The organism is Peribacillus deserti (assembly GCF_016909175.1).
GTDB lineage: Bacteria > Bacillota > Bacilli > Bacillales > DSM-1321 > Paraperibacillus > Paraperibacillus deserti.
The window spans coordinates 1-57,671 of the sequence record NZ_JAFBFI010000015.1; the positions used below are offsets into that span (position 1 = coordinate 1).

The window sequence follows — 57,671 nt, forward strand, 5'->3', positions numbered from 1 at the left end:
CAAGCAACCAGGCACTCTTTTAAAAATACAGAATGAGCTGTCTTCTTTAGTATTGCCTTTTTGACTGTATCTCAGAATTAATTTTCATGGGAGTTAAAGAACGAATATTTACTAACATAAATGATATCGTGTCGGCAACCTTTCAAAGGATCATCGATATAAATCCAGTCCTCATTCTTGACTCAAAGCTCCTTACAATACTCTTCTGCTTCTTGCATATATTCCAAGCAACAATCTGCAAAGCAAGCCGTATCCTCTACAGTATTATATAAAAACACATAGATTCCATCGGTTGAATTATAAACATTACCTTGCAAATGTTCTCAACCTTTTCTTTAAGTAACGCATATTCCTCATTTAACCACCCTTTAACCATACTATGGTACTGTTTTAACTCATTTTCATTTCAACTTTACGAATACCAATAGCCTTTTTTGTATCAGCAAGGAATTTCCAAATTCATATCCTCCGAAACGGGCATCTATTTTCAGCATATATATCTACATATTACAGATGTTGCACAAACTTTACACATGGTACCTAAATTCCTCATCAAAACAGCAGGTCCATCAGAAATTGAACAATAAATTCTCTTAATTCAGGAGCATTTTTATATCTAATTCTCCCACCCCTATTTTGCTTGTATTCATAAAAGTACCACCCACCTTATTAACTTAAATGACTGTCTAGTAATTTAATAAATATAAAGGAGTTGCCGGTGGCAACTCCTTCAAAACTAAAGTATCATTCACTAACCAATTATTTTAATTTTAGGTTTGCTTTAAGTAAACTACTTCATCATCTGTTAACATTACTCCGTGACATCTCATTAACAATTCTTTTAATGAATCAGATGTTCGTTTAGAATCATAAGCACATACTGAAGTTATTCCTTTTTCTTTTACTAAGCTGTCCACTTGCTTTTCATATTCAACTACATCATCGTTAATTTCTTTATCTTCTCCCCATTCTATAAGTCCCCACGAACATAATGAAGCCCCTTTTTCTATGAACGGTTCAATATTTTTTAAGAAATAATTAACAATAGTATGTGGGTGAAAATTCCCATTTGAATAGTAAAAGTCATAATTATTTATGAAATGCAAGTTTTCCAATTGTCCCTTACTTAATTCTTTTTGTAACTTTTTATTTATATCAAGCATGTGTCTATCATTTTCAGCCAGAAGAATATGGTCACCGTTCTTAATTCCCGTAACAATAAAAGAAACAACATTATGAATGTAATTTTCTTTATTGTTATAGTGATAAAAGATATGTCCTCCATTTGGTCTTAAATCATTTATCAAGGTTTCTAATAGATTGCTCATCACAACTTCCCCTCAAAATCATAAAATCGAATTATATTATAGCAATTTACTTCTCTTAAATATATAGTTAATTTTCCTTTTATTCTAATAATGTTTGGTATTTCGCCGTCGAGAAATTGACTCTATAATGCGAAAATAATTTTTCAGAGGAATTTACCACTAAGCGTATATTTACTGAAACATAGGTAAAAATGGGAAAAGCGACATATTTACTGAGATTGTACTTTTTATTGAGAATTAAGACTACTAATTCAAATTGGGTGCCAGGACTTGAACAAGTCGTCGGTTGAAAAAATAGGTGATGAAATGGCAAAGGATTATCCATCTTTTCAGGAAGTGCAAAATGTAAGGGAAAAATTTAAGAATATATCATACCAACACTGGGTTAATGATGATTTGTTCACTTGGAAATGGTGGTTCCTACTTTTTTTATCAATCTTTCCGTGGATTGTTTGGTGGAAAATTGTAGATAAAAGAAGGTTGCCTGAAATTTTAATGTTTGGGTTAATAATGGCAACCTTCGCCTTTTTATTAGATAACATAGGAACCGATTTAATGTGGTGGGAATACCCAGATAAACTACTCCAAATGATACCACCTCTATTGCCTGCAGACTTAACACTTGTGCCTTGTATAGTTATGTTAATTTACCAATGGACGAAAACTTGGAAATCATTCCTGTTAGTTAATTTTATTGTTTCCCTTTGGTCCGTTTACTTAGGAGAGACCTTTTTTATTTGGTTGGATTTGTACAAACTTCTTGAGTGGAAGCTAATCTATTCAGTGCTTTTTTATAATATTGGTGGAACAATCGCCAGATGGTTAGTATTAAAAACATTCTCAATAAGTAAAAAAGCCCACTAGCTAATGCCAGTGGGTTATTTTAGGTATACTTTTTAACTTAATCTTCCTGTTCTATTTGTTTAATAATCCGTTCTTTAATGCCAGTAGCAGCTATACGGTTTAACATAGCTTCACCTAGTTATTTGTCATTAATAAGAGACTGATCTTTATAACCTGATTCCTTTTGTAGGGCTAATCCGTATTTTAACAAAAAGAATCATGTTTTATACTTAAAATTAACCCAATATCCCTCGTTTATACCCGAAAGGATCTGACGTAAACCTAGTTTGAACATAATGGAACTGAGTATTCCTTCAGTGTGTTGGATGCAGTTCAAGCCAGTCTTGTGCAACTAACACACCCATTAGTTTAAGAAGCTATGGCAGGATAATCCCACATCTTTGATTCTTTTATAACGAAGTTTGAATAGCCCCAAATATCTTCTCCTTAATCCAACGATACAGAGAATCGTATACAGGCCAATACACAATACATTTTTTCTAGGTGTAGTTTCTTCAATTAACGGCCTATAAAAGAAGGATTTTAATTGCATTACATGGAAATAAAGGAATGGAGGTTTAAATTTTTTATTCAGCACAATCATGCCGAATATATTTGATAGCAACCTACTCTTTACTAACAATAGAAACCAAAATGAACATATGTAACCTAAAAAAACACTTTTAATTTCCTGATCAACTACAAATGTTTTCTTATCATTGTGAGGTGATGGATATGAAGAAAAGGTTTATGACATTGCTTGTATTGCTTTGCTTCCCTCTGTCCAGCTGCTTAAATTCAAACCATGATGAAGTATCCACCGAACCAAGCAACAAAATAGAGGATGGTCATAGGGTGCCTAAGCCGGATTTTAATAAGGCACACCCTATACCCGTTCCGGTTCCACCGCAATCACATCCAAAGGAAGAGCTTATCGTATACAACGGACCCATCGAGCATATCTTTTTTCATCCGCTTATTATAAATCCCGAATTAGCTTTTGACGGGGATACAATGGCTAAGGGTTATGATGATTATTTTGTTACCGTTAAAGAATTTAAAAAAATGATCGACTCATTGTACCGCGAAAATTTTGTGCTAATTAAAATGTCTGACCTCTTTCAAGAGCAGATGATCAATGGAAAAGTTACGTTGACGAAGAAAAAACTGAAACTGCCTAAAAGTAAAAAGCCACTACTCCTCTCAGTGGATGATCTAAATTACTATCAATATATGAAAGAGAACGGTAATGCGGGTAAACTATTAATAGATCAAGAGGGTGAACTTGCTACCTTTTCAAAAGATAAAACTGGAGCTGAGAGGATTTCTCGAGACCAGGAAATCGTTCCGATACTCAATTCTTTCGTGAAGGAGCATCCCGATTTTTCCTATAATTCGGCAAAGGGAATTCTTGCATTAACCGGCTATGAGGGAATTCTGGGATACCGTACCCACGAATTAACGAACAAACGTTATGCTCATGAAAAAGAAGAAGCGAAAAGAGTGGTTGATAAACTAAAGAAAGATGGCTGGGAATTTGCATCCCATGGTTATGGCCATTTGGATACAAAAAAAGTGAGCCTAAGTACTTTGCGTACTGATACGGAGAGGTGGAAAAAAGAAGTTGAATCCCTGATCGGCATAACTAATATCTATATCTATCCATATGGAAGCAGTGTTTTGCCAGGGGATCCTAAATTTCAAGCGTTAAGAGATTATGGGTTTAGTATCTTTTGTTCAGTAGGGCCGAATCCTTATCTATCGATTTCAAGGCAATATACGATGATGGATCGGGTCCATATTGATGGGATAGGATTGAGACAACAGAAAGACATTATGGCCCGTTTTTTTAATAGTGATGAAGTGATGGACCCTGTTCGTCATAAATAGTTCTGGATGATGCAAACGCCATTTATTGTATATACCTCTAGAGAATCTACAGCGTCCCGTAAACATCTGCTTTATACGCACCCTTTTTATGTTTCTCGGACTAGCCTTTAAGATTACAGTCATGTATAGAGCGGGAGATGAATTATCCGTTTTATTTTATGTGTCCCTCCTCTTTTTTGATGATTGAGCAGGGCCTTCTTAAGTATTACCTTTTTTCAAGTCTAGAGGGAACTTATTTTCAAGTTAATGAAACAACAATAGGGCTGCCGCCACAGCCCATCCTTGTTCAACTAACGCACCCGTTTGTTTAAGTACAATTCTTCACAAACTGAAATTTCAGCAGATTAAATAGCAGTCTCAACAGGTAATGGCCAAAAGCCTGACTAAATTGTCGATATCCGGTTACATGTGTATCCTGCCCCTTTAATTTAACTAGATGTATGTTCCGCAATTTCAAAAACATTTCCAAAGGGATCTTGAAAGGCGGCATAACATCTGTAGGTATATTTCGTGTAAAAATTTTATAACTTCGATTTCATTTCATAAAACGTTTGCTCAACAGAATCTACCTAGAACACCAAAACTGTTCTAGCTTCGTTTGAATAATCCCCTACATGTCCATTCTTTTCGCACTTAAACGCAACAAGTTGCGTACCTTATAACTGGAAAATTAATTTATTTTCCTTCTCCAGTATTATAGGCATCTCTAGCAGATTAGCATAAAACCATTTTGCTTCTTGGAGGTCTGAAACAAACCCCATCACATTTCATAATTTCATCCAACTCTTTCTCCTCTGCTCTCTGCTTCTAATAATAAGTTCAATATAAATCTGTAGATTCCTTCTTTGTTTAACTAACCTGCCCCGTTGGTGAAAGAACAAAAAGGGCAGCCGCAGCAGCCTATGATCTTGAACTATCGCACCCGTAAGTTTAGCAGATACTTCAATTAAAGCCTACTTGTATAAACAATTGCTAGATGGTAATTGTATTAAATAACATCGTGTAGAGGGGGCTTAAAGTATTTCAACAACTTCAGGAATGCACAAATCTTTCTTGGAATATCATCATGCTTTTATGGATAGAATGTCGGCGTGGGAACAGGAAGTACTATTTACCTGGCAATGGTGGCTGGGCATTGGACTTACCATAATCCCGTGGATCATTTGGTTGATCTATAGAAAGAAAGATAGCTCTGGCCGTTTGCTTTATTCAGGAACGTTTGTCGCTTTACTTTCTGTCACATTGGACAATATAGGAGTCCAATTATCCTTATGGAATTACTTAAAAGCACCTGCTATTCCAGCATATTTTCCTATGATTTCTCATTAATGCCGGTAATCATTATGTTTCTTATTTCATGGTTTCATAAAAGAAATCCGTGGGTTATAGGTCTGACTTTTGCAATTATTACCGCTTTTGTCAGTGAACCTATATTTAAATGGCTAGGTATATATATGCCAATAAACTGGAAATACGGTTATTCTATTCCATTTTATACTATCATTTATTATGTAGCTCAAAAAATTGCCCATAGTAAACATTTCATTGAATTGTAGACTTCAGGTTCGTGGCTTATTCTTTTACGATTTGTACTTAGAATAAGCCACTCTTTTGTAAATTTATCTGATGAGAGAATTAAAAAAATTGTGGAGTTCGCTGTCAAATATACACCTTCAGCATTCAACTCCCAAACCGCACGTTTGGTTGTGCTAACTGGACAAAACTCATGATAGATTATGGGATATTACAACGGAAGCTCTAAGAAAAGCCACGCAACGTTAAGCTTTGGTGTACAGCACCAAAAAAGCCCATTAATAAGTGACTATTAAAGACTCTGGTTCTATTTTGTAATTCTAAGTACGTATAATTAAAAAAGTTTCATTTTCCTTTAATGCATACATGCTTTGTTTCCCTCCTGACCAGCAATTTTTTTGTGGCAGAAGCAGGATATTTTACTTGCTGCCCATAGAAGGATATATAGAAATAGTGGTGATGGTACTCATTTATTATATACACCTATTTTCAGAGTGTTACTACTTAATTGTTCCTGTTAGTCATGTTTTTTGAGGGACAAATCTTTATATTGTTTCATAACATAATAATTAAGAACAACTCATTTCCTCTCTACTAAGCGTCTTTCCGATTGGATGGGCGTTTTTGTTATTTTTATATTAAATTAACCATTTTTAGTATTAGTAGACTCTCTCCCACACGAATCTATGAAGTCTCTCATATGATGCTATTGTTAAACCATTACTTTAAGGAGGGAGGCGATATTTATGTCTATCGAATTCTTTGATTTTGAACGCGAAGAAAAACTTAGAAAATGTCGTAAAAAAGTAAAGAAAATGAAGAAAGTGAATAAAATGATGAAGAAAATAATTTGTGAATTGGACAACAAGGATAAGAAGAGAGACAAAAAGCGAAAGCACGAAGAATCTTCATCTTCGGATATGTTCACATGTAAAAAGAAAGATCACGAAGAATCTTCATCTTCAAGCATGTTTAAACATTTCTAATCAACAAACTTAACCTTCTAAAAAAAAGGACAAGCACCCCTGGGGGTATCTTGTCCTTTCGCTTTAAAAACATGGGGGGTGTGCGTTATGGGTAGAGGCAATGCAAGTCAGCGTCGCGTTAGAGATACCGCTATAATTCTAACGGATCGACAATTAATTATTATCATTCAATTGCTGCGGAGTGGATTCAGTATCCGAAGAATATCTCGTGAGTTTGGTATTGATGAACACACTTTAAGAGAAATTCGTGATCAACTATTTTAACTTAAAAAGTTCGTTTCCAAAGAAAAAGACCGGTTTTTTTACTCGGTCTTTTTTGGCATAAAGCCCTCTTTAAATTACGTCTATATTTTAAAGAAAAGTAAAAGGCTGCTACAGAGTCATTGTTCTTCAACAAACGCACCCTTTAGGTGAACAAGGTTTGGTATAGAATGAAACCTACCAGTAATATTACAATAACCATTCCACCAATTGTTGGACTTCCATAAAATGTTCTATTCCATCCATCATCAGTGTCTATTTTACTGTTTTCTTTAGCTTTGGTGTGCTTTTTCATTAAATCACCTCAAACAGGTTTAATTTATTCCATTTTAAAAACTATATTCTTTTTTTAGGGATATCAATTCCTTCCTAATCCTCTAATACAAATGAAAAATGATGCCGAAGCAGCCATTCTTCCTCAACTAACGCACTCATTAGCTTGAGTACAATTATTCACAAACTTTGTAGCCCAATTAATGCTGTATAATTACCTCGCCAGTTCTATTGCCTTTCTAATTGCATATGCAAATTCTCCTTTATTTACAGTCCCGCCCAAATAAATACGGTCCAAAAGTGAGAAGTATCCACTTTTTTCCCTTTCAAAAAACCCTACACTAAATCCTTCATCTTTATCCCATAATACTTCAACCATCTTTATTTTCTCAGTTGCTTTTTTATAACTTTTAGCTTTCTTAATTTGTTGAATAGGTGCTTTTTTTATATCGGGTTCCTTTGTATGACATAATTTAAGTGTTTTAATAGTAGTATCCTCTAGTTCTTCATCCGATGCCTTGTTGCCCAACTCAAAAAATGTGTCCATTTCTACAATGCCTCTATCAGCATCATAAACTGGTACAAAGTATAGTAAGCTATCAAAATTATCAATATAAATAATGGCTATTTTATAATTAATTTCCATAGGGAATACTCCTTTATTCTATTCAAATAACCTACCCCGTTAGTTAAATAAGGAACTATTTGATGTATGGCATCCTATCCAAATTACCCCAATCTAAATGCCTTTTTCACTTCTGCGGCTATTTGACCAGGAATAACTTTCTCACCTATGAAAAATGTTCTGTATGGATTCCTCACTAATATTTAAATAATCCGCTGCTTCTGATATTGAAAAAATCCCTTCTGATGTTTTCTTTGCAACATTGTCTGTCCTGCTTAAGAGCATTTCCAATCCAAAGCCCACTAAAGAGAATACTCAAAGCTAGTATAACAATTGCGTATCCCGTCTTCATTTTTCACCCTTCCTGTCCACAAGTTGTTAAAAAATTGTAACACTTGTTTATCTTATGTTACTCTTTTATTCCTTCCTAAAAAGCAACACCTTCTAGAACTAACGCACCCGATAGTTTAGTAAAGAAAATTTCCCATTACTTCGGTTCTAATCGTAACGAACTAACCTATAACCCTCAGTTAATTCGATATTCCTTTTGTTCTTAATATAGTTTGTTATTTGCTTATTAATATTTGGTATCAGCAAAATGGAGTCTAGTTCTTCTATAGGGATCCATTTAAATGCGGTCTGATAAGGATCTGGATATTGAGGTAATCGTGGTATTGAATTATTCTTTAATGTACATTCAAAAATGAGATGCAATCCGTGTTTCTCATTGACGTTATAATCTCCAGATTGTTTATGCGGGGTAAACTCATAAATTAATGCTAACGGACCAACATCAACTTGTGCTGTAGTTTCTTCTAACACCTCTCTTGCAACACCCTCTAATATAGTTTCACCCGGCTCTAGTCCTCCACCAGGTAAATTATAATGAATTCCATTATCATCGTACTCCACTAAAAGTACAGAATTCTTTTCTATTATTAGGCCTGTACAGCGTATTCTTACGTGTGACAAGTCTTCACCTCATTTGTTTTTTTAGATGCTGGTTAATCCCTATATAATTCGTCCTATCTATAAAAATAACCTTCCTTGGACTTAACACTCCGTTATAAAGAAAAAGGCTACCGAATCAGCCATACGTTGTTCAACTAACGCACCCGTTTGTTTAAGTACAATACATCACAACCTGCGTTCACTTATCAAAATTCAAAGGTGTCAAGCAGAATCATATTGATATAAAGAGTATTTATTGCTAAAAAAAGAAAAGACAAGGGGTAAAATGAAAGCCCTTGTCATTGTGCATGTTTTATCGATTAACGGTGTTCACCAACATATTATTCCTCATGTTCATCTTCTTCGTGTTGACCATTTTGGTGTCTTTTAGTGATGTTCTTGAATTGGATTGACCTCGATTGTACGGTCAGCCACCCTGCCAAATCCATCAATTTCCAAGCGGTTCTTAAACGCTTTGACCACTGCGTAGGCATTAGTATCAGGCGTATCCAGCATACCTTCGAAATTCACATATTTGATTCCGTTTTTCTCTCCGTAATTACCCGCATGATTATGACCATTGAAGTACGCCACTACATTACCCGCAGACTCCAATTCTTGCATGATTTCAGCATCGTTCCATGTGTTATGCTCGTTGGCCGGGTAAACCGGATGGTGTCCGATAATTACAACTTTTTCATGGTTTTTAGCAGACTTCTTTAGAACGTTATGTAGCCACGCCATTTGCTCAGTGCCCACTCCCCCATTCCATGGCTGGGCATTATTGGCTCCGCTCGCCTTCAACTGGTTATACATCTTTTCAGCTTGTTGGTATTTCGGGGAACCTGGTTCATTCGCATACATGCTTATATCATTTGTGTCAAGTACGACAAAACGCCAGCCCTTTTCGGCAAAGTCGTAATATTGGTTCTTCATACCTAAAATATCTACCACTTCATCTGTCGGTACGGCGAAATCGTGATTTCCGAGAAGGTGATATTTTTTCCCTTCAATCTTATTGAAATATGGAAGAATGGTGTTGAAGCTTTCTACATTCCGGTCGATTAGATCACCCGTTTGCACGGTGAACTCAAGGTTATGCTGATTGAGTGTTGCCGTTGCTTCCTGCAGTTTGCTTATGGAATTGCGATAATAACGCACACCCGATGTATCACAATCGCAATATTGAATGTCGGAGATTAGCCCGAATTCAAAGGAAGGTTTTTTGTTTGTATGTTCGTTGTTTGCTGCCGAGGCTGGGCTTGCCGCAAATAAAGATAGTCCCAGTGCAGCAGAAGCACTCATAAACATAAACTTTTGGGCGATGTTTTTTTTTCTTTGTTTCATTAACACTTAAATATTCCCCTTTCGTCTTTCAGATTACTATTTTATGATAAAACAAAAAAATCGGTAAATTGCCATTTTTACCAAACGTTTAATTAGAATTTACAATAATTTCAAGTCTTAACATAAGGATAGGTCTAAAAGACGTTGCATTATGACGACCGTTCTGAAACGGGTGATCCGTTCCGCCCATTCGAAAAAATTTCTTGACTAATTTTTAAAGCTGCCGAAACAGCCATATTGGGAACTTTTTTGCAAAAATAAAGAAACGGAATAACGCCCCCCTGTTTAAGTACAATATTCACAACAATCTGGGTTTGAATTCCTCTGACCTCCAAGCATTAAGCTTACTGAAAATAGGAACATTTAACTAAAACTTAGTAATTATTCAGTCTCTAGCGGAAAGATTGATGCAAGCGGATTTTTGCATGGAGCAATAGAAAATATGTTTGGTGAACACCCTTCTGTTCAACCTTGCTGGGGAAGTTTTTAAAGGCTGTTTTCGTAAAGATTGTTGCTAATGCTTAAGATGTTTTTTAAATTAACTTTTCTAGTGGATGTAATAAAAAAGAAAACTCGCTTCAAAAAAATTAGCGAGTTTTTTCTGTTATTTAAGGATTTCTTATTCAACTAAAGCACCCGTTAGTTGAAGAACAAGCCATAAATGATTTAAAGGAGCTTTTCAAAACAAATGGCATCAGTTCGACCAATACACCTTCCATAATTAGGAATACAAGTATAACCCTTGCTTTTATAGAAATGAATGGCCTTCTTGTTAATTTTTTGAGTTTCAAGCCTAATTATAAAGTAATTTAGGTTGATAGCTTCTTTTTCTAAATAAGATAAGATTTTTGAACCTACACCCATTCCATTTTTTCTTGAGTACATTCTTTTTAATTCAGCCGTTGTTTCATTTAATGGACGTAATGCTCCACAACCTACGGGCTGTCCTTGATAACGACAAATTGCAAATAAGGAACGTGAGTTGTTCATATCATCTAAGTTAAAGGAATCTTCTCCTGTCTCACCCGTAATTTCCTTTAGCTTTTCTGAAAGCTCACGCATTAATTTAATTGCTTCGATAGAATGTGCCTCCTCTGAGCCAACCACTAATCCCTCCACTATTTCCTCCACTTCCTTTTAACTATAGATACAATTTAAATTTTTAGGATAAAACACAGGGTTTTTTATATTTAACTATCCTGCCTCGTTAGCTTAATAAGGATTTCTACAAAAGGGTGAAACAATCCTCTCGAAAACAACGTATCCGGTATTATAAATCCCTTAATACAATAAAAAGGCAGCGTAAGTATCTACCTTAATGAGTTAATTCATTGCTATTTTTAATTTTTCTCCCTGCCCGGTTAGTGGAACTAGAAAAAGCTACCTAAGCAGCTGTTAATCTTGCACTAAAGCACCCGTTAGTTTAAGTTCAAAAAGTTCTTCTTCCTTCAGAATATAAAATTGCTAATGTTAGAGATCTAACAATATAATGGACTTACAATTATAAAGGCTTACTATCAGAATTTTTACATAAAATAGGAGCGGTTGCAATGAGACCAATACAGATACTGGGAAAGAAATAAAGTCATTTATTAAAGAGAACTGGGAAACGTTTGAGGACAAATTGTTTTCCGAAGCAGTAAATGTCTCATCAAAAATTACAGACATTCTAAATCAAGGAAACATTGATTTGTTAAAAAATGCTCGGACATTGATTTATTATGTAGTTGATCAAAAAGATGAAGAGTTAGTTGCGTTTGCTAAACAGGAAGGCATCGCTTGGGCGGAGCACGCATTAACACTTGAGTTGAAATTAGAGTGGGTACAAGCGATAAGAAGAACATTATGGCATTTTGTAGGTATTCTTGACGTAGAAAAGAATATTATGAATGACCGTACAGAATTTTACGAAATAGAAAAAACTATCAACGATCAGATTGACAAGTTCCTTAATAACTTTTTTCTTAACTATACAAAATATAAAGATACAATATTTTTAAAACAAAGAGATATGGTGGATCACTTGTCAGTTCCGATTATTCCTGTAAGCGAAAACGTTTCTATTTTGCCACTAATTGGGACAGTAGACTCATACAGGATTCAAATAATTGTGGAAAAAGTTTTAAGCAACATAGCTGACTCAAGAATTCACACACTGGTTATGGACCTTTCAGGTATTGCCTTGATGGATCGGGATGTCATAAATAATTTAGAAAAGGTATTGGCTGGAGTTAAAATGCTGGGTTGCAAAACGGTTCTTACTGGTCTTCGGCCTGATCTTGTAAGAAAAATGGTGCATGCGGGAGTCTGTGTTGAAGAAAATGCAGAAACAAAAGGTTCACTTCAGGAAACATTGAAGAATATCTTTTGAAATAATATTACTGACCGTTAACAGCGGTCTTTTTTGTTGTTCACTTTGTTATTATTTAAATTCTTTTTGTAAATTATTTAGCTTTCTTATAACGAGTAGATTAATGTATAGAACTAGAAAAATAAGCGGATATAATAAAGCTGAATACCACAGTTTCCAGCCATTATAATAAAGGTATTCTGTTTGTAATATAAGCCACTCAAACAAAACTGAACTAACGGCCCATATAACAATGTATTGTGCTTTTATTAGGGGTCCCTTTTTTACTGGGAAGTAGTTAAGAAATAAAATATTAATCGGAATAAAAGAAACCTTGCCACTGAAACCCATGGTTAAAGTAACCGTATAGGTTCAAATGAAGATCTAGAACTTCATCTGAAATAAACCCAAACAATATCGCAAAAATGGATGTAGAGTATATTTCATTTTTCTTTATGTTCTTGGGCACGAAATAAGCAATCGCAATAAGAATAACAAAAAAGATGTAAACTAAAATCCACATATATTTCACCTAGTTGTTTTAGTAACATTGTTTACTTGTCTTCAATTTATTATTCTAACCCTAACCCAGCCACTTAAATTAGGTCACTCCATTTTATAAGATGTTAGCAATACCCGTTTGACATCTTTTTTCCCTATTGAACTAACTCACCCGTTAGTGAAACAATATACATTACTCAAAAGGCTATTAACTCAAGCTAGCCGTCAACCACGATCGCCTCATGAAGGTGCAAGTTGTACGCGAATCATCTATGTTCTTCTCCCCTATAATGTTTAGAAATAAAAAATTATTAACTTCATAAGGAAAAAGGTAGAACGGTAATCCCGTACTACCTTTTAATCGAATTTGATTCTCTTCTCTAGTATTGCCACCAAGGAGTCTTAAAGTGAGCTTAGATTAGATGGAAAATCAAGAATCCCTTTTCATATTCTTGGTCTTTTAGTTTTACTATCATTTCTAACATTTCCCCACTAAACAGAATATCCCTTCCTTATTAACGAATAAAGTATAAAAATATGAGCATTCTCTATCAACGTCAATTAATATTTATACTTAATTCTTTATCTTGTAAATCTGGTTTAAAATCTATCTTCTTACTAACAATTTCTAGGGCTTGTTCGCTTTTTTTGTTACTATAAAATTCTTTTATAGTTTTCGCATTAGTTTTAGATACATTAATCGTATAGTTAGTATTTAAGTGAAATTTTACTTTTGCTTCTTTTCGTTCATTTGTAATTATTAAACGGTTTTCTGGAAACTGCGCGACATCTTTTTGTTGTTTTCCATTCGTCATAATATTAAGTAGGTAATGTTGTTCGTTCTTATTATAATCATGAATTTTTATTGTTATTTCCTTAACCCCATCTGTTTTTTCATTAATTCTTGATTCCTTTCCACTAGAGCAACTAACTAAAAGTACTGATGTTATTACAAGTAAATACAATTTATTCATAAAATACCTCTTTTTTCCTATTTTTATATATTTTGGGTTTGTTTAAGATAATGATAATGGAATACTCAAAAAATTAAAATAGGAAAAAGGAGTGGATTAAAGAAATATGAAAAGAATTAGTTTTTTTTGTATGAGTTTGTTGCTTGTAGCGTCATTTATCAGCCCCTTACAAAGTAATGCTGCAACAGAAACAACAGTAAATACTGGTAACCAAAATGATAGTATTGAATTGCCGAAGTTGGAAAAGGAAAAAGTAGATAATTTAATAGAAAAACTTCATAAAGATAAACAAAAGCCAGTAAAAACATTTAGTTTAGCAGAAAAAGAAAAGATTAAAAGTTTAAAAAACGGCCATGCTTCAGTAAGTTCTCAAGGTGATATTTTAGAAGGAGAAAATAGTGTTTTATTTAATGGTGATAACTCTGTAGCGGAACAAGAAATTAACGCATTAGCTACTGACAATAGAGTCAAAGTTACTAATACGACCGTAGCACCATATAACTCTATGGCTCAAATTGATTTTTATGATGGTAATAATGGTTACACTTGTTCGGGAACATTCTTAGATAAAGACACAGTTCTTACAGCAGCACATTGTGTTTACGATACTTATAATAATAAATTTTATTCTGGTTGGGTGGCTTATCCAGGGGAAAACGGGACAACACTTCCTTATGGAGGGTGGTCCTCTACAAAAGCATATGTACCTGTAGGATGGATCAACGCTACACCATCTAATTCAGAATCTGTTTATCTTGGAGATGTACAGTATGACTACGCGGTTATCAAGGTAAACTCAAGTCATTCATATAGTCTACCTTTAAGTTCTACTTCAGGTATTGGAAACTCCATTATCTCGCATGGATATCCTGCTGATAAGGGAACAGGAACAGGGTATTATTATTTATATAAAAGTACTGGAACAATTAACGATGTTCAATACAATGCTATAATCCATTCGTCATATGTTACTGGAGGAATGAGTGGTGGACCAATTTTAAGATCAGGTTCAGTGATTTCGGTTAATAGCACATCTAGTTGGGGAGCTAAGTTTGGCTCAGTTCAAGTAAATGCCATTAACGATTGGAAAAACTTGCCGTACTAGTAGGGGATTTCCTTACTAGTTTTTTTGTTTAAGAGGACGTAGCGAATTTCCAAGAGAAAAGAAATCCATATTTGATTTTGTATATCTAGTGTTTGTATATATCTAGTAATGAATCAATGGAGCTAATTCTTTTTATATTGTCTGAACGAGCTAACGTAAGATAACTTTTTCAAGTTGCTGGGCAAAATCTTTAACGTTATCGTCCGAACTAGATAAGGAGATAAAAGCTTGAATTTCTGGTTCTGGATGGATAGAGTATCCAACCATTATCACCTTGTATTCCTTTTTCCCTAAAATATCTTCCTCAACAATATTAAGAATCCCCATCCGTTTTCTATCTTGCTCCCTTACTTTCATGTCTATTTTCTTTATTTTTATAGGAATTGGATCCATTTTATTAGATTGAAGAATCTGATTTATTACTTGCTTCATCTCATCATTTCTAGTTTCTGTTTCTGTATCTGGAATCTCTACTTCAATTGTTTTAGGTCTATACACCATACCTAATGATAATATGTTATTATCCCGTTTCTTCAACTCTTCAGTAACTGCATTATAGATTATTTCGTATTGTTTATTAAATTCATTCCTTTTCTTTTCCTCCTCTGGAATGACTTCATCCGTACGTTCCTTGTTTCTATTCACTTTTAAGGTGTAGGCATCATAATTTCTTGAATGCAAAATATCCTTTGCAATTTTCTCTACGTCACCTTTAACGTTATCAAAGTATTTTTCAGAACCTTCAATTCTGATTACGATTTCTTTTTTAGAATAGGATACTCCGCTTCCATTCACTTTGTAACCTTTTTCTCTTAGTTCCTCAAAAATGACAGAAATTATATCATCTTTATTTTCTAAAATTTGTCCTAGATAAGGAATTTTAGACACAACGGTGGCCATAGCTGGAGAAACAAATGCTGAACCAATAAATTGGCACAATAGAAGGACTGCGGCACTGCATAAGTTGATCAGTTTCTTACCAAAACCAAAATATGGGTGATGCTTTTTCCCCCTTTTGATTGCAAATTCAATGGCTTGTTCCAATTTGTCTTCAGGAATTTTTATTTTATCCACCTCTTTTTTAACGTTGCTGGATAGATATTCATTCATCAGATACACTCCTCTCTTTAATTGGATTTCAATTGATTAATGGCTCTATGTAGTCGAGTTTTCACAGTTCCTTCAGGACAATTCAAAATCTCAGCAATTTGTTTTATAGAAAGATCTCTGTAATATCTCAAAATAATTACTGTTTTAGATTGCACTTCTAATCGTTCAATTGCTTCTATTAAATCCATTTTTTCTTCGATTAATAAGCTTCTCCCATCATTCCCCAATATTTCAATATCGCCAAATGGAACCATACGGTTATTTTTTTAATAAAATCCAAAGTAGTATTAATTAAAATTCTTGATATCCAAGTGGAAAAATACTTAGGCTCTTTCAGTTGTTTGATTGATATAAAAGCTTTGTAAATTGTATCTTGAACAATATCCAGGGCATCACCCTCGTTATTTACGAATAAAAACGCCATTCTCCAAGCCACCCGATACCAAGAGCGGTCACAGTAATACCTAATTGACAAGCCGATAAATACTCATCCAGATTATTAATAATTCTTCTTCTAGCCATTAAGGCATTTTTATTACCTTCTGCAACTAGCTGATCATTCGGGTTGTTCGAACCTTTACAATGGCTGATTACGCTATGCTGACGCCCATCCCCCCACACCGTGTAGGTATACCTAGTGAACCAGAATCTGCCTTTGACAAATTTTCTCCAGTTTTTTCAGGAAGTTGAAGAACAAACCTTGCTTTATCAACGATTATATAAAAATACTATTTTTGTTAATGCCTCGCATGATTTGCAATTTTTTCCGTATCCTGTTATGATAAAGAAGAATTATTTTTGTTCGGTGTAACAATGGATAGTATGAATATCGACTTTTCGTTTTGAGAATCACTTTGGGCAAGGATAGTAATACATTGTGTTTTAACGCACTAGGAGGCAACAAAAATGGAACAAGGTACAGTAAAATGGTTTAACGCAGAAAAAGGATTCGGATTCATCGAACGCGAAGATGGAGACGACGTATTCGTACATTTCTCTGCTATCCAATCTGAAGGATTCAAATCTTTAGACGAAGGCCAAAAAGTTACTTTTGACGTTGAGCAAGGTCAACGTGGACCACAAGCTACTAACGTTCAAAAAGCTTAATCTTATATAGATGACATTAACAAGCTCTTATTAAAGAGCTTGTTTTTTATATTCTCCTTATAATAATCATTAAAAAACCCTACTCATTGTTCGAGTAGGGAGTTGGTAAAGGTAATATAAAAAGATTTAAAGCTTCAAAGGTTTGTTTACAGTATAACATACTGTATTAGCAATATGGGAGATGTATAGATTTTTATTTATCTTTACGCTAACCTGCCTGCTAGTGAAACATAAAAAAGGGTGCCGAAGCAGCCGTTTGTTATTCAATGTAGTGTGGTGCTTAAGAAAAACACCTGTAAACAAAAATACTTTCTTAGTTGAATAAAAAAGTCCTACTTTTACGGAGATAACTTTACTCCTACATTGCTATACGGTTTGCCGTTCAATTAATTTGACAAATTCTCTTCGTGAGAATTTTTTGTACTGTTGATTGCTTGAAGAAATAATTTTCTTCCGATTTCAACCAAAGGGATTTTGAGTGTTGTTATGTGCATAATTTTTGCTATTGGTTGGTTATCAAATCCCATTGTTGCGAGTTCATCAGGTATTAAGATTCCCTTTTCCTTACAGTAGGTTTTATGGTAAGTTTAGGATTAAATCTGCAAATATCAATACAAAAGCAAGTCTACAACAAGCAATTAGTGAATTACAGTTATTAAAACATGCTTAGTCCTTCATAAGACTTTTTTTGTTTATCCTGCAAAAAAGTCAAAAAGGGGCAGTAATTATGTCCATGAATTGTAGGGATAAAAAAGACAAGAAGTTTCCTCTTGTCTTAATTATTTTATACAATAGACTTTCCTGCCTCAGCTAAAGCATGGTGAATCCCATGCTGAAGGGTTCTGAAACATTCAAATTTTGAAAGGTTAATTCCGGATTGGGTTAAGGTGATTCCCATTTCTGCAGATATCCCTACCAATATAGTCTTAATACCAATTAAAGAAGCAGCTGCTCCAATTTTTTCAATAAAATTGGCAGTATACTGACTTACTTCCATATCTAAACCAGTTAGATCTAGTACTAAAAAGTTCGCTTGGTATTGAGGAAGGTTATACAGCGTATTAACTATCAAATCTTCAGATCGTTCCTCATCATATTTCCCAAGAAGAGGAACAACCACAATGCCTTCTAATACAGGGATAATAGGGGAGGATAATTGTTTAACTAAATCCCTTAATTCCTTTGTCTTGTGTTCAACCATTACCTCAAGCTGCTTTATCTGTTCTGACTCTTTCTTCCTCGATAATTCATGTATATTATCTATCGGATGGGTAATACTCAATAATGCTGTATCCATGCCCTTCCAGTTGGTCTTGCACAATTCTATACCAGATCTTCGTACCAAATAAACCAGTGAAAATCCCTGCATAATGAGCCGCTAAGTATAAACCGCTCTGTTTTTTCCCCTGAGCTAAGTTAATCTTATATTCCCAGCTGTCTTTGATCTTAGCAGTAAGCGTTTTGGATTGAAAATCAAGTTCCTTGATTTCTGTTCTTCCCCAACCTGCTGACGCATAAGTATTGGTAATCCTTTTTGCTGCTTCAATTACGCTTAAATGCTTCATGCTTTCAAAATATTCACCAACCACAAGCCCCTGACGATAACCAGTAGCCTCAAACACAAGTCGGGTAGCCTCTTCTCCCGAAATTTCCTCAATGGTATCAAAAAAGGTTTTCATTGCACTTGAAATCCAGAATAAGACCGCGTCTTCTCCCTCAAAAGTAAATTTCCCATTATCTAAATCCCAGCCAAAATCTAGCCCGCCAATATTAATGTTAGTATTATGATTCATATAAAAATCTCCTGTAATATGTTTGGTTTACTTAACAGAATTATTATAGCAAGTTATGATATTAATTATAAAATTAAAGCCACCTACATTTGGTATGGACGAAACAAAATATGCTGCCGAAAGCAGCCATATCTTCTTCAACTAACGCACCCGTTAGCTTAAGTGTAACGGTTCACAATCTTTTTTATAGAGTGCATTCTTTAAATTTTCTCCAGATAAAAAAGTCCTGATGTTAGTGAATATTCAACACGTGGGGGAACCTCAGGATAAACTTCACGCTTAATTATCCCATCTGCTTCTAGCTCTCGAAGTTGCTTTGTGTGCGAACCTAGAGAGATATTGTCCAAAAGGCCTTTAATTTCACTGTAGCGACGTTTCTTAGTCTTTAAAAGCCATAGGATTAAATATTTCCAACGCCCAGCGAGTATGTGGTTGAGACACAAAAGACCCTTTATTATTTTAAAGGGTAATATTTGGCTATAACCATTCTTAAGAAATCTATATCTTGTCGAATGTGTTTTTTATATCTCGGTCGAGAGCATTTACTAAGATCCATTAGAAGCCTGCCGAGTTCCCTCTTTAAAAGAAATTGTTCTTGATCTTCCATTTAGTTCTCCCCAATGGTGTCACTATATTCCATGTCTTTTACCCCAAATTTATGCTCTAAAAACCCAAAGTCCAATTAATTGATTGGGTTAAGGAACATGGGCAGTCATGTGGCGATGGAGAGTACAAGCGTTTACTGGAAGCCTATCGTCAACTTATTGGAATCCGAAGGGATTGAATTTCTTGTTGTCTACGCCCAACACATGAAGTCCCTTCCGGGTCGCAAGACCGATGTAAAGGATGCGGAATGGATCGCCCAACTTCTAAGGCATGGACTTCTTAAAGCGAGCTTCATCCCTAACAGGACCCAGAGGGAACTCTGGGAACTTGTTCGTTATCGCCGAGCATTATCGAGGAACGGGCTAGACAGCATAACCGGATTCAAAAGGTGCTCGAAGGAGCGAACATCAAACTTGGTTCGGTGGTTTCCGGCATCATGGGTGTTTCGGCAAAGGATATGCTTCATGTCGCAGATGGCGAGGACAATCCTGAGAAGCTATCAAACCTAGCACGCCGTACAATGAAACTGAAGAAACAGGAACAGTTGGCACTCCAAGGCAATGTAAATCCCCATCAACGATTGATGCTCAAGACTATCTTAACTCATATTGATTTTCTTACTAATCAAATAGATTGTTGGACGCGACATTGCCCAATGGGTAAGCGAATATCAGGACGACATTGAACGGCTCGACTCCATTTCTGGCATAGCTACAAGGATACAAGGAGGGCCGAACAAATACTCGCCGAAATCAGGCCCGACGTAGGAACGCAGTTCCCATGTGCCGCCCACTTGTGTTCATGGGCTGCTCTTGTTCCGAGATACAATGAAAGTGCCGGGAAACGGAAATCTGCAAGGGCCAAAAAAGGAAACAAGTATCTTCGTTCGGCATTAACAGGAGCAGCTCAATCAGTAAGAGACTCAAAGAATTACCTCGGTGCCCTATACAGACGGACAGCTGCCGAAAAATCCGAATCAAGGATCAGACGCTCTCCTTTTAAAAAAACTGACTGAGCTGCATCTATTTAAGTATGGTCATTTAAACCCACCAAAAAAGCCCTTCTAAAGAGAAGTGCTTTTAATTTTTTAAGTAATTCAATTTCTCAATTTCTTGACTGTTTAACTTGTTAATATTCTTTTTAGCAATAACCCTAATCCTACTCCTGGAATAACACATAGCATTGGGAACCATACAATACCCAATAATATTCCGAACATTTTAATTCTGTCAGAGTACATAATTCCTACTGTTACAAAATAAGCGGAAAATACGAAAGGAAGGTATGAGTAAGGTTCTTTACCTCCGCCTGAATCCTTAAATGCGTCCCACATTGCAAAAAAGTATATACAAGGGTAGAACATGAGCCATTGGTAATTTGCTTGGTGAATAGATTTTCCTATTTCACCATTAAAACTATAATAAATGACCTCATTAAAATTTGACTGAACGTTGATGATTATTTCTAAAAGAATAAATACTATTCCCTTCAGATATTTGCCATTAAGTAATTGACCAAAACCTGGTAGAGCGATACTCCATATTAATCTTTCCTTAGCTTCCACATCACATTATCCTTTAGCCTATATCTTCATCTGTTGATGCAGTAGGAGGTTTTTCCATCCACTTGTTTTCAATTAAGAGGTTCATCCCATCTTCTGCGTACTTTAAAACTTCTGAACTTATCCTGGAGTAATCTACAATTAAATCACTTCTTAAGCTTTCAGAGATGGACATTCCCAGATTTCCTACACTCGAGTGATTCATAAGACTGAAGTGAATCATTAATAATTTATCAGAAAAGGGCGATTCTGTTGAATCAGTAACCTCAAGACCAATTAAGGTCGGGATTGTGAGAGAATGATTTTCTAGATACTCACCATAAATCCTTACTTGTTTTAATGAAAGGTCTTTTCCTCGCTGGATATAATCCCTGACCTTTTCAGAGCGTGCAATTCTGCCGAAAGCAGTTGCTATTGCTATACCTAGTTCATTTGCGGCGATATTGTTATAAAGATCTGTAATTTCAGTTGCGGCAAGTGCTCTTTTTTTCCCAAGCCATTCATATATAAAAGAGTGTTTACGAATGACATCTACTTCCTGCTGATAAGGGATATAAGGAGGTCTTGCTGCCAGTCCCTTTTCTAATAAGATTCTCGACACTTCATTATCAAGTTCCACAGAGGAAGCTATACTCTTTGAACCATAAGAGCGTATATCAAGGCGGTAGAGATTTCCGAGTGCCCACCCGTGAGTGACTAGCCCTCCTTTTGCCATATTTTTAATGTAGTGCAAATAAAAAGTATCTGAAAACAGACGTTTTGCCTTTAAATTCATATCATCTTCTGTAAAAAAAATTGGCAATACAATTCCTTCTTCTGTACATATGTTTTGAATGGTTTCAACATGTTGTTGTGACAAATCTAAGGCATGTTTTATCAATGCCTTAATATTCGTATCCTCCACATGTTCAAGAAAATATTTAAATATACATATATGCATACTGTCACCGAGCTTTACACCCCATAGGTATGCTATTTCAGAAGAAGTTAGGCGAGGATTATGCTCTATCTCCAAGATTATTCAACCTTTCTGTTTGGGTATGATTTTATATTTCCCGATATTATAACAAATTATTTTATTATGTTATTATCCTTATTAGACTATCCTGGCCGTTTGTGCAAAACGCAAAAAGACAGCAACAGCCGCCATTTCTTCTTTCACAAACCCATCCTATTTAATAAGCACCTTTCAAATTTTACATACCTTCTAGAAACTTTGAGATACTATTACAAAATAAATTAGAGGATGTTATCTTATTGAGAAAATTAACAATATATATCCTTTTAATGCTATTTATTCCTTGGCTTTCTATTCCATTGCTTGGTAAAAGTAGCTTTAAGAGATATCTTCCAGGAACCATATTTATGAGCGTATATGCTACTTTAGAAGGTTATCTAGCAGAAAAGAAGGAATGGTGGTGGTTTCCCTACCCAGTAAAACCTAACGTGTTAGGTGAGATGCCACTTATCCTGGGACCTTTCTTTGTTGGTTCACTGTGGACTTTAAAATTCACCTTTGGCAATTTTAAAAAATACATGTTACTTAATATAATTATTGATTCATTTTTCACGTATATTTTGATGAATTGGTTCAAAAGAATTGGCTATGTTTCACTAATAAGAATCAATAGGTTTCAGCTTTCACTTTTATTTTTATTAAAATCAATTTTAATGTATGGTTATCAGTATTTTCACGAATTTGTTTTTGCAAGAAGGAAATCCAATTGATTGGGACTTAGCCGGATCTGACCAACAATCCAGCCAAAATTGTCGATAGTTAGAGGAAAAGGAGATAAAGAACGCGAGGTTTATTTTAATACCCGAAGTGAAATTTGGTTAAAACGGTACCTAGATGAGCGGCAAGATCAGGATCCAGCACTTTTTGTAACGGAACGCTCTCCTCACAGAATGAGCACAGCTCAGATACGGTACATCATCAAAAGGATTTCTAAAAGAGCAGATATAAATAAAAATATACACCCGCACCAATTCAGACACAGTTATGCCACTGATTTATAAAATAACGGGGCTCCCCTGGAAGTTATCCAAACATTATTGGGACATAAAAAAGTGAAACAACCAGAATATATGCTCATCTAAGCGGGAAAATACGACAGGATTTCTATAAAAAATATTTTTAAAGAAAGGCTGTTTCTGTAGCCCTAATTAGAAAAACTAACGCACCCGTTACTTTAAGTACATTTATTCACAATCTCATGTGCTATGTACTTCAACAATTCTTCCCCGTAACAATAAAAAAGCTGCCTCGATGACAGCTTCGCATTTCTATTAAAGGTCTCTACAAAAAGCATTCGAACGAGCATCCATTTCACATTTTTATGTTAGTCATAGGCAATTCCACAGGAGCAACGATTTTTCCCAAATAACAACTGATAAGATGCGGGGAATTCCTGATTGACACGTTGAACTTCCCGTGCAAATCCCTTACTATCCTCTGGTACTGGTGAAAGTGCGTCTGCCTTCTCTTGAGAATCAATATTAGCTCCAGGTGGTACGAATCTATTGGGTGGAATTCGAACGCCATTTGTTACTACTGCATTATAAGATATAAACGAGCCTTTCTCGACAATTGCATTATAAACAATGGCATTAAAACCAACAAATACTTTGTCTGCGATATAACAAGGACCATGGACAAGGGCACCATGAGCGATGGTCACTTCATTTCCAATAAATATAGAATACCTTTTTCCCCAAACTGAAATCCTTTTATCTAATAAACCATGTAAAATTACTCCGTCCTGAATATTTGTATTAGAACCTATATAAAAAGGGGTTCCTTCATCCGCACGTATGCTTACATTAGGAGCTACATAAACATTGTTTCTAATGGTTACATCACCTATGACACTGGAAAACTGACTTACAAATGCTGTTTTGTCAATTTTAGGAAATCGTTGAACAGGATTAAATGAAGTTAAAGGGTTGGGACTAATGAATGGTTCAAAACAGTGAGAATGGTTATAAGAAGAGGAGTTTGATCCTTTTTTTTCTACCAAGTTATCACCTCCTTCACAATCTATTGGCATATACTTATTTTATGCAGTAGATTGCGTAAGGAGTGGACAATCATTAAATAAAAATGATGTTAGGCAGCGATCCGTATATATGCAGCAGAAATGCACCACAAAGGATAAAATTTATTAGTTTTTGTTCTTCCACTATCCTGCCCCGTTAGCTAAAGAAGAGTAATAAACCCACCAATAAAAACGATATGATTAACTAGATTAGTGAATAATCCCTATTTTAATTAAAACAAAAATTTATAGAGCAGACAAAAAGTCGAAAATTTACAATTTTAAAAAGTTACGATTAATACCTTTTGTTTTCCGCATTTGAACATATATAATTCTTCTTTCTTCAAATCACGCACCCGTTAAATTAGGAAGGTTTTTCATTAATAAGTAATTGATTAAGTTATGGATTTATGTAGGTCTCTAATAACGAGACCTGTTTCTTCTTTTACTTCTCTTCTTACCAAGCTAATTTTAACATCTTACATGTTTGCGTTTAAAACCAAGCTTCCCTCTACCTAGTTCTTTTTGAACACTTTCGTAAGCGTTTAGGAAACTGCTTTTTTTCTTGTCCCGTTTGACTTCTACTATACCTACTTCCTTTGCAGTCTCGAGTGCCTTTTCATGTAGTGGCAAATACGAAATCCCTACGGTATATAGAAAATTATTCATGGAGGACTTCGTTCGTTCCGGCGAATCATGAATGGAATTTTTCAGAATATCAAGCATTTTAGATATCTTGCTTTCGGAAAATTCATTGTCCAGGCGATTCCCTAAAAGCCAGCAGTAGCAACTCCAGCCCGCTGACATTCTCAGCTCGTCACCACTTGCAATCCATTTATCGGCAACGTCTTGTGCAATATCTGACTCTGATAAAGTTACCGCCACCACAAAATCGGACAGCATATAAAAATACGCTCCATCTATCCAACGAGCAAAATCCGACTCAGTCATGGCTTTTGGGTCTGCAATAATGCCTGCGAAGTACATTGCATCATAATTATGTGTGGCATAAAGCTCTTCAGCTAAACGTTGATTTATTTTTATTTTCTTGGCGATTGGTTTCATAGCACCTGTAGCCACGCCAAAAAGCGGCTCGCGGGCACCGTTGGATATGTACATTTTTTTAGTTCGTTCCTTACTAAGTGCTTCAAGCTCCTGCATAACTGTTTCAAAATCCATAGTCGTATACTTCCTTTCCGTTTAATTATAATCCACTAGTTTATACATCTTTATCAAGTCTTCTATTCTTCTCAATTTCACAACGTTTATATTCGTGCTAAATCTTGCCCCGTTAGTCGAATAAGAAACAAAACCTTCACATTTTGAATACCTAAGAAAAATATTACTGAACCTCAAATAATTAATGATAATGAAATTATGATTGCAAACACAGGGTAAAGAAGCATGTTTCCATTAAGTCCCTCTTCTTTGTTGATTCATTTTAGCACAAGTATATATCTCCTTCTGATAGTTATAGCAGCCAGACTTTTTCAACTAACTCACCCATCAGCAGTAAAAAAATGATTATCTATTTTTTCCTAACCATCTTAATTCTTCCTAACATTATTCAGCATACAATCTCAGATTCCTTCTTTACTCCAACTAACGCACCTGTTAATTCCAGAAGAATTAGAAAAGTGCTATCCTTCCTGGATCAATATTGTTCGGACCTTCAAATCCTGTGTTGTAAATAAAAAAGCCGTCTAAAAGACAGCTACGCTTTTCAACCAAATGTATTTTTTAAGCTAAATAGAAATGAGTCATGATCAAGACAAAATTGACACCTATCCTTGCAAACATCATAGCTGCACCATCCTATTCAGAATATCTTGCCAACTATCGTTACAGCCTAACTTTATCATAGGTTTATTGAGAAGATATTAAATTGATATAAATGTTTCCTTATATCCTTCCTTGTAAAAGGTGGATAAATCACGAGCACATGGAACCGCATCTTTACAGAGTGGTTTCCACAATCAGGCTTTGAACACGATGGAACATTGGAATTTGAACTGTAAGATGAAAGATGTTTGGGACAGAGACCAAAGAAATAGATTTATATTCCAGTGTAAAAAAACAGTTTCGTTTATGAAAAAATATTGAACTAACCTTGAATACTGGATCTCTCAAATATTCGTCCCTGCTTAATCAAAGTATAAGGATTAATTAATTGGTTATAAATAAATATACCCCTGTTTTCTTTAAGCCCTTTCTCATACGAGAAGGGTTTATTTCTTAATCCTCATCCCCAGTGACTTTAATGGACGGAGTATCATTGTAAATATACGTTGGTGGAAAGTCCTGTTTATCTTCGTCGTTTCCGTAAAATGCGTCTTGAATCTTTATATTGGCACTTTCCGCTTCATGCATGCCCTCTTTTGAAGCCCTTACTTTATTATCCTCCAGCTTGGCATTTAATTTAATGTTTGCCAGGACGGCCTCTTCATTATATAAGTTTTTATCAGTCATAAACATCCCTCTTTCTATACAAATTAATAATTTCAACCTGTTGAATACCAAATCAATTTGAGTACTTCCTTTTATTTTTCCAAAAGTGTTATAGCTATATACATTATGTAGACTTCTTTCCTGCTTTAACTTTTTAATAATAATAATGGAATTTATGAAAATACTATGAATGCATCTAATTTTCAGCTATACCCTACCAGGAGGAACTTCTGATGAAAAAAATTAAATTCGTTGTTTTATTACTACTACTTATCACTTCAATTGCCATTACATCAGCTTGTGGCAGAGGAAACAACAATGCTGGAGAACAAAATAATGGAAATGGCGGCGGAACTCAAGGGAATTTGGAAGGAAATATTAAAGTGGACGGCTCATCTACTGTATACCCGATCATGGAAGCTATTGTAGAAGATTACGGTACAAAGCAGCCAGGAGTAAAAATATCGGTGGGGTCATCAGGAACAGGAGGCGGATTTGAAGCATTTGGAGCAGGGGAAACACAACTGACCAATGCTTCGCGTCCAATTTCAAAGGAAGAACAGGCGACTCTCAAAAAGAATGGCATTGACTACACAGAATTCCGCTTAGCATTCGATGGAATTTCAGTAGTTGTCAATAAAGATAACGATTGGGTCGATAAATTAACAGTTGATGAATTAAGTAAAATGTGGCTTGAAAGCGGAACTGTTAAAAAATGGTCTGATATACGCAAAGGGTGGCCTGATGAGGAAATTAAATTCTATTCCCCAGGAACAGACTCAGGTACATTTGATTATTTCGACGAAGTCATTTTAAAGGAGAAACCTCTGGTCGAGGGGGCCACTCTTTCTGAAGATGACAATGTTCTTGTTCAAGGGGTTAAAGGCGATAAAAATGCGATCGGATACTTCGGTTTCGCCTATTATCTCGAAAATAAAGACGATCTCAAAGTGGTTCCTATCGATTCTGGAAAAGGTCCAGTTACCCCTTCACATGAAACAATTAAATCAGGTGAGTATTCGCCTTTGTCTCGTCCATTGTTTGTGTATGCCAGCAACTCAGCAGTGAAAAAACAAAAAGAAGTGTATGATTTTCTCCAATATACTCTTAAAAATTCAGGTGGATTATCTGAAGATGTAGGCTATGTGAGCCTGCCAGAAGAGGAATATCAAAAGGAATTAGATAAATTGAAAGCATTAAAGTAGGTCCATCAATTAAGTGGGAAGTGTTCAATCACTTCTCACTTATCTTATGGAACAAGGAGAGTTGTTAATGTGGCAGATGAACCATTAAAGAATCATTCAATACAGGATCTTATATCACAAAAATTTAAGAAGCGGCAGTCTGGCTTTTCTTTTGAGAGGATTGTTCCCATTCTTCTTTTTCTCACTGCGTTAATATCTGTTCTAACAACAATTGGCATAGTGCTTACACTTATTTTTGAAACGATTACTTTTTTTACTCGGGTGTCCATCGTTGAATTCCTCACAGCGAAAAGGTGGTTTCCATTTTCAGAGACTCATGGATCATATGGAATCCTGCCATTAGTATCGGGTACTTTAAAAGTAACAGGAATTGCCATCTTAGTTGCGGTTCCTATTGGCATTGCGTCTGCTGTTTATTTAAGTGAATATGCATCCGAAAAATCGCGTAGAATCATTAAACCGATCTTGGAAGTGCTGGCAGGAATCCCAACCATTGTTTATGGTTATTTCGCATTAACATTTGTAACTCCTATCCTTAGGAGCGTTATGCCTGGCCTGGAAATCTTTAACGCCTTAAGCCCGGGCATTGTTATTGGAATCATGATTATACCTATGATCGCTTCTCTCTCTGAGGATGCCATGTCTTCCGTGCCTAATTCCATTAGAGAAGGTGCACTTGGACTAGGATCAACAAAATTTGAATTGGCTCTAAAGATCGTCCTGCCTTCCGCTCTATCTGGGATTATCGCTTCCATTGTATTAGCAGTCTCCCGTGCTATAGGCGAAACCATGATCGTTACTGTTGCTGGAGGTTCAACCCCTACCCTTTCATGGGATGTTACAAGATCTATTCAAACCATGACGGCTTACATTGTACAAGTGAGCCAAGGGGATGTGGGATATGGGACAACTGTTTATTACAGTATTTATGCGGTGGGAATGACTCTGTTCCTCTTTACCCTGATCATGAATTTTATCGCTCAGTTTGTCTCCAGACGGTTCAGGGAGGAATACTAAATGAAATTAATCGACCACAGCAAAGTTTTAAATCATATGAAGCCCCGATTATCTTTTAATGTTTTTTTCCGTTTCTTATTTTTACTGGCTACTTTATTTGGATTGTTAGTGTTAGGAATTCTTCTGTATAGAATTATATCTGAGGGATTCCCTTATTTTGATCTCCATTTTTTCCAGAGCCTCCCTTCACGGCATCCGGAACAGGCCGGAGTATACACAGCTTTAATCGGTTCGATTTGGCTGATGGCAGTCGTGGCTCCTGTATCTTTAATTTTAGGGGTAGGAACCGCTATTTTTTTAGAAGAGTATGCAAAGAAAAATGCTATTACGACATTTATACAAATAAACATATCAAATTTAGCAGGAGTTCCATCCATCGTTTTCGGTCTTCTGGGACTAACAGTTTTTGTTCGTGCGTTAGCGTTAGGAAGCAGTGTTTTAGCGGCTGGTTTGACTATGAGCCTCCTTGTATTGCCGGTGATCATTGTGGCTTCTCAGGAAGCTATTCGTTCAGTACCTAAAGAGTTACGGCAAGCCTCTTATGGATTAGGAGCAACTAAATGGCAGACGATCCTTCGTGTCGTTCTTCCAGCAGCAATCCCAGGGATTTTGACTGGCGGTATCTTAGCCTTATCCAGAGCAATTGGTGAGACAGCTCCACTTGTAGTGCTTGGTCTGCCCTTATTTCTCGCCTTTCTGCCAAGAACAGTGTTCGATATCTTTACGGTTTTGCCTATGCAGATATTCAACTGGACGAGCCGCCCACAGGAAGAGTTTAGGGCTTTAGCTGCAGCAGGCATCATGGTCTTACTAATTTTACTGCTGCTCTTAAATACGATTGCTGTTCTCATCCGTAATAAATACCAAAGAAGATATTGAGGAAAAAACCTTTTGATAGGAGGGTTTAGCTATGAGTGAAACGCAGGCTCAAATGAGTATGAATGAAAATGACGGTAATAAACTGGTTTATAAAACGAATGGACTGAATTTATGGTATGGGGAAAACCATGCTTTAAAAGATATTCAGTTACATGTAGTGGAAAATGAAGTAACTGCCATTATCGGCCCATCGGGATGCGGGAAATCAACTTATATAAAAACGTTAAACCGGATGATTGAGTTAATACCAGGGGTTAAAACTACTGGAGAGATCTTATATCGCGGAAGAAATATCCTGGATAAAACGTATCCAGTTGAGGAGCTGCGTACAAAGGTAGGAATGGTATTCCAAAAGCCTAACCCTTTCCCTAAATCCATTTATGAAAACGTGGTATACGGACCAAGAATTCATGGTATACGTGATAAGAAAATACTTGATCAAATCGTTGAAAAAAGCCTAAGAGGAGCTGCAATCTGGGACGAAGTAAAAGACAGATTGCAAACAAATGCCTATGGACTTTCTGGTGGTCAGCAGCAGCGTCTATGCATTGCCCGCTGTATGGCAATCGAACCAGATGTAATTCTTATGGACGAGCCGACATCAGCGCTTGACCCTATTTCAACTCTTAAAGTGGAAGAATTGCTGCAGGAGCTAAAGAAGAATTTCAGTATTATCATTGTGACGCACAATATGCAGCAGGCAGCCCGTATTTCCGATAAAACCGCTTTCTTTCTAAATGGTGAAGTGATTGAATTTACAAAAACCAGCAAGATTTTCTCTAACCCCTCTGACAAAAGAACAGAAGATTATATAACTGGACGTTTTGGTTAAGTCATTTGCTTAATGAAGAGAAAGGAAGATGATACATGGCAATCCGGGAAAAGTTTGAAGTTGATCTAAAGGAACTTCAAAGAAAGCTTAAGGAGCTTGGGACATTTACTAATGATTCGCTGATCAGATCATTAAAAGCCCTGGAAACTAAAGATATTAATCTGGCTCTCGAAGTTATGGAAGAAGATACAAAAGCCAACATCTTAGAAGAAGAAATTAATGACTTTGCAATCTGGCTTATCGCACAACAGCAGCCAGTTTCAATCGATCTCCGCAGAATCATAGGGGTTATCAAAATAGCAACAGACGTGGAGAGAATTGCTGATTTTTCCGTTAATATTGCAAAGTCAACGATCCGCATTGGCAAAGAAGGGACAATAGGACCTGTGGAAAGCATCAGGAAGATGCATCAATTAACTTTAGAAATGCTGGAACTATCCTTAGCAGCCTTTATTGAAGAAGATGTGGAAAAAGCAAAGAAAGTAGCTGCCATGGATGACCAGGTGGATGAACTCTATGGCCAGACGATTCTGCAGTACCTGAAAAATCATGAAGGCTCTCCCGAATCATTAGCAGAAACCACTCAATTATCTTTTGTCTGCCGCTACCTGGAAAGAGCAGCAGACCATTGTACAAACATAGCAGAAAGTGCCTATTATCTGGTTAAAGGGAGACGTTATGATTTAAATAGCTGATAAACAGCAGCTGATCGTACATATAGATATTTATTTAAATAAAAAAAGCTTGCAGACTGTTTTTCTGCAAGCTAAAACTTTGCTTAAAAATGCGTTAATTCCATAAATCAGTTGGCTGCCTGTGTATCAAGGCTGCTTAACCGGGAGGCCCATTCAGCTACATTGGCAGCAGGATTGCTTCCCTCAGCTGGGTAGTCTGTAATATGGTACCAGCTGATTTTACGTTTTTCTCCAGCTTTCACACTTGCATCAAACGATGCGCCAAAGATATAACCAAAAGCGCTTAATCCAGCAGGCTTGTCTTTTGTCCAGGCAATCCCATGGGCCGGGCTGGAGATGGAAGTCTTAGGACCATCATAGATATAATTCCCTGTCCATCCTGTGGTCATGAAACCTGGATTCATTTTCGTGATTCCTGGTACAAGGGCTGTGTCGTCTGCACTATCTGGATCAAGCAGATACTGGAAATATCCTTTAAAATCTGTCAAACCGGTATTGTCCATTTCCAGTGTAAACTTTACCACCGGTGCATTCGGAAGTGCCCGATAAGTAACCGAAGTTTTGACGGCAGAATCTATTTGGGCTTGTCCCGAAGCATGGATAGCATCTCCCAAAACTTCAATATTTGGAAGAGACAGCCATTCTCCCTCACGATTCCACGGGCGTTTTGGATCATTCATTGTCGGCGAGAGGATCCATTCACTCCAATCAAGTGTTTCCATCGCATTGTTGTCCAGCAAGGCGATGTCGCCAAGCCATCCCGGCTGGAAAGTACCTGGTCCGTTGTTCTCTGCTATCTGCGAGGATACCGTAGCTTGGATTTGCTTATTCATCACATAATGAAAGATATTACCTGCAGAGACATCCAATCGCGGGCTGCCTGAATTAAAATCGGGTGCTTCCTGTGTTACACCTGAAATCGGTTCTGTAATCTCCTTTACTTGTAAAGAAACGTTCCGATCTTCTCCATTTTTAACTTCGACCGAAATCGGCTTCCCGCTTTGATAACCTCTGCGAATGGCAGTCAGTGTGTAATTACCAGGTTTTATCCCAAGAAGGTATTGCCCCTCAGCACCCGCAGTAGAGACCTGGCGGTTACCCTCAATATCTGTCGCAATAATCGAAGCACCGCCGATTGGTTTTCCTGTCACGTCATCTGTCACGAGCCCTGTCAGCCGCGGCCAGCGCTGAGCTGCTTTCCCGCCAGGTGTGAATCCATACAGATTCCCGTCAAGTGCACCAACCACCAGCGTATTTCCAGAAATGGCCGGGGAAGAAGCAACCCAAGCTCCTATTTCATGCTGCCATAAAGGCTGTCCAGTTACAATATCAAAGGCATAAAGATTCCCATCGTTCGAGCCGATAAAAACGGTTTCTCCACTAACTGCAGCTGAGGAGATAATCCCGCCTTTAGTGCGATAACCCCATTTCTTTTTTCCAGTGGCTGCATCGAATGCATTTACGTTTCCATCTGGGAAGCCCATATAAACTGCTCCATTTACAACAGCTGGTGAGGATCCTGTTGCACCTCCGTGAATATAGGATGAATCTGGGCTCTTGTAGCGCCATAGCTCTTTGCCCGTTGCAGAATCAAGTGCAACCAGCAATCCGCCTCCATATCCCATATAAACCCGTCCATCTGCGATAGCAGGCATGGAGTGCATCCATCCGCCGGCCGGTTTTTTCCTCCATAATTCTTTTCCTGTTGATGCGTCGAGAGAAATCAGCCAGCCTCCATCTCCTCCGACGTAAATCTTGCCGTCCTGTACAACAGGAGTGGACTCCACGATCCAGCCGCCTGCTAATGGAGCATTCCAGATTTCTTCCCCTGTGCGGGCATCAAGAGCCATCATGGCACCGCCTTTGCCAGTGCTATAGGCCTGGTAGACAATCCCATCCTTTACCGTTGGCGAATAGTACATCCAGGCTCTTTGCACTTGATCTTTCCCCACCGACTTTTCCCAAAGGATCTCTCCATTTTCTGTCTTCACTGCATAAAGTGTACCGCGAATAGACGAAGCATATACGATTCCGTCTGCTACAGCAGGTGATGCTTGTACCTGTGCATCCGCCTTAACTTCCCAGCGCTTGCTGCCTGTCTCAAGGTCGACCGCATGGATGGCATGATGCTCGCTGCCGCTCTCATCACGAGTTCCAATATAAACAGTGCCATTTGCAATTGCAGGTGAAGAGGTAAGAATTGTTCCAGGTGTGTGGTATGTCCAGCCAAGACGCAATCCAGCATCAAGTTTATCTTTTGCAGCTCCAGTGTGCTGCGCATCACCGTGGAACATCGGCCAGTCAGTACCTTTCTTTGGTGCAACTCGCTCCTCGCTGTCTACGATACTGAACGAGGAGTTTTTAACCCAAACCTTTCCACCGTCATCGGTAACTCTAACCTCAATCGCATGCTTGCCTTTTTCCGCTTTTGCAGCATTCCATTGATCAGACCACGCCATACCGCTGCTTTGGTTAAGTTTTCTCCACGGACCGCCGTCCATGCGGTATTCAACTTTTGTTACATTGCTTGATGTGTTATATGCGTTTACTAATATATCCATTTTCCCTTGCGGAACCTCGCTGCCAGGAGCCGGGTTTACGATGGCCGCACTTTGTTTTACATCATACATTTTATATTTTGCTTCCTGCCGGTCACCTTGGAATGTAACCATCCTGAAGCCATTTGGCATCTGGTCAATTGTATAAGCACTGGACACCGTGGTGACATGATTAGCTCCTGGAATGGTATCCGTTGCTACATCGTTAACATGCGTATGTCCGACCATTACTAAGCGCGTTTGATATTGCTTAAGAAGGTCAAGAAATTGCTTGGTGTTATCCGGTGTCGGAGTTTGTGGTGTATTCATGGGTCTGTGTACGAAAACAACCACTTCTTTATCCTTCGCATTTAGGGCGAGATCCTGCTTTAACCACTCTAATTGATCTGATTGGTCAAACCCTAGAGTATTTTCTAATGTAACGAAGTGGCGATTACCATAATCAAAGGAATACCACTCTGGTCCGAGATAATTCCGATATCGATCAATTCTCGTCTTATAATCAGAACCGGGAGCAAAATCATGGTTACCCACTGCCGGATATACCGGAAGGGTCGAAGTCGCAGTGCTTGCCATATAATCCTGATATTCCGAATTGTCTGCCCTGTTCGTTAAGTCTCCGCTAACAGCAATAAAGGCAGGGTTTCCTGTTGCTTCATTAATTTGCGCCAATTGATCTGTAAATCGCTCTCGGTTATTGGCCGTTCCTGCTTGAACGTGCACATCGGCGATATTGGCAAAGCTAAAGTTCGGGTTGCTGCTATCTGGTGTATGTATAAGACCAAAGTTTTGTTCCTTTGTTTCCCCAGCCTGCATACTGCCAAGCTGTTTATAAAACTGAGGAGTTTTGTTTTCATCAGTTGGAACACTATACCCGCTTGGTACTGTGGCAAAAATAATATCTTCCTGGCGTCTGTCTGTATCGATTATTAAAGAATACTTTCCTTGCGAGTCTGTAACGACTATATTTTTACCGTCAGACACAGAAACATGAGGAATCCCCTGTTCATTCCCATCTCGAGTGCCATTACCGTTTTTGTCGGCGAAGACGGTGCCCTTAATTGTTGCCATGGGATTATCTGCTATTACTGGTTTAACTACAGCAGCAAGAGCCAGACTGCACATCGCAGCCGCAGCCACTGGTTTGAGCTTTTGTTTAACACTTTTGCTTTTTAATGGCTTCATCCATTTCTCCTCCTTGTTTTTTTCTATGGTTAATTAGCTTTAGGTAATGCTGAATCACCTCCTTATTTTGATTCATGCGAGAAAGCGCTGAAAGTACCAAACTATTCCCATCCCGAATATCCCTGCGGTTACGGCTCCACGGACTAAAGTAGACCAGTTGAACCGGCCCATATAATAAAGCAAAGGAAACATAAGAAGGATAATTAACGCTTGGCCCCCTTCTACGCCGATATTGAATGAAAAGATGGACAAAAGAGATCGCCATGTTACATTGGCAGACAGCTGCAAGGCGCCGGCAAAGCCCACTCCGTGAATCAACCCGAATCCAAAGACAACCGCGAGCCTATATTTAGATGAAAATCCAAAATAGTTTTCTACTGCTACAAATGCAATGCTTAATGCAATAAGCGGTTCGACAATCTCGCCAGGAAAATGAACTAGCTTCAATGCTGTCAGGCCAAGAGTTATACTGTGAGCTATAGTGAAAACAGAAATAACCTTTATTACATCGGAAATACGGCGGGTTCCCAATACTAAAGCGATGACAAACAGAATGTGGTCATAACCAATCATGATATGGTGGAAACCAAGTTCAACAAACCGGATTATTTGGCCATAAATAGTTTCCTTTCCGATGTTAAGTTCCTGATCCCCTGCATTGAAAATAAATTGGCCTTGCTTGTTGTTTATGTCATAAGAAACGATATTTCGATGCAAGGGGTCATTGTCATCAAAAAAAATACTATATTGTATTTGCAATGATGATTTAAGGGCTGATTCTGGGAATTCCATCGTGATTTTTGCATAATCTCGGCTAACTTTCCGTACGATGTCTGTCTCAATTATTTTCCCTTCGGTTTTTGCTCCGTTTGTGAACACCCCGAGATGGGAGGAAAGATAAGCTTCTAAGTTACGAATGTTCTTTTCTAGCGACATTTCCAACTCAGCCTCAGAAGCGCCTGGTTTGACCCCAAAATCAATCAGCCTCCCCAGTTCAAAATAATCAATCTGCAGCTCGACTAGCAGCTTGTCCTTAACACTCTTTATTTTGGAGTACCCTTCACTATTATCCGTGTGGGCTGATACGTTACTTGTAGAAAGCATTAACGTAATAAAATATAAGAATGCTACAGACCAAATTAAAACTTTTTTCATATTTTTTTAACCCCTTTAAGCAAGGATTTAAATTTAATCTCTGTAAAAAAAATCCTTTATTTTTCTTACTTATTTAAATATAGATATTTGAGATTAATAAAATTTTAAGTACTGATAGATTTTTTATTAAAAGATAGTAAAAAAAAATGTTTAATTAATCCTATAAAACTTAACATTAGTTTTTATAATTGTAGTAATAGAGAACTAGTATAGAGTTTTTGCACGGAAAGCCATTAGGGTCTGAAAAATAGAAAAAAGCTTGCAGAAAAGGATTTCTGCAAGCTTTTTTACTAACCATGCACCTCAATTTAGTGCTTACTGCCTATGTTTTTTCTCGGTGGCGGGCTCTTATATTCGGCGAGTTGTTTATCAATCTCATCATATCTGGCTTTGCTAATCTTAAATCTTTTATCTAGGTAAAAGGAGAATAGCATCAGCAAGCTCACGTTCTCCGGTCAAATCCGAGGGCCTTGTTACTAATTCCCGGCCAGTTGTCATTCCGGTTGAACCACCGCCGTCCAGATTCATGGCATTTGCTGCACCAAGTGACTTCATGATGGCTGCACTCTCTTCAAAGTTAGCACCCACACTAAACCCAGGAGCACGCCCGTTGACTGTCACAAAAATCAAATTGCCATTTTCTTTAATTCCCATCAGAGTTCTTGGGTTTCGCCGTTCACCGAAACGATAATAAAACTCCGGATTTTCCTCCCAATGAAAGCCCTCTTCCACGGCATTTACCGATATCTTGCCGTCTTTGACCAATCGAGGTCCTCCGTTGATCAGGTTGGATGTTTTCTTTAACAAAAGAGGCTTTCCATCCGCTGTAAGCTTACTGGAAACAGCAAGCTTCTTACCCAGCCTGGCATGATCAAGAATCCACTGGGCGGCCTCATTGGTACCTGCGAGCACCATACCATCCACAGGTATAGTTCCTCCCCGGACAGTCCTAACCTGGGTAACCTTACCGGATTTGTTTAAGACTGCTTCCACTCCTTCACCAGATTCCGTTTTGTTACCAAATTCCGGAGTGAACGCAATAAGCTCGCTTGAATCTCTGCAAGTATAGTCATGTTTTGGTTCTTCCGTTGGACTATCCCCGCCGGTTCCACCGCAGCCCCGGATTAAGCCGGGCTTTCGATTGAAACCATCAACTTCTCGGATTGAACCATCAAACGAAACTGCCTGATGATTTGACGAGACAGATGCAATGTCTGCTTTACTTCCATCAGAAGAAAAGATAAAACTGGAACGCCCATTTACCGCCTCACTCAGCAGCCTTCCCCCTATGACAGAGATGCCTGCTAAGTCTCCTGGTGTTCCGTCATTGTCTCCAACTACAAAGTAACCTCCGTTTATCCCAGCAATTGCATGATTGCGGGACGCGATGGAAGTCAGTTTCTCTTTGCCTGGAATCACATCACTTCCTAATTCCGGAACCATACTTCCCTTATAATTTTTCGGGTTCACTTCCAGAACATTCACAACCCATGGACCAGAAGTCATTTGGCCATCTTCACCGCTAAAAACCACTCTAAGTCCTGTATATCCCTGGGAAGTCAATTTCTGCTGTAAATCTTTTGCTTCTTGTTCAGTCATAAATTTTCCGACTCTTACAAGAAATCCGAGTTCCCCTTTTTCTTTGTCATCTGCAGCACGTTTTGATATCCGGTCAACAAAAGGATGATAACCTACATTTGACAATTGTATTGAAAGAGAATTTGCCTCATCCTCTGTTTCTACAAAATCGACATCTACCGTAAAAAAGTCATTTTGAGAAGGTTCACCTCGAACAATTTTTGTATAAGTTACGCCTTTAGCCAGCGTGCTTGTATGCCTGGTTTCATTTAAATAAGAATATCCAAGCGGTAAAGGCCTATGATCGATCTCTTTTAGTTTATGCTGCGCAGCTTCAGCCTTATTTTCAGTAACATGTATAGAGGTCAGCCCTGATACTGCCAAACTAAAAGCTGTTATTACTGGTAATAGTACTTTATGTACGGATTGCTTCAAATCCTTTTCCTCCCGTTCATTCATAATTGACTTGCTGCCTGTATTGGTAAAAAGCACTTTATAATAAATTATAGGGCAAGAATATTAAGGTTAAGTAAATGAACGGTTTCAAAATTATTTAAAATTAGTAAATGTACTAAAAGATGGGTTATTTAATTTTCCCCTGCTAAGTTAGTCCCTATAAAAAACACCTCCATGAATCATCAACTATGATTCTGTTCTGGAGGTCCTTTTCCTTATCACACATAAATTGCGCTGTCCGTCATGATCTAAGTTGTTGTTACTTGAATGTTTTTTACATTCCCTCTTAGATTAGGGGAAGTGCTCTATTTCCAGCCTTAACTTTGTGAAAATATTTCCTCTCATATTCAATTTATAAGAGCTTCAGGATTTCCCGCACTTTGATGCAGCATGATCAGTTACTGTGTTTATATTGGGAACAGCTGGTCCATGAAATTTGGCATTTGAGTAATGAAAAACAAGTCGTTAGGTTCCCTGTCTTGAAAAGAACCGCAACACATAATATAGCATTGCGGTTTTGCTCTTCTAATAAAAGATCAAACGACATCGAAGGAATTTATTGTCTTGTAATAGCTACTACGGATGGTCTTGGTATATCGCCAAAAGGCCACCGGCTGGTCGGATTATTAACATCCTCACTCTCTTCTCCTGGATGCTGAACGGACATGAAAAGTGTCTCTCCGTCAGGAGCCAGCCATGTCCCGGTTAATTCCGCCTGAACGGGTGCTGAAGCAAATTGCATGGCTTTTCCACGATTAGATCCTTCTGTTGGAATCATATATAAGCCGTTGTTCCCGAAAAATTTATAAGCTCCTTGATTGGTCTTATCAGAAGAGATATCAGTACAAACCCATAAATTCCCTGTTTGGTCAAACATCAAATTATCGGGACAGGCAAAACCACTTTGCGGACCTCCAGATATAAAAATTTCATATCCAAATGAGGTACTTTCATGGTCATTGTTTTCCTCCACAAGGCGGTATATTTGTCCGTAATAGTTTCCATGCTTTGTATTATTTGTGAAAGCAATAAATACCGATCCGTCCCGGGGATGAATTTCAACATCCTCTGGCCGGTCTAGAGGGGTTCCGCCTGCTAGTTTTGCCGCATCACGCGTGTTGACCAGCACCTCCCCCTGGGTTTTGTACTTATCTCTTAATTTAGGAGTTTTATTAAGGTCAAGAGCAACCCACTTAGTTGCCCCCATATCTGCCACATATAGAGTGCCTTTTTCAAGAAGGCTGCTATTCTGTTTCCCTAGCTCCGGTCTATAAACGTCATCGCTTACAAATTTGTAAACACACTGGTCATTGGCATCATCACCGCTATAAACAACAACCCTGCCCGTTTTACCAAGTGTCATCACCGCATTCTCGTGTGCGAACCGGCCTAGCATTGAATGTTTCTTAGGTGTCGATTTAGGATCAGAAGGGTCGATTTCAACCACCCATCCGTAATGAGCAGGGTTCAATGCGGACACTCCCGGAGTTTCTGACCAGTCCTCTACTATTCCTTCATAATTCTCTTCTCCTGAAAATGCCGTATTCCAAAGTGTTTTTCCACCTGAACAGTTAGCAAATGTACCTATAACCTGTGTAACACCGCCCACTGCTGCATCGCCTTTTGCTGGACCAGTTAGATTGATCGGTGTATTTGCCGTAATTCTTCTATTATATGGAGAGCCTTTTACAATCGTCCATTTTCCATCTGTCCCTTTTCGGATATGTATGACGGATCCGCCAAGGTTATATTTTTCCACAGCAATTTGCTCCGGTGTCCTTTTAGGTCCTCCAGGTTCTTCCTTATATCCAGTTACGAAGATACTCATATTTCCGATGTACTCATGGTTGACCCACAGGAGTCCCTCATTGGGGTTGCTTCCAAAATAACAGGTAAAGTCATTATTAAATCCAAATTTTTCACCATTGCCTAAATCCTGTCCCCAAGTCGCCACAATGTCATACTTGTATCCTCTTGGAAGAATAAGCTGATCCTGAGTTGAATGTCTGATTGGACGAAACTGTGAGAACCTGGTCCCGTAAGGCTCCCTGAAATTAAATTCCAGCGGAACGGAGGGATATTGTGGATTCCTATTTCCTGCATGTTGTTGAGAGTAAGTATCATTATAATTTGTCAAATCAAAACACCTCTTTCCATGTGCAAGTTAAACAATAATCCATTTCATGTATATGCAAACGAAAAAGGAGTTAATCTTCATTCATTAGCTTACATCCAAATATTCATATGAAGTAATATGAAAGCAATTCATCGTCTACTAGCCATATGTCTGCTTATTTAAACAGAAAAAAAAGCTGATCTGCTGCTTTGGCCACCATATTGCATTAAATTCCTTTTGTTTCATTAAACAAAAAAGAACCGCCATTGACGATTCCTTTGTACTACCCACTTGTAAGTACACCTTGAAAACATTTCCCTTTAATACGAAAAAGGCTGTCTTATAAATGAATTTTCTTTTTTAGTACATCTTCAAATTCATGCAATAATCACCCTAAAGCCTTTTTCTTAAGAGCGATAAACACTTTCACGAGTCTCAGCATCCATTTTTTTCAGGATCATATTGGTATATTGGTCTAAATCTAACTGAACACATATATCTTATAGGAAGGATAAAATGTGAGCATTTTTTAATATCCCATACTATATGAAATAGGTGAAACCTCTATGTTTGTAGTTAATTTTTATGAAAACAAAAATCTTTTATTAAGTCAGCTGCTTAATCGTCTTCCAGCCGTTGGTGAAGATTTAAAAATCAAAGGCCGTAAAGGAAAAGTCTCAAGTGTAAATTCTATTGATGAAAAAAAATTTCACGTGCAGGTTACCTTAGAAAACGTTAATAAGAATAAGCTTGTCAGCGGTCAGTCAAATAAAAAGAAAAGGTAAAGAATATATATATGTTTTCTACGGGATTAGTAGAGTTCAAGAGATTCATAACCTTCTCATGTCTAAAAGAGCCAATATTCTCTTTTAGACATGTAGTTATTTTACTAGTGAATTAATGAGGCTCTCAAAGTATTAGCTCCATTTTCTAAATAACCCTTTAAACAAGTTAGCATATATACCCAGCCTTCTTTTTGTCCTAGCATTTTGTTTACTATTTCGGGGTCATCTTCTTTCAAACCTGATTCGTTTACTTCAATAATAGCAGCCGTTTTATCCAGCTCTTTTAATGTAATTGTTACAACCGTTTCTTGACTGCTTCCTCCCCAGGAGAAAACGATTTTCTTATTTTCCACGACTTCTAGTACTTTGATAATCCCTTCTGCATCGTATTCATCATATCTCCAAGTAATCGTCTTGCCTTGTTCCACTCTTCCAGTTCCCGATGAAAACCAATAATTAGACATTTTTTCAGGGTCTACTATGGCTTCAAACACCTCATTAGCTGGCTTCATTATTTTTAATTTCGTAGTTATTCCTGTATCCATACTATCCACTCTCTTTCGATATATGTAATCATACTTCTATTTTAACGCTGCTTTTAAAAATATCTTAAAAATGGTTATTGGCTGCAAGCTAACTGCCCATGGAGCCTGCCAAAACTTCTGCCGCTGCAGCCGTTATGCTTATCAAATTATTGATTCTTTAATGGAAGCCAGGCTAATACATCTTGTATCGTTTTATCCCAATAGCCCCACTCATGATCACCTGGCCCAAAATCCGCAGTTAAATTGTAATTCGTCTTATCACACAACTCTTTGAAGCGAATGTTGTCTTCATATAAAAAGTCCTCTGTTCCACAGCACTGATATAATAAGGGCTTTAATTCATTCTCATGTGTTTTTTCTATAAGGGAAAATAAGTCATGTTCGGTTCCAGCGATATCCTCATCTCCAAAAATTAAACGGAAAACTTCTTCTCTGCCTGATTTATTGACGTGGCTGACGATATCGGTTACTCCTGATAAGCTTGCAGCCGCACAGATTTGTTCAGGACGGTTTAAAGCCCATTTCAATGCTCCATATCCCCCCATGGAAAGTCCCGCCACAAAATTGTCCTCTCTTTCATGAGATAATGGGAAAAACGACCTTGCAATGGAGGGAAGTTCTTCAGTTAAGAAAGTCCAGTACTTATTGCCGTACTTCATATCTGTATAAAAACTATGATGGACCTGCGGCATAACAACCGCTAATCCAAGTGGTGCAGCATATCGCTCAATCGCTGTTCTTCGTGTCCAAATGGTGTCATCATCACTAAAGCCATGGAGCAGATAAAGTGTCTGATGCTTTTCACCAGCCATTTTATTTTGCTTACCCACTTGTGTGGTGGTTTGCTGGGGGAGAATGACTGTCATAGAAGTGCTTAAATGTAAAACCTCTGAATAAAAATCACAACGAAGTAATGCCAACGTGACCATCCTTTTCTATTTTTCTAAAATAGTGTCTGTTAATTCTGACCATAATTTAAGCATTAGGACTGATTCTGGTATAGGTATTATTCTATATGGGGTACCCTATTCCTCTATTTTTTCATTCTGTTCCTAATATACTAAACAATTATTTGTTTTTAGCTTTCTAAGTTTTAAAGGGACGTTTTCTTTTTGGATATTCCTGTAATCACAAAACATGTAATCCACGCTGCTGCTGTCACAATGATAGCGAAAAATAATCCGATAGCTTCCATAAAAGTATCTTCACCTGGGTAAGAAGGCTTTAGGTTCATTAACCAATAAAGAAAGAACAAGGCCAAAAGAATAAAAAAACTGCTCCCGACTGCTCCCATCTTCAAACGATTTCTAGTGGTTCCCTCCCATGTTTTAGTTACTATCATCCATAAAAAAACACTTAGAATGACAGCAAGGAACATCACCAGGATATGAAGATAGGGGATCATGAAGAACATACAAATATATAGAACAAGACCTGTTGAAAAAAATAAAACTGCATTCATTGCGAACAAAAACACTCCTGAAAACCATTGATTTTGAAACCAATCTGCATTTCTTAAATAATGAACTGCTTAATATTGTCTATAAATTGACCCTTAAAGAGCACTACAAGGATTACTCCAAGAAGTCCGATTAATAAAAGTATTGACACCGCTCACCCTCCCCCAAAATTTTAGGCACTCATTTTTCTTTGAAAATTCCCTTTTCCCATATCCCTGATCCATCAAATTGCTTACCCCCACACAGTACTATTTTTTCTACTTCCTATTCAATATGACAGTCGATAATCCCTTCTTTACTGCTTGGCTTCTTGCTTCTTACCTTCGGGTTTATATATATTTCAATTAATTGGATAATCTATAGAAATAAAGGAAGAATGAAGAGGGTGTAAGAGTTAGATTGAAGTTTCTTTTATTAATTTCTTATAAAAATTTGGAAGCCTCCCAGTCGAATATGATTTAAGAATATTAAGATAAACAGCACTCTCCATTTACAATACATTCATAAATCAATGTTAGTATAAAGGTCAAAAGAATACTTTTCTTATTATGGAGGGTAAAAAGAATGCGGGAAATAAATAAACCCAGGTTTAAAGAACTCACTATTGCAGGGATTCTTCAATTCGCCTTAAATACCGCCTTAATTTTGCTTGCCATTACTTTATGCGTTTTATTAGCAAAAGAAATCTTCTACTTCTTTCGGCTTGCATTCTTTAATCAAGAACTAAAAATTCACTATGAACTGCTTGAACGAATCTTAATTTTCTTTCTGTATTTTGAATTTATTGCAATGATTATTAAGTTTTTTAAAGAGGACTACCACTTTCCTATTCGCTATTTTCTTTATATCGGCATTACCGCGATGATACGCCTGATCATTGTTTATCATAAAAACCCGGTACATACCCTTTTGTACACGTGCTCCATTTTAGTATTGATCATCAGTTTTTATATAATGAATTCGTCTACTGCAAGAAAAGGAAAATTGTAATATAAAAAAATATACACCAACGTCAAAAAAGAGCTCCTTTCGGTTAGCTCTTTTTTATAGCTTCAATTTGGTATTAAAGCCCTCTTCGTACCTTTAACAATTAAAATCCCCTTTTATATTTGGGAACAGCATGATTATATCCCTTTTTTAATAACACACCCATTCACCATATAAAAATAAAGGTTGTCACTATTACTAATTCCTGATTCTTAATTTTTCCTGAAGCCTGTTTCAGCAACAGTTTACCTCCCGTATTATTAAGCCCAATATACAAAAAAACTCCCTCTACAAAAAGGAGTTTAAATGACTATATTTATACGATTTTATTTTTTAAATTTTAGTACCTGTCCAACATAAATACTATCGCTTTTAAGGTTGTTTAATTTCTTTAATTCAGCAACCGATAATCTGGCTGTTTTACTGATGCTGTATAATGTATCGCCCTTTTTAACCTTGTAAGAAGCAGGTGTTGCTGCAGGATTTGAAGTTACAGGAACCTTAAGTTTTTGTCCTATTTTAAGAGAGCTGCTCTTTAAATGATTGAGCTTCTTAAGGGCATCAACAGAAGTTTTATATTTGATGGCGATTCTATACAGATTGTCGCCTTTTTTCACTGTATAAGTAACAGTTCTGATGGTGTCCTGTTGTTCCCCATCTAATAGGTAAAGCATGTCATTACTAAATGTAATTTTGTATTTAGCCTTGTAAGAAGCTGCTGCTTTCTTAAATAGAGCATCTTGAGAATCAACAAACTTAGTCATACTATTATAGGATTTATCATAATCAGCTTTTGACAGATCACCATTCATATAATCAATCGTGTCAATTTCAAAATTATACATCTCAACCAGGCTGTTATAAATGAATTCATCAAGATTCTGGATTTCAGCGTTGTATTTAGCAAATTTTGCATCATCGTCCAAAGCGCTGCTGAAATAAGTCATATATTGATCATGAATTTTAATAGCCTGAGATTCACTCTTTGCTCCGTCTAATTGTTTAGTATAGCCTTCTACCGTACGGAAAATCTTAGCATAATGTGCAGCAAATGTGTTTAATTCAGTTTGGTATGGGGACACCTGAGCAGCAGAAGCTGTGGTTATTTCGGAAAGTACGGCTCCTACACCTGAAAAAAGCAGTGACGTGGCAAGAAAAGAAGCGGCAAGTCCTTTTTTTGATATCATCGTATGTCTAGATTCTCCTTAACTGTTTATATTTATTTAATTTGGAATGATATTCCTTGTTTCGAATATATCACACAGATTAAACTCTAAAATACTGGTAAAATATTCTTTTAATCATTCTAGTAAATTACTTACATTGCTGTAAAAAAATGATTCTCCTATTATATAATTAAATAAGTCTTGTGGAAAATAAAGGAATATCAGACTTCTACTTACAGAAGGGAAACTTTCTATGAAAAAAAGACCATTAACTGTGATATTCAGTTTACTAATAGCAGGGTGTTCAGAACAAACCGAACTGGCAGCCGGAGATGTAGTTGACGCCCACTCCCGCTTCGAAAACATTGAAGTACTCGACCAGTTCGTATCAAATGTTCAAAATAAGAAAAAAGATAACGTTCGGTTTGTCCGCTATACGAATGAAGGAGATCCAATTTTTTATGATTTGAGATTCAATGGGGAAAAAATAGAGCTTGAAATCGATTCTACAGAGGACCAGTTTGGAAGCGGAACCATCGAAAAGAGCATCTGTGAAAAGGTTGAACGAGTAGAGGGAAATGCCAAAATCGAATATTCTCTTAACGGGTGCGAAGGGGATATGAAATCAGCGGAGCTATTAAGAATTGAGTATAACGTAAGCGATCAGGACCGATTTGACTTCCGCCTGAATACGGTAAAAACCTGGAGAATGAAATTAACACGGCCGATACAAAACTAATCGTTAGAAACGAAGAAAATGACGTCACAGCGGCATCAAGTGATTTTAGTTTCACTGAAGGCGAAATGACGGTTATTTTTAAGAATATGGTGCTATCCAACTATCTAGATGAAAAAAATTTGAAGCGTTCTTGCGGCTCTCCCAAAAAACAGTTTGACTTAACAGTGTGGATTAATGATGTCGAGCAAGTGTATAAATGGGATGAGTATGACCTAAGTACAGATGGTAAACAAATGACCTCCCTGGCGAAAAAAATAATTAATATTACAAGGAACACTGAAAATTATAAGTTACTCGTTCCTTAAGTAAAAAAAAGGGCTGCAGCAGCAGCCTTTTTCGTTACCTTGTACAGGAATGATTATTTTACAGACTGCCTATATAAGTTAATGCCTCTATATCTTCCTTATCCGTTTCTCCATTAAGTATTTTCTGAACATCTGTTAAAGTGTTCTGAAGGTTAACAGATTCTCCTTTTTTACCTGTAAAGGGTTCTGCCACATAAAACGGCTGGGTAAGATATGCTTCCAGCCGTTCTCCCCGGTTAAAAGTCTCTATATCAGAAGCAGGAATGCTATTTAAGCCCCTTTCGTTAACGGTTGAACACAGCTCTCTATATCGTATTAACAATTTACGGGCTCTTTGCTGTATGGAAATATGATTTTGTCCGAGGTTAGCGTTTATCAATAAAGCAGATGTCGAATGGATCGGGTTAACGGCTGGATATTGATGGCGTGCTGAGAGGTATGGATCAAACTTCCATACTGTTTCAAGCGGGCCAAAAGGGAGCTCTTTACCGACTGATTCACCCTTTAGATCAAGAAGGAATGTTATGATAGACTGCACTTTAGAATGTTGCAGCTGCTTTTGAAGTTCATAAATGCCGCCATTAAGTAAACTTGAACGATCTGCTGTGAAGATAACATGACGATTTTCTCCCAATGCGGTTATTTGTTGATTTACTTGTTCAATCGACTCAACAACTGCATCTACATTATCCGTAATATCATTTATTTCCGGATGCTCCCCTTCAGGCTTTGACAGTATAATTTGATAGCCTTCTTTGTTCAACCTATAGAAAAATTCTACAAGCTGCTCCATTCCCGGTCCTGCTGCTAAACCAACGGTCCCCCCCTTGCCTATTGGTGCAAACAAATCTAACGTTTTATTTTGGTTTCAATCACTTCTCCCGTTTCCCCTCACTAATCTCATCAAACTGCATTGCGCTTATAATCCGAGTGCCGTTAATATACGCGATTTGTACGGCCAACCGAGATCTACCAGTAAATAACTTGAACTGCAGCCAGATGTAAACTTGCTTTTTAGCTGCAATTATAAGATTCCTTTTTCCAATTATTTCTCCTTCCTTACTTTAAAAAGTAATACAATTTATTTTAAAAAGAAATAAATTTTTACTCTTAAGAGTAAATTATTTACTCTACTATGTTTTTTCCTAGAGTAATATCACTATAAAACTAAGCGATCAATCTAGATGAATAAAAAAACTGCATTAGCAGCAGTTATTATCTCAACGCACCAGCATAAACTTGGCTGCTTAATCATAATTTTTAAGATGAGAATATGAAAAAAGGAGAGGATTTTTTGTATCAGCAATCTTATTATCGAGTTAACAGTTGGAAACAGGTTTTACTCTTGTTACAGCAAAGTCTATATGCTGAAGAAATGGTTTGTGCTATGACCAGTGAGCTTTTCCATATTCCAAAAACCAAAGATTTAAAAGGAAATAGTGAAATGCATAATCATCTTGTCCCTGCTTCCTACCATCGCGTTACCGCAGTAGGCTCAGCCCAAAGGCTTAAAAATGGCGAGCAGCAGCGGTCCATTGTAGACACTTTAGTAACTTGCTTAATAAATGCTGAAAACCAGGATAAAAAAGTACGTCAAGGACTGCAAGTGATGGAGGAAAATATAAGCCCAGAATTTAAAACATTTATTAGCGTTTCTATCAAGTGGCAGGAACAGGCAGAATCTTATTTAAGGCAGGCAAAAGAATCTTTAATTGCTATGGGAATTTCATTTGCAGCTGGAAACCAATAATAAAGAGAAAAAATATGATTGATAAGGTATATGATTAAGTTGGTTCTGGCTGCCAACCTTTTTCTAGAATATTTCCGCAACTATGTAAATTTAGGCCGTCCACCTCTCGCGAGCGCTGCCCCTATACCATTCAACAAAAAGTACAGAGCTCCTTGTCGAAGTCTGGCACTTGTTTGTTCCATTAAGATCGCATATTTTTTTTACCGCAAAACTTCCCCATTTTTATATGATCCATACAATAGATTTAATGAGTACTTAGGTTAAGGTAAGTATGATAAAGCCTATAAAAAATACCCTCAATATCTGTCCCTTTTGCATGTGTGTTCAAGTGAAGACTATTTTTCATCCTATCAATCATCCGCTGCAAATCCCTCATGCTGGAAAACAACCGGAGCAGGTGTTGGTGAACTACTTGGGTTTGTTTTAGACAGATTCAACCTGAGTACGATATGAATTGTAGGTTGTTATAATCACTCTCATTTCTTCTTATTGTGAACATTTTATAAAATTTCCCTCAGGAGCAAATAGTATTCTATAAAACAGACAGTTCTGTTATACTATGTAAGTTCATTTTTAGAAGAAAGGGTGTTTAAAAAAGTGCATGAAATCATCATTGCCTTCATTCTCGGAATAGTTGAAGGACTTACAGAATTTGCTCCTGTTTCATCAACAGGTCATCTTATCCTAACAGGTCATCTGCTCGGTTTCGAGGAAAGCCGCCGTTCCAGTACGTTCGAAGTTTTTATTCAGCTTGGTTCCATACTTGCTGTAGTAGTCGTGTTTTGGAATAGATTGAGGGGTCTATTTGGCTTAGGTCCAGAGAGAGTAAATTCAAAATCAGGATCTGGTTTGAATCTCATTCATGTTCTATTAGGCATTCTTCCTTTTATGGTGCTTGGGCTTCTATTCCATGGTTACATAAAGGACGTTCTTTTTTCAGGAAGAACCGTCGTCATTGGCCTTATTGCGGGTGCAGTGCTTATGATTGCAGCCGAACTCTTGGGCCGAAATCAAAAAACCAGTCTTGACCTCGATCAAATATCTTATAAGCAAGCACTTGTCATGGGACTTGTACAATGTTTAGCCTTATGGCCGGGATTCTCAAGATCTGGGTCTACGATTTCTGCGGGGCTTCTATCCGGTCTTAATCATAAGACAGCCTCCGAATTTTCATTTATGCTTGCAGTTCCTATAATGGTAGCAGCGACTGGAAAAGATATATGGGAAAATATCAATTATTTGAGTGTATCTGACATCCCTATGTTCCTGACAGGGTTCGTTACAGCCTTTTTAGTTGCACTTTTTGCCATTCGATTCTTTCTGCGTCTCATTTCACGTGTAAAATTAATTCCTTTTGCACTTTATCGTTTAGCATTAGCTTTTGTTTTTTGGATGTTCCTGCTCTAAACTTAATGGAAACTATTTTGAATGATGAGAGGCTTTCAACATTGAAAGCCTCTTTTTTATTTAATACTACCGAAAAAAAAACAATCGCAATCCCAAAACTACTTTTTCATAATTTCAACTTATCATTCAAAAGTTTTAAAACACTAATTCTAGAAATCTAAAACCTTCCTAGAGGAATATTTTTTATATAAGGCTCTGTTAAACCTTAATGTTGAAAATTGCATAATAAATAAGGGAAACCCCATTTATCAGGGTTTCCCTTTGCTAATAAAGTAACGCTCAGCTTAAAATTTTTAAACCATTTTATTTTTCTGCTGAAAATATTAAGAACATCGGTCTTCGGAGTTCATCTTTCATTTCGGGAATACTCTTTAACATTTCTTCAGAAGGAATCGGTTCCTTGACTTCCCTTATAAAAAAACCAGCATTAATTAAGTCATTTATATAGGTCGAAAAAGTCCTATGATATTTTATAACATTCTCAGTAAGGAATGCTGTTTCCCGCAAACCTTCTGTTTGGTAATTATCAACTGCCCAATGCAGACGATTCCCTTTATCATCATAATACCAATCTTGTTCATTCCGAGAAGTGAAAATTGGATGTTCAACTGAAAATACAAAAGATCCTCCAGGTCTTAGACAATGATATACTTTATTACAAATTTCTTCAAAGGACTTAATATAGTGAAAAACCAATGAGCTAATGACTACGTCAAATTGAGAATCTGAAAAATTGAAGTCTTCAATTGGCATTTTAATGTACGAAATCGCAGAATCATCCGTCATTTCACGAGCTTTTTGAAGCATTTTTTCAGATATATCAACTCCAATAACAGAACTTGCTTGCTGTTCACGAGCATAACGGCAATGCCAGCCTAAACCGCATCCTAAATCAAGTACACTTTTATTTCGCAGTTCAGGTATCATTTCTTTTAATACGTGCCATTCACCCGCACCTTCAAGTCCTTTAACTGAACGTGGCATTTTTTCATACGCAGAAAAGAAATTAACATCATCATATTTATTTTGTTTCATAATATATACATCTCCTATAATTTAAGATAGCCTCCTAAAACTATAACAACATCTTATTAGGAGGCTATCTATCTCCTTCTAACCAATTCTTTCACCTCATTAAAAATAGTTATTAATATTATTACATAAATTCATTTTAAACCTAAACTGACCGTCGAAGAAGAACTATTCATTGAATTTTGACATCAGTAAACTATAATAAGTATCTGTCATTTCAAATACAACTGATGATAATAAAAATTCTTTGATATTAAGCCATGTACTTTCGTTACTACGACTGTCTATAAACAAAAACCAAGCGAGGTAATTGTAAAGATACTTGGTAGCTACACCTTTAAATCGGTCTAACCATTGTTTCAAACGGGAATGGAGACCCGTTTTCCTTAGACAGTTTAGAACCAATAATGGGGTAAATGGTTTTTTATGGGGCATTTCAGAAATTTACGGGGATTTTATACCCGGCTTGCATAGTTAAGATAGAATAAGTCAAAGACAAAAAAACCCGCCAGCTAAGGCGAGTTTTCTATTGTGTATTAATCCAGCAGGTTCTTACTAATCAAGCTGTCGACCGCGCTCAATACAGCAATTTTCACATGTGAATAGGTAAGTCCGCCCTGCACATAGGCAGTGTACGGCGCCCTCGTAGGACCATCGGCAGTAAGCTCAATGCTGGCTCCCTGTATAAACGTGCCGGCAGCCATAATTACATCATCTTCATATCCTGGCATATAGCTGGGATATGGTGTTACATGGGAGTTAACTGGAGATGCAAATTGAATTGCCTGGCAGAAAGCGACCATTTTATCGCGGTCATCAAACTGGACAGACTGAATGAGGTCAGTCCTTTTAGCATCCCAGGCAGGATGAGTATTCATCCCAAGCTCACTTAAAAGTGCAGATGTGAAGATGGCTCCTTTTACTGCCTGGCCGACCACATGGGGAGCAAGGAAAAAGCCTTGATACATTTCCTGAAGAGAGTAAAGGGAGGCTCCGGCTTCTGCCCCTATTCCTGGTGAAGTTAACCGATATGAACATGCTTCTACCAGGTCTTTTCTGCCGACAATATATCCTCCTGTTTTTGCGAGGCCGCCGCCAGGGTTTTTAATGAGAGATCCCGCCATCAAATCAGCCCCAACATGGCACGGTTCCTTTTCTTCAACAAATTCCCCATAGCAATTATCGACAAAAACAATCACATCGCTTTTTAATTCCTTCACAAATGAGATCATTTCAGAAATTTCATCTACTGTAAACGAAGGGCGTGTGGCATAGCCTTTTGAACGCTGAATTCCAATCATCTTCGTATTGGGTTTGACAGCCTTTTGAACTGCTTCAAAATCCACTCTGCCATCATCATTTAAATCAACAGCCTGATAGCTGATATTAAATTCTTTTAGAGAACCCACGCCATTTCCTCTGATTCCGACGATTTCCTCTAGGGTATCATAAGGCTTGCCAGTGATATACAAGAGTTCATCGCCTGGTCTTAACACGCCGAATAAAGAGGTGGATATCGCATGGGTTCCTGAAATGATCTGCGGCCTGACAAGACCTGCTTCACCGCCGAACACATCTGCGTAAATGGATTCCAGCGTGTCACGCCCTATGTCATCATAGCCATAGCCCGTGGATGGATTGAAATGCGAGTCGCTTACTTTATGCTTTTGAAAACTCTTTAACACACGAAACTGATTAGTTTCAATTTTGGCATCCGCCCGTTTATGCAAGGATGCAATTCTTTGCTCAACACTTTCTGATAGGCGTTGTAATCGTCCGCCATTTTGTAAAAACTCAAACATTCGTACTGCTCCTCTATTCTTGTGTGAAATTCTCCAGCTGTCCTGTTAAAGGATGGTCCTTCAGACAGTATCCCTTGCATTCATACAATTCCGTGTTTTCATTGAATTGCAGAGACCTAAGGATTGTTTCGTTCTTAAGCTGGGATAAAAGCCTGCCCTCGCCTGAAGGTACGAACACATGGTAGCTTTCCATTGATAAAATAACCTGTTCTTCAATTTGTGCTTTCAAGTTATCCAAATCGCTTTCATTTAAAGCGCTCATTAATAAAGACTGATCCTTTGAAGTAGGCACAAAATCCTGATGCTGCTCGTCGTTCTTATTATATATGGTGAGCTGCGGCAGTTTATTGGCTTCCAAATCAGCCAGCAGTTCATTCACTGTCTTTTCATGATTAAAATAATCAGGGTTCGAGGAATCCACAACATGCAAAAGCAAGTCTGCTTCTTTTGTTTCCTCCAAGGTTGATCTGAACGCAGCGATCAATGATGTAGGAAGATCCTGGATAAATCCTACCGTATCTGTAAGCAGGATCGTAAAGCCGCTCGGCAGAATGACCTTTCTCGTCATAGGGTCAAGAGTGGCGAATAAAAGGTTCTCTTCAAAAGCACCTGCTTCTGTCATTTTGTTGAATAAAGTAGACTTTCCCGCATTGGTATAACCAACAAGTGCCGCCTGGAACGTATTGTTCCTTTTTCTTCTTTCGCGGTACCTTTCCCGGTGCTGGACAATCGTCGCCAGCTGAGCCTTAATGTCATCAAGTCTCTTTCTTATATGACGGCGGTCGGTTTCAAGCTTCGTTTCACCAGGCCCCCTGGTACCAATTCCGCCGCCGAGCCTTGAAAGGGACAGCCCTTTACCAACCAGGCGCGGAAGCATATATTGCAGCTGAGCATGTTCCACCTGCAGCTTCCCTTCTCTTGATTGCGCCCTTTGAGCAAATATATCCAGAATCAGCTGAGTCCGGTCAATGACTCTCGCATCAAGGACTTCTGAAAGATTTCGAATCTGGCTCGGTGTTAATTCATCATTAAAAATGATTAAGTCCGGCTCCAGTTCCTCCTCCAGGGTTTTTAATTCTTCCACTTTCCCTTTTCCTATATATGTAGCTGGATGAGCCCGGTCCCGCTTTTGAGAAAGGGTAATCAAAACCTCTCCCTGAGCTGTTTTCGTCAGTGATGCAAGCTCTTCTAATGAATATTCAAATTTGAGGTCGTCATCTGTGAACTGACAGCCGACCAGAATAGCAGTCTCTCTTTGTTTTTGTTCCAATAGCACTAACTCCCTTCCATTAAGAGATGGTATCATCATCATACCAAAAGTATGATCAATAAGCGAAATTCGAATTTGTCCTTTGAAGACCTTTTCTCTAACTCACTTACTGAGTTTTGTCCTTCATATAGTTCTTCTTACAAATGCAGCTGATATTCATTGGCTTTTCCTATTCGTTTAGATAGAAGGCACCGTTCTCCGCATTTCGTGTTGTCCAGCTGCGAACTGACACCTTCGGTCATAAGCCAATCGCCATCAAAAGGCAAGAGCGGCCTTTCGCTGCCGCTTTTCTTATGCCTTTTAGGTGTCTGCTTTTCATTTTAGTATGCCTGGTACATATATGGACTCTTCATTCATGGAGATTCCAACTAATTATATTCTGAAAAGCACCGTTCTCCGCATTTCAGTTTGTCCAGCTGCGAACTGCCGCCCTCGAGTCATAAGTCAATCTGTCCATGAGAAGAAAGGCGCTTCTCACGGCCTGCTCGCCTTATGCTTATCGGGCAGCTGCCTTTCAAGTATTTTGGTTTTATAAATGCGTAAGGGCTGATCATATAATTTTTAAAGAAAAATATATTAACTTTTTGAAAGGCACCGTTCTCCACATTTCATGTTGTCCAGCTCCAGTGCCTAGACAATCAGTCCATGAGAAGAAAGGCGCTTCTCACGGCCTGCTCGCCTTATGCTTGTCGGGTCTGAACAAGGCACTTCCACATTTCGTTTAAAAAAACGTTTCCAACGATTTTTATTCATGTTAAAATCAATCTGGCTCAAATTATTATTTACACAAGAGGGTTGATCAGCATGACTTGGGAACTTTTAAGTATTATCGGAACCATCGCCTTTGCAGTAAGCGGAGCAATTATTGCGATGGAAGAAGAATATGATATATTAGGTGTTTTTATTTTAGGAATTGTAACCGCCTTTGGCGGCGGTGCCATCCGCAATTTATTAATTGGGCTTCCGGTTACAGCCCTTTGGGATCAAAGTTCATCCTTCATTATTGCTTTAGCTGCTATTACCATTGTGTTTCTTTTTCCAAACAATCTGCTGAAGCACTGGAACATTTGGGGAAACTTCACCGATGCCATTGGCTTGTCTGCCTTTGCGATCCAGGGCGCTCTGTACGCAGTGAAAATGGAAATGCCGCTCAGCGGAATTATTGTTGCAGCCGTCCTCACTGGGAGCGGCGGCGGTATTGTCCGTGATTTACTCGCCGGCCGTAAACCTCTCGTGTTTAGAGACGAAATTTATGCCGTCTGGGCGATCATATGCGGTGCCGTGATCGGTTACGGTTTGGCTGAACAGCCATGGGAGCTGTATATTTTATGTTTCTTGACTACTCTGCTTCGAATATTGTCTTATAAATTCAAATGGCGCCTTCCTAATAGAGGTCTGGCAGGAAAAAAGACGGCCTAGGGCCGTCTTTTTCTATTACAGAACATCCTGATGTACAAAGGTCATGATGGCTTGGGGATCAAAGCCGAGAATCCAGTTGCCATTCACTTTGATTTGAGGAACTCCCATTTGGCCCGTTTCTTCTACAAGCCTTTGGGCTGCTGCAGAATCCTCCTGAACATTTACTTCCTTATATTCAAGTCCTTGTTCATTCAAAAAATGTTTCGCGTGGATACAGTACGGGCAGGTATTGGTTGTGTATACGGTAATATCGTTTTCCATGATAAGCCCTCCTATCGCTTTTTAACTGTAGCTGTCTTCTTCTTCGTGCTCCAAGGCTAAATCTACGCTGCGCAGTGTGATTAAATCGATCTTGTCAAAGCTGTCACCTAATAATATCCGCATCGCCTGAGCTCTTATAGACTTTTCAATCACATTTCGAATATACCGTCCATTTGAAAAACTGATCGGATTTACAACATCCTTTACGTAGTTCAAATGCGCTCTGATTTTCCTTTCAGCATCAGAACTTAAAATATACTCTTTTTCCTTGAGCATTTTTTCTGCGATTTCCATAAGCTCGTCAACTGAGTAGTCTGGGAAATCTACTACGATCGGAAACCGAGAATGCAAGCCTGGGTTCAAGGAAAGGAAAAAAGACATTTCGCGTGAATAGCCTGCCAGAATCAGTACGAATTCATGCTGTTTGTCTTCCATATGCTTGACAAGGGTGTCGATGGCTTCTTTACCAAAATCTTTTTCTCCGCCCCTTCCCAGTGAGTAGGCTTCGTCAATGAAAAGAATGCCTCCGATGGCTTTTTTAATAAGATCCCTTGTTTTTTGGGCGGTGTGGCCGATATATTCCCCTACAAGATCTGCCCGCTCTGCTTCAATCAGGTGTCCTTTTGATAACACATTCATCTGCTGAAACAACTTTCCGATTAACCGTGCTACTGTTGTTTTACCCGTACCCGGATTGCCTTTAAACATCATATGCAGTGCTTGTTTTTCGGCCTTCAGCCCATGTTCTTCTCTTTTTTTGTTCACATAGATCCAAGCATATATTTCTTTAATCATTCTTTTCATTTCGCTCATGCCTACAAGAGCACTTAGTTCATTTTCTATCTCCATTAAAGGTTTATGGCGCAGAGGCATATCCATTGTCGCAATTTGTCCTGGAACCTCTTTTTTTAATGTCGAAGTTTTTCTCTTCTGGCCATTTAAGACAATATTGATCTGGCCATTATTTTTCATCCGAAAAGGCTGATCCATTTATTTCACCTCTCGATTAAAGCTTTATTCTGCATATTTACTGGATTCCCTCTTATCTTTTATCGAAGCTGTCGAAAAGGTCACCCTACGATCAGCCGCTATATTTCTACATATTTCGAAGAATTGTCGTTTTTTGCGGTTTCCCAAGAAATAATTCTTCTTCCTAAATAGATATTCAACAGCCGGAAAAAACAGTATTAATTGTTGAAAAAACCGAAAGATAAAAAAACAAAACGGCCAGGAAAAGTCCTGGCCGTTTTAATAGGTTTCGCTAATTTTAAGCTTCCTTGCCTTCGAAATCGATCTGAACATTTCTTTGTGGAGCAAATGTTGAAATGGCATGTTTATAAACCAGCTGCTGTTTGCCTTCGCTTTCAAACAGCACTGTAAAGTTATCGAATCCTTTAATCTGCCCTCTAATTTGGAATCCATTTAATAAAAAGACGGTAACATACGTCCCTTCTTTTCTTAATACATTTAAAAACTGATCCTGAATGTTTACTGATTGTTTCATGTGCAAGTCCTCCTCTATTTCTCTCTATTTTTATCTATTCGCTTTTATTGCCAGCTTTCCTGCAATAAAAGCGGATATTTCATCAACTTTTTTATCGAAGCTTTTTCCATCTCCCATGTCAAACCAGGCTACGTCCATTTTATTTCGGAACCAGGTAAGCTGGCGTTTCGCATATCTCCGGGAGTTTTGTTTTAAATTTTCAATAGCCTTTTCAAATGTAGCCCGGCCGTCGAAATAATCATAAATCTCTTTGTAGCCAATTGCCTGTATAGATTGACAGTCCTTTAAGCCCTCTTCATAAAACCTGCGGACTTCTTTTTCCAGACCCTGATCCACCATAAGATCAACACGATCATTGATCCTCTTATACAAGAGTTCACGATCCATATCCAGTCCAATAATAACTGTGTCGTATTTTAACTCCTGCGGCTGTACCTCCATCTGTTCACTCATGGTTTTTCCGGTACAGTGAAAAATTTCCAATGCACGGATAACCCGCCTTGTGTTCTGGTATGGAATGCGTTCTGCGCTGATAGGGTCAATCTCCTGTAACATGGCAAAAACGGATTGCGGTCCTTCTTGATCTGATTTCTGTTCAAGCTGCTTTCGGTATGCTTCATCAGACGGGATATCAGGAAACTGATAACCATAAATAACTGATTGTATGTATAAACCTGTGCCCCCAGCAATAATAGGAAGCTTTCCGCGGCTCGATATGTCAGTAATAAGCCTGCCCGCGAGGTTTTGGAATTCGGCAGCATTAAAGCCTTCATCTGGATCTTTAATATCAATCAAATGGTGCGGCACATCCTGCATCTCTTCAGGCGTGATCTTGGCAGTCCCAATATCCATCCCTCTATAGATTTGCATAGAATCTCCACTGATAATCTCCCCGTTAAACATCTGGGCAAGCTCCACACTCAGTTTTGTCTT

53 protein-coding genes and 7 pseudogenes (1 of these 60 running past the window's edge) are annotated in these 57,671 nt (G+C 37.7%); 25 read left to right on the forward strand and 35 right to left on the reverse strand.

Going from position 1 to position 57,671, the window contains the following annotated elements:
* Positions 1–770: 770 nt before the first annotated feature.
* Positions 771–1,328 carry an MEDS domain-containing protein gene (locus JOC77_RS15145; protein ID WP_204544636.1) on the reverse strand — a complete coding sequence of 186 codons (558 nt, stop codon included), beginning with the start codon at positions 1,326–1,328 and terminating at the stop codon, positions 771–773.
* Positions 1,329–1,598: 270 nt separating this feature from the next.
* On the opposite strand from JOC77_RS15145, the gene JOC77_RS15150 reads away from it, so the two are divergent.
* The 6 genes and pseudogenes from JOC77_RS15150 to JOC77_RS15170 all read left to right on the forward strand — a co-directional run bounded on the left by JOC77_RS15150 (position 1,599) and on the right by JOC77_RS15170 (position 6,844).
* On the forward strand, positions 1,599–2,192 hold the full coding sequence (locus JOC77_RS15150) for a CBO0543 family protein (RefSeq protein WP_204544638.1): 594 nt from the start codon (positions 1,599–1,601) through the stop codon (positions 2,190–2,192).
* Between the two features lie 714 nt (positions 2,193–2,906).
* Entirely contained in the window at positions 2,907–4,061 is a 1,155-nt protein-coding gene (locus JOC77_RS15155) for a polysaccharide deacetylase family protein (RefSeq protein WP_204544646.1), read from the forward strand.
* A 1,053-nt stretch (positions 4,062–5,114) separates the two neighbouring features.
* The gene (locus tag JOC77_RS15160) at positions 5,115–5,390 is read left to right on the forward strand and encodes a hypothetical protein (RefSeq protein WP_204544647.1); all 276 of its coding nucleotides are present in this window, start codon (positions 5,115–5,117) and stop codon (positions 5,388–5,390) included.
* A gap of 284 nt (positions 5,391–5,674) precedes the next feature.
* Positions 5,675–5,828: pseudogene (locus tag JOC77_RS21335) on the forward strand (nitroreductase family protein); the annotation flags it as partial.
* Between the two features lie 512 nt (positions 5,829–6,340).
* Entirely contained in the window at positions 6,341–6,580 is a 240-nt protein-coding gene (locus tag JOC77_RS15165; protein WP_204544648.1) for a hypothetical protein, read from the forward strand.
* Positions 6,581–6,667: 87 nt separating this feature from the next.
* Positions 6,668–6,844 carry a helix-turn-helix domain-containing protein gene (locus JOC77_RS15170; protein WP_204544649.1) on the forward strand — a complete coding sequence of 59 codons (177 nt, stop codon included), beginning with the start codon at positions 6,668–6,670 and terminating at the stop codon, positions 6,842–6,844.
* Positions 6,845–7,328: 484 nt separating this feature from the next.
* On the opposite strand, the gene JOC77_RS15175 is transcribed toward JOC77_RS15170, so the two are convergent.
* From JOC77_RS15175 to JOC77_RS15190, 4 genes are all read right to left on the reverse strand, one after another.
* Positions 7,329–7,760, reverse strand: coding sequence for a hypothetical protein (locus tag JOC77_RS15175; protein ID WP_204544650.1), 432 nt, complete (start codon positions 7,758–7,760; stop codon positions 7,329–7,331).
* Positions 7,761–8,237: 477 nt separating this feature from the next.
* The gene (locus tag JOC77_RS15180; RefSeq protein ID WP_204544651.1) at positions 8,238–8,711 is read right to left on the reverse strand and encodes an NUDIX domain-containing protein; all 474 of its coding nucleotides are present in this window, start codon (positions 8,709–8,711) and stop codon (positions 8,238–8,240) included.
* Between the two features lie 366 nt (positions 8,712–9,077).
* On the reverse strand, positions 9,078–10,037 hold the full coding sequence (locus JOC77_RS15185) for a metallophosphoesterase (protein ID WP_239558810.1): 960 nt from the start codon (positions 10,035–10,037) through the stop codon (positions 9,078–9,080).
* A 666-nt stretch (positions 10,038–10,703) separates the two neighbouring features.
* Positions 10,704–11,156, reverse strand: coding sequence for a GNAT family N-acetyltransferase (locus tag JOC77_RS15190; protein WP_204544655.1), 453 nt, complete (start codon positions 11,154–11,156; stop codon positions 10,704–10,706).
* Between the two features lie 505 nt (positions 11,157–11,661).
* Between JOC77_RS15190 and JOC77_RS15195 the strand changes: the two genes are divergently transcribed.
* Positions 11,662–12,408, forward strand: coding sequence for an STAS domain-containing protein (locus tag JOC77_RS15195; RefSeq protein ID WP_239558787.1), 747 nt, complete (start codon positions 11,662–11,664; stop codon positions 12,406–12,408).
* A 1,037-nt stretch (positions 12,409–13,445) separates the two neighbouring features.
* On the opposite strand, the gene JOC77_RS15200 is transcribed toward JOC77_RS15195, so the two are convergent.
* Entirely contained in the window at positions 13,446–13,862 is a 417-nt protein-coding gene (locus JOC77_RS15200; RefSeq protein WP_204544657.1) for a hypothetical protein, read from the reverse strand.
* 106 nt (positions 13,863–13,968) lie between these two features.
* On the opposite strand from JOC77_RS15200, the gene JOC77_RS15205 reads away from it, so the two are divergent.
* A complete protein-coding gene (locus tag JOC77_RS15205) occupies positions 13,969–14,967 on the forward strand; it encodes a trypsin-like serine peptidase (RefSeq protein ID WP_204544659.1) in 999 nt (332 codons plus the stop codon).
* Positions 14,968–15,117: 150 nt separating this feature from the next.
* On the opposite strand, the gene JOC77_RS15210 is transcribed toward JOC77_RS15205, so the two are convergent.
* The 4 genes and pseudogenes from JOC77_RS15210 to JOC77_RS15220 form a co-directional block, all read right to left on the reverse strand.
* Positions 15,118–16,077 carry a DUF4179 domain-containing protein gene (locus JOC77_RS15210; RefSeq protein ID WP_204544661.1) on the reverse strand — a complete coding sequence of 320 codons (960 nt, stop codon included), beginning with the start codon at positions 16,075–16,077 and terminating at the stop codon, positions 15,118–15,120.
* A 17-nt stretch (positions 16,078–16,094) separates the two neighbouring features.
* Positions 16,095–16,331, reverse strand: coding sequence for a sigma-70 family RNA polymerase sigma factor (locus JOC77_RS21340; protein WP_338047233.1), 237 nt, complete (start codon positions 16,329–16,331; stop codon positions 16,095–16,097).
* A complete protein-coding gene (locus tag JOC77_RS21345; protein ID WP_239558789.1) occupies positions 16,277–16,501 on the reverse strand; it encodes a sigma factor in 225 nt (74 codons plus the stop codon). Before JOC77_RS21345 ends, JOC77_RS21340 begins: the two co-directional genes overlap by 55 nt.
* Positions 16,501–16,661, reverse strand: a pseudogene (locus tag JOC77_RS15220) (CNNM domain-containing protein); the annotation flags it as partial. The gene JOC77_RS21345 and the pseudogene JOC77_RS15220, both read right to left, overlap by 1 nt.
* Positions 16,662–16,983: 322 nt before the next feature.
* On the opposite strand from JOC77_RS15220, the gene JOC77_RS15225 reads away from it, so the two are divergent.
* Positions 16,984–17,184: a cold-shock protein gene (locus JOC77_RS15225; RefSeq protein WP_204544663.1), complete on the forward strand. Its 201-nt coding sequence runs from the start codon at positions 16,984–16,986 to the stop codon at positions 17,182–17,184.
* A gap of 386 nt (positions 17,185–17,570) precedes the next feature.
* On the opposite strand, the gene JOC77_RS21930 is transcribed toward JOC77_RS15225, so the two are convergent.
* The 3 genes and pseudogenes from JOC77_RS21930 to JOC77_RS15240 all read right to left on the reverse strand — a co-directional run.
* Positions 17,571–17,711 carry a hypothetical protein gene (locus JOC77_RS21930; RefSeq protein WP_338047234.1) on the reverse strand — a complete coding sequence of 47 codons (141 nt, stop codon included), beginning with the start codon at positions 17,709–17,711 and terminating at the stop codon, positions 17,571–17,573.
* Positions 17,712–17,968: 257 nt separating this feature from the next.
* Positions 17,969–18,977, reverse strand: a pseudogene (locus JOC77_RS15235) (STAS domain-containing protein).
* A 227-nt stretch (positions 18,978–19,204) separates the two neighbouring features.
* Positions 19,205–19,405, reverse strand: a pseudogene (locus JOC77_RS15240) (winged helix-turn-helix transcriptional regulator); the annotation flags it as partial.
* A 294-nt stretch (positions 19,406–19,699) separates the two neighbouring features.
* Between JOC77_RS15240 and JOC77_RS21865 the strand changes: the two are divergent.
* Together JOC77_RS21865 and JOC77_RS21870 are read left to right on the forward strand one after the other, a co-directional pair.
* The gene (locus tag JOC77_RS21865) at positions 19,700–20,092 is read left to right on the forward strand and encodes an IS110 family transposase (RefSeq protein WP_204544665.1); all 393 of its coding nucleotides are present in this window, start codon (positions 19,700–19,702) and stop codon (positions 20,090–20,092) included.
* 230 nt (positions 20,093–20,322) lie between these two features.
* Positions 20,323–20,598, forward strand: coding sequence for a transposase (locus JOC77_RS21870; protein WP_204544828.1), 276 nt, complete (start codon positions 20,323–20,325; stop codon positions 20,596–20,598).
* Between the two features lie 105 nt (positions 20,599–20,703).
* Here JOC77_RS21870 and JOC77_RS15255 read toward each other — a convergent pair whose 3' ends face one another.
* Both JOC77_RS15255 and JOC77_RS15260 read right to left on the reverse strand, forming a co-directional pair.
* The gene (locus JOC77_RS15255; protein ID WP_204544667.1) at positions 20,704–21,147 is read right to left on the reverse strand and encodes a hypothetical protein; all 444 of its coding nucleotides are present in this window, start codon (positions 21,145–21,147) and stop codon (positions 20,704–20,706) included.
* Positions 21,148–21,160: 13 nt separating this feature from the next.
* Positions 21,161–22,159 (reverse strand): DUF3231 family protein, encoded by a 999-nt coding sequence (locus JOC77_RS15260; protein ID WP_204544668.1) that lies wholly within the window; start codon positions 22,157–22,159, stop codon positions 21,161–21,163.
* A gap of 242 nt (positions 22,160–22,401) precedes the next feature.
* Between JOC77_RS15260 and JOC77_RS15265 the strand changes: the two genes are divergently transcribed.
* Entirely contained in the window at positions 22,402–22,872 is a 471-nt protein-coding gene (locus JOC77_RS15265; RefSeq protein WP_239558791.1) for a hypothetical protein, read from the forward strand.
* Positions 22,873–22,917: 45 nt separating this feature from the next.
* Positions 22,918–23,285: pseudogene (locus JOC77_RS15270) on the forward strand (tyrosine-type recombinase/integrase); the annotation flags it as partial.
* Positions 23,286–23,486: 201 nt separating this feature from the next.
* Here the strand turns inward: JOC77_RS15270 and JOC77_RS15275 are convergent.
* Both JOC77_RS15275 and JOC77_RS15280 read right to left on the reverse strand, forming a co-directional pair.
* Positions 23,487–24,164, reverse strand: coding sequence for an LbetaH domain-containing protein (locus tag JOC77_RS15275; protein ID WP_239558793.1), 678 nt, complete (start codon positions 24,162–24,164; stop codon positions 23,487–23,489).
* Between the two features lie 489 nt (positions 24,165–24,653).
* Positions 24,654–25,361 (reverse strand): DNA alkylation repair protein, encoded by a 708-nt coding sequence (locus tag JOC77_RS15280; RefSeq protein WP_204544670.1) that lies wholly within the window; start codon positions 25,359–25,361, stop codon positions 24,654–24,656.
* Positions 25,362–26,113: 752 nt separating this feature from the next.
* Between JOC77_RS15280 and JOC77_RS21875 the strand changes: the two are divergent.
* A pseudogene (locus tag JOC77_RS21875) lies at positions 26,114–26,274 on the forward strand (GyrI-like domain-containing protein); the annotation flags it as partial.
* A gap of 143 nt (positions 26,275–26,417) precedes the next feature.
* Here JOC77_RS21875 and JOC77_RS15285 read toward each other — a convergent pair.
* On the reverse strand, positions 26,418–26,651 hold the full coding sequence (locus tag JOC77_RS15285; RefSeq protein ID WP_204544671.1) for a hypothetical protein: 234 nt from the start codon (positions 26,649–26,651) through the stop codon (positions 26,418–26,420).
* Between the two features lie 212 nt (positions 26,652–26,863).
* On the opposite strand from JOC77_RS15285, the gene JOC77_RS15290 reads away from it, so the two are divergent.
* The 5 genes from JOC77_RS15290 to phoU all read left to right on the forward strand — a co-directional run bounded on the left by JOC77_RS15290 (position 26,864) and on the right by phoU (position 31,258).
* The gene (locus JOC77_RS15290) at positions 26,864–27,835 is read left to right on the forward strand and encodes a PstS family phosphate ABC transporter substrate-binding protein (protein WP_204544672.1); all 972 of its coding nucleotides are present in this window, start codon (positions 26,864–26,866) and stop codon (positions 27,833–27,835) included.
* A 111-nt stretch (positions 27,836–27,946) separates the two neighbouring features.
* Positions 27,947–28,852: a phosphate ABC transporter permease subunit PstC gene (pstC, locus tag JOC77_RS15295; RefSeq protein WP_377336155.1), complete on the forward strand. Its 906-nt coding sequence runs from the start codon at positions 27,947–27,949 to the stop codon at positions 28,850–28,852.
* On the forward strand, positions 28,853–29,731 hold the full coding sequence (gene pstA / locus JOC77_RS15300; RefSeq protein WP_204544674.1) for a phosphate ABC transporter permease PstA: 879 nt from the start codon (positions 28,853–28,855) through the stop codon (positions 29,729–29,731).
* Between the two features lie 31 nt (positions 29,732–29,762).
* Positions 29,763–30,563, forward strand: a complete 801-nt coding sequence (gene pstB / locus JOC77_RS15305) for a phosphate ABC transporter ATP-binding protein PstB (RefSeq protein WP_204544675.1) — start codon at positions 29,763–29,765, stop codon at positions 30,561–30,563.
* Positions 30,564–30,598: 35 nt separating this feature from the next.
* Positions 30,599–31,258 carry a phosphate signaling complex protein PhoU gene (phoU, locus tag JOC77_RS15310; RefSeq protein ID WP_204544677.1) on the forward strand — a complete coding sequence of 220 codons (660 nt, stop codon included), beginning with the start codon at positions 30,599–30,601 and terminating at the stop codon, positions 31,256–31,258.
* 107 nt (positions 31,259–31,365) lie between these two features.
* Here phoU and JOC77_RS15315 read toward each other — a convergent pair whose 3' ends face one another.
* The 4 genes from JOC77_RS15315 to JOC77_RS15330 form a co-directional block, all read right to left on the reverse strand.
* Positions 31,366–35,001 carry an outer membrane protein assembly factor BamB family protein gene (locus tag JOC77_RS15315; protein WP_204544679.1) on the reverse strand — a complete coding sequence of 1,212 codons (3,636 nt, stop codon included), beginning with the start codon at positions 34,999–35,001 and terminating at the stop codon, positions 31,366–31,368.
* A 72-nt stretch (positions 35,002–35,073) separates the two neighbouring features.
* Entirely contained in the window at positions 35,074–36,156 is a 1,083-nt protein-coding gene (locus tag JOC77_RS15320) for a HupE/UreJ family protein (protein WP_204544681.1), read from the reverse strand.
* A 408-nt stretch (positions 36,157–36,564) separates the two neighbouring features.
* Entirely contained in the window at positions 36,565–38,169 is a 1,605-nt protein-coding gene (locus JOC77_RS15325) for a phosphodiester glycosidase family protein (protein WP_204544689.1), read from the reverse strand.
* A gap of 577 nt (positions 38,170–38,746) precedes the next feature.
* Positions 38,747–40,327: a PhoX family protein gene (locus JOC77_RS15330; RefSeq protein ID WP_204544691.1), complete on the reverse strand. Its 1,581-nt coding sequence runs from the start codon at positions 40,325–40,327 to the stop codon at positions 38,747–38,749.
* Positions 40,328–40,872: 545 nt separating this feature from the next.
* On the opposite strand from JOC77_RS15330, the gene JOC77_RS15335 reads away from it, so the two are divergent.
* Entirely contained in the window at positions 40,873–41,091 is a 219-nt protein-coding gene (locus JOC77_RS15335; protein ID WP_204544692.1) for a hypothetical protein, read from the forward strand.
* Positions 41,092–41,195: 104 nt separating this feature from the next.
* On the opposite strand, the gene JOC77_RS15340 is transcribed toward JOC77_RS15335, so the two are convergent.
* The 3 genes from JOC77_RS15340 to JOC77_RS15350 all read right to left on the reverse strand — a co-directional run bounded on the left by JOC77_RS15340 (position 41,196) and on the right by JOC77_RS15350 (position 43,098).
* Entirely contained in the window at positions 41,196–41,636 is a 441-nt protein-coding gene (locus tag JOC77_RS15340; protein WP_204544693.1) for an SRPBCC family protein, read from the reverse strand.
* Positions 41,637–41,782: 146 nt separating this feature from the next.
* Complete coding sequence (locus tag JOC77_RS15345) at positions 41,783–42,556, reverse strand: alpha/beta hydrolase (protein ID WP_204544694.1); 774 nt, start codon at positions 42,554–42,556, stop codon at positions 41,783–41,785.
* 173 nt (positions 42,557–42,729) lie between these two features.
* The gene (locus JOC77_RS15350) at positions 42,730–43,098 is read right to left on the reverse strand and encodes a hypothetical protein (RefSeq protein WP_239558794.1); all 369 of its coding nucleotides are present in this window, start codon (positions 43,096–43,098) and stop codon (positions 42,730–42,732) included.
* Positions 43,099–43,660: 562 nt separating this feature from the next.
* Here JOC77_RS15350 and psiE point away from each other — a divergent pair.
* Positions 43,661–44,086 (forward strand): phosphate-starvation-inducible protein PsiE, encoded by a 426-nt coding sequence (psiE, locus tag JOC77_RS15355; RefSeq protein WP_204544695.1) that lies wholly within the window; start codon positions 43,661–43,663, stop codon positions 44,084–44,086.
* Between the two features lie 323 nt (positions 44,087–44,409).
* On the opposite strand, the gene JOC77_RS15360 is transcribed toward psiE, so the two are convergent.
* On the reverse strand, positions 44,410–45,270 hold the full coding sequence (locus tag JOC77_RS15360; protein ID WP_204544701.1) for a LysM peptidoglycan-binding domain-containing protein: 861 nt from the start codon (positions 45,268–45,270) through the stop codon (positions 44,410–44,412).
* Between the two features lie 232 nt (positions 45,271–45,502).
* Between JOC77_RS15360 and JOC77_RS15365 the strand changes: the two genes are divergently transcribed.
* Complete coding sequence (locus tag JOC77_RS15365) at positions 45,503–45,988, forward strand: DUF4362 domain-containing protein (RefSeq protein WP_204544703.1); 486 nt, start codon at positions 45,503–45,505, stop codon at positions 45,986–45,988.
* A gap of 363 nt (positions 45,989–46,351) precedes the next feature.
* Here JOC77_RS15365 and JOC77_RS15370 read toward each other — a convergent pair whose 3' ends face one another.
* Positions 46,352–47,086, reverse strand: coding sequence for a F0F1 ATP synthase subunit beta (locus JOC77_RS15370; RefSeq protein ID WP_204544705.1), 735 nt, complete (start codon positions 47,084–47,086; stop codon positions 46,352–46,354).
* 501 nt (positions 47,087–47,587) lie between these two features.
* On the opposite strand from JOC77_RS15370, the gene JOC77_RS15375 reads away from it, so the two are divergent.
* Positions 47,588–48,043, forward strand: a complete 456-nt coding sequence (locus tag JOC77_RS15375) for a hypothetical protein (RefSeq protein WP_239558796.1) — start codon at positions 47,588–47,590, stop codon at positions 48,041–48,043.
* 597 nt (positions 48,044–48,640) lie between these two features.
* Positions 48,641–49,450: an undecaprenyl-diphosphate phosphatase gene (bacA, locus tag JOC77_RS15380; RefSeq protein ID WP_204544712.1), complete on the forward strand. Its 810-nt coding sequence runs from the start codon at positions 48,641–48,643 to the stop codon at positions 49,448–49,450.
* Positions 49,451–49,753: 303 nt separating this feature from the next.
* On the opposite strand, the gene JOC77_RS15385 is transcribed toward bacA, so the two are convergent.
* The 4 genes and pseudogenes from JOC77_RS15385 to hflX all read right to left on the reverse strand — a co-directional run bounded on the left by JOC77_RS15385 (position 49,754) and on the right by hflX (position 53,554).
* Positions 49,754–50,485 carry a class I SAM-dependent methyltransferase gene (locus JOC77_RS15385; RefSeq protein WP_204544713.1) on the reverse strand — a complete coding sequence of 244 codons (732 nt, stop codon included), beginning with the start codon at positions 50,483–50,485 and terminating at the stop codon, positions 49,754–49,756.
* Between the two features lie 165 nt (positions 50,486–50,650).
* Positions 50,651–50,860: pseudogene (locus JOC77_RS15390) on the reverse strand (IS1595 family transposase); the annotation flags it as partial.
* A 158-nt stretch (positions 50,861–51,018) separates the two neighbouring features.
* Complete coding sequence (locus tag JOC77_RS15395; protein WP_204544714.1) at positions 51,019–52,284, reverse strand: methionine gamma-lyase family protein; 1,266 nt, start codon at positions 52,282–52,284, stop codon at positions 51,019–51,021.
* Positions 52,285–52,297: 13 nt separating this feature from the next.
* The gene (hflX, locus tag JOC77_RS15400; protein ID WP_239558798.1) at positions 52,298–53,554 is read right to left on the reverse strand and encodes a GTPase HflX; all 1,257 of its coding nucleotides are present in this window, start codon (positions 53,552–53,554) and stop codon (positions 52,298–52,300) included.
* An 804-nt stretch (positions 53,555–54,358) separates the two neighbouring features.
* Between hflX and JOC77_RS15405 the strand changes: the two genes are divergently transcribed.
* The gene (locus JOC77_RS15405) at positions 54,359–54,973 is read left to right on the forward strand and encodes a trimeric intracellular cation channel family protein (protein WP_204544715.1); all 615 of its coding nucleotides are present in this window, start codon (positions 54,359–54,361) and stop codon (positions 54,971–54,973) included.
* Positions 54,974–54,988: 15 nt separating this feature from the next.
* Here the strand turns inward: JOC77_RS15405 and JOC77_RS15410 are convergent, their stop codons facing one another.
* The 4 genes from JOC77_RS15410 to miaA form a co-directional block, all read right to left on the reverse strand.
* A complete protein-coding gene (locus JOC77_RS15410; RefSeq protein ID WP_204544716.1) occupies positions 54,989–55,234 on the reverse strand; it encodes a glutaredoxin family protein in 246 nt (81 codons plus the stop codon).
* 21 nt (positions 55,235–55,255) lie between these two features.
* Entirely contained in the window at positions 55,256–56,224 is a 969-nt protein-coding gene (gene spoVK / locus JOC77_RS15415) for a stage V sporulation protein K (protein ID WP_204544717.1), read from the reverse strand.
* 277 nt (positions 56,225–56,501) lie between these two features.
* On the reverse strand, positions 56,502–56,738 hold the full coding sequence (gene hfq / locus JOC77_RS15420) for an RNA chaperone Hfq (protein WP_204544719.1): 237 nt from the start codon (positions 56,736–56,738) through the stop codon (positions 56,502–56,504).
* Between the two features lie 30 nt (positions 56,739–56,768).
* A protein-coding gene (gene miaA / locus JOC77_RS15425; protein WP_204544720.1) for a tRNA (adenosine(37)-N6)-dimethylallyltransferase MiaA crosses the window boundary here: on the reverse strand, positions 56,769–57,671 show its 3' portion. Its footprint extends 48 nt past the window's final position; 903 of the gene's 951 nt are visible here — the last part of the coding sequence; the start codon falls outside the window, past its right edge; its stop codon occupies positions 56,769–56,771.

Bases quoted from the DNA above. Each gene is read 5' to 3' on its own strand.
- JOC77_RS15320 (WP_204544681.1), bottom strand. From the start codon at position 36,156: ATGAAAAAAGTTTTAATTTGGTCTGTAGCATTCTTATATTTTATTACG.
- JOC77_RS15365 (WP_204544703.1), top strand. From the start codon at position 45,503: ATGAAAAAAAGACCATTAACTGTGATATTCAGTTTACTAATAGCAGGG.
- JOC77_RS21930 (WP_338047234.1), bottom strand. From the start codon at position 17,711: ATGGGATTTGATAACCAACCAATAGCAAAAATTATGCACATAACAACA.
- JOC77_RS15405 (WP_204544715.1), top strand. From the start codon at position 54,359: ATGACTTGGGAACTTTTAAGTATTATCGGAACCATCGCCTTTGCAGTA.
- JOC77_RS15335 (WP_204544692.1), top strand. From the start codon at position 40,873: ATGTTTGTAGTTAATTTTTATGAAAACAAAAATCTTTTATTAAGTCAG.
- JOC77_RS15315 (WP_204544679.1), bottom strand. From the start codon at position 35,001: ATGAAGCCATTAAAAAGCAAAAGTGTTAAACAAAAGCTCAAACCAGTG.
- JOC77_RS15350 (WP_239558794.1), bottom strand. From the start codon at position 43,098: ATGAATGCAGTTTTATTTTTTTCAACAGGTCTTGTTCTATATATTTGT.
- JOC77_RS15360 (WP_204544701.1), bottom strand. From the start codon at position 45,270: ATGATATCAAAAAAAGGACTTGCCGCTTCTTTTCTTGCCACGTCACTG.
- JOC77_RS21345 (WP_239558789.1), bottom strand. From the start codon at position 16,501: ATGGCGTTTTTATTCGTAAATAACGAGGGTGATGCCCTGGATATTGTT.
- JOC77_RS21340 (WP_338047233.1), bottom strand. From the start codon at position 16,331: ATGGTTCCATTTGGCGATATTGAAATATTGGGGAATGATGGGAGAAGC.
- spoVK (WP_204544717.1), bottom strand. From the start codon at position 56,224: ATGGATCAGCCTTTTCGGATGAAAAATAATGGCCAGATCAATATTGTC.
- JOC77_RS15395 (WP_204544714.1), bottom strand. From the start codon at position 52,284: ATGTTTGAGTTTTTACAAAATGGCGGACGATTACAACGCCTATCAGAA.
- JOC77_RS15200 (WP_204544657.1), bottom strand. From the start codon at position 13,862: ATGAATAAATTGTATTTACTTGTAATAACATCAGTACTTTTAGTTAGT.
- JOC77_RS15205 (WP_204544659.1), top strand. From the start codon at position 13,969: ATGAAAAGAATTAGTTTTTTTTGTATGAGTTTGTTGCTTGTAGCGTCA.
- JOC77_RS15225 (WP_204544663.1), top strand. From the start codon at position 16,984: ATGGAACAAGGTACAGTAAAATGGTTTAACGCAGAAAAAGGATTCGGA.
- JOC77_RS15280 (WP_204544670.1), bottom strand. From the start codon at position 25,361: ATGGATTTTGAAACAGTTATGCAGGAGCTTGAAGCACTTAGTAAGGAA.
- hfq (WP_204544719.1), bottom strand. From the start codon at position 56,738: ATGAAACAATCAGTAAACATTCAGGATCAGTTTTTAAATGTATTAAGA.
- JOC77_RS15210 (WP_204544661.1), bottom strand. From the start codon at position 16,077: ATGAATGAATATCTATCCAGCAACGTTAAAAAAGAGGTGGATAAAATA.
- JOC77_RS15155 (WP_204544646.1), top strand. From the start codon at position 2,907: ATGAAGAAAAGGTTTATGACATTGCTTGTATTGCTTTGCTTCCCTCTG.
- JOC77_RS15175 (WP_204544650.1), bottom strand. From the start codon at position 7,760: ATGGAAATTAATTATAAAATAGCCATTATTTATATTGATAATTTTGAT.
- JOC77_RS21865 (WP_204544665.1), top strand. From the start codon at position 19,700: ATGGAGAGTACAAGCGTTTACTGGAAGCCTATCGTCAACTTATTGGAA.
- pstA (WP_204544674.1), top strand. From the start codon at position 28,853: ATGAAATTAATCGACCACAGCAAAGTTTTAAATCATATGAAGCCCCGA.
- JOC77_RS15185 (WP_239558810.1), bottom strand. From the start codon at position 10,037: ATGAAACAAAGAAAAAAAAACATCGCCCAAAAGTTTATGTTTATGAGT.
- JOC77_RS15370 (WP_204544705.1), bottom strand. From the start codon at position 47,086: ATGGAGCAGCTTGTAGAATTTTTCTATAGGTTGAACAAAGAAGGCTAT.
- JOC77_RS15165 (WP_204544648.1), top strand. From the start codon at position 6,341: ATGTCTATCGAATTCTTTGATTTTGAACGCGAAGAAAAACTTAGAAAA.
- phoU (WP_204544677.1), top strand. From the start codon at position 30,599: ATGGCAATCCGGGAAAAGTTTGAAGTTGATCTAAAGGAACTTCAAAGA.
- JOC77_RS15290 (WP_204544672.1), top strand. From the start codon at position 26,864: ATGAAAAAAATTAAATTCGTTGTTTTATTACTACTACTTATCACTTCA.
- pstB (WP_204544675.1), top strand. From the start codon at position 29,763: ATGAGTGAAACGCAGGCTCAAATGAGTATGAATGAAAATGACGGTAAT.
- psiE (WP_204544695.1), top strand. From the start codon at position 43,661: ATGCGGGAAATAAATAAACCCAGGTTTAAAGAACTCACTATTGCAGGG.
- JOC77_RS15145 (WP_204544636.1), bottom strand. From the start codon at position 1,328: ATGAGCAATCTATTAGAAACCTTGATAAATGATTTAAGACCAAATGGA.
- JOC77_RS15385 (WP_204544713.1), bottom strand. From the start codon at position 50,485: ATGAAACAAAATAAATATGATGATGTTAATTTCTTTTCTGCGTATGAA.
- JOC77_RS15170 (WP_204544649.1), top strand. From the start codon at position 6,668: ATGGGTAGAGGCAATGCAAGTCAGCGTCGCGTTAGAGATACCGCTATA.
- JOC77_RS15410 (WP_204544716.1), bottom strand. From the start codon at position 55,234: ATGGAAAACGATATTACCGTATACACAACCAATACCTGCCCGTACTGT.
- JOC77_RS15285 (WP_204544671.1), bottom strand. From the start codon at position 26,651: ATGACTGATAAAAACTTATATAATGAAGAGGCCGTCCTGGCAAACATT.
- JOC77_RS15340 (WP_204544693.1), bottom strand. From the start codon at position 41,636: ATGGATACAGGAATAACTACGAAATTAAAAATAATGAAGCCAGCTAAT.